Annotated in this window: 45 protein-coding genes and 3 pseudogenes (2 of these 48 only partly in view); 36 read left to right on the top strand and 12 right to left on the bottom strand. The window is 40.7% G+C overall.

The genetic code is table 11. The features are described from left to right. Positions 1-236 carry the start of an alpha/beta fold hydrolase gene (locus ACH784_RS21550; protein ID WP_404395905.1) on the bottom strand. Its footprint begins 661 nt before the window's first position, so only the first 236 of its 897 coding nucleotides appear in the window; the start codon lies at positions 234-236; the stop codon falls past the left edge of the window. Positions 237-495: 259 nt separating this feature from the next. Between ACH784_RS21550 and yjeH the strand changes: the two genes are divergently transcribed. The 6 genes from yjeH to ACH784_RS21580 all read left to right on the top strand — a co-directional run bounded on the left by yjeH (position 496) and on the right by ACH784_RS21580 (position 9,721). Continuing rightward, entirely contained in the window at positions 496-1,749 is a 1,254-nt protein-coding gene (gene yjeH / locus ACH784_RS21555; protein WP_404395906.1) for an L-methionine/branched-chain amino acid transporter, read from the top strand. A 167-nt stretch (positions 1,750-1,916) separates the two neighbouring features. Continuing rightward, complete coding sequence (locus ACH784_RS21560; RefSeq protein ID WP_404395908.1) at positions 1,917-4,286, top strand: P-loop NTPase fold protein; 2,370 nt, start codon at positions 1,917-1,919, stop codon at positions 4,284-4,286. 202 nt (positions 4,287-4,488) lie between these two features. Continuing rightward, entirely contained in the window at positions 4,489-4,803 is a 315-nt protein-coding gene (locus ACH784_RS21565) for a helix-turn-helix domain-containing protein (RefSeq protein ID WP_404395909.1), read from the top strand. Positions 4,804-5,174: 371 nt separating this feature from the next. Continuing rightward, positions 5,175-7,244 (top strand): alkaline phosphatase PhoX, encoded by a 2,070-nt coding sequence (locus tag ACH784_RS21570; protein ID WP_404395911.1) that lies wholly within the window; start codon positions 5,175-5,177, stop codon positions 7,242-7,244. Positions 7,245-7,334: 90 nt separating this feature from the next. Then, on the top strand, positions 7,335-9,020 hold the full coding sequence (locus tag ACH784_RS21575) for a hypothetical protein (RefSeq protein ID WP_404395912.1): 1,686 nt from the start codon (positions 7,335-7,337) through the stop codon (positions 9,018-9,020). A 17-nt stretch (positions 9,021-9,037) separates the two neighbouring features. Beyond that, entirely contained in the window at positions 9,038-9,721 is a 684-nt protein-coding gene (locus ACH784_RS21580) for a manganese efflux pump (protein WP_404395914.1), read from the top strand. 177 nt (positions 9,722-9,898) lie between these two features. Here the strand turns inward: ACH784_RS21580 and ACH784_RS21585 are convergent, their stop codons facing one another. The 4 genes from ACH784_RS21585 to brnQ form a co-directional block, all read right to left on the bottom strand. Next, a complete protein-coding gene (locus tag ACH784_RS21585) occupies positions 9,899-10,606 on the bottom strand; it encodes a substrate-binding periplasmic protein (RefSeq protein WP_404395916.1) in 708 nt (235 codons plus the stop codon). A gap of 287 nt (positions 10,607-10,893) precedes the next feature. Further along, a complete protein-coding gene (locus ACH784_RS21590) occupies positions 10,894-11,298 on the bottom strand; it encodes a hypothetical protein (RefSeq protein ID WP_404395918.1) in 405 nt (134 codons plus the stop codon). Positions 11,299-11,393: 95 nt separating this feature from the next. Next, the gene (locus ACH784_RS21595; protein WP_404395920.1) at positions 11,394-13,634 is read right to left on the bottom strand and encodes a DUF5916 domain-containing protein; all 2,241 of its coding nucleotides are present in this window, start codon (positions 13,632-13,634) and stop codon (positions 11,394-11,396) included. Between the two features lie 374 nt (positions 13,635-14,008). Continuing rightward, complete coding sequence (gene brnQ, locus ACH784_RS21600) at positions 14,009-15,295, bottom strand: branched-chain amino acid transport system II carrier protein (protein WP_404395922.1); 1,287 nt, start codon at positions 15,293-15,295, stop codon at positions 14,009-14,011. Between the two features lie 320 nt (positions 15,296-15,615). On the opposite strand from brnQ, the gene ACH784_RS21605 reads away from it, so the two are divergent. Next, a complete protein-coding gene (locus tag ACH784_RS21605) occupies positions 15,616-16,032 on the top strand; it encodes a hypothetical protein (RefSeq protein WP_404395924.1) in 417 nt (138 codons plus the stop codon). A 26-nt stretch (positions 16,033-16,058) separates the two neighbouring features. On the opposite strand, the gene ACH784_RS21610 is transcribed toward ACH784_RS21605, so the two are convergent. After that, positions 16,059-17,210 carry a hypothetical protein gene (locus tag ACH784_RS21610; RefSeq protein WP_404395926.1) on the bottom strand — a complete coding sequence of 384 codons (1,152 nt, stop codon included), beginning with the start codon at positions 17,208-17,210 and terminating at the stop codon, positions 16,059-16,061. A 238-nt stretch (positions 17,211-17,448) separates the two neighbouring features. Here ACH784_RS21610 and ACH784_RS21615 point away from each other — a divergent pair, with 238 nt between their 5' ends. From ACH784_RS21615 to ACH784_RS21625, 3 genes are all read left to right on the top strand, one after another. Continuing rightward, positions 17,449-18,822: a cytochrome ubiquinol oxidase subunit I gene (locus tag ACH784_RS21615; RefSeq protein ID WP_404395928.1), complete on the top strand. Its 1,374-nt coding sequence runs from the start codon at positions 17,449-17,451 to the stop codon at positions 18,820-18,822. Then, complete coding sequence (cydB, locus tag ACH784_RS21620) at positions 18,815-19,813, top strand: cytochrome d ubiquinol oxidase subunit II (RefSeq protein WP_404395930.1); 999 nt, start codon at positions 18,815-18,817, stop codon at positions 19,811-19,813. Before ACH784_RS21615 ends, cydB begins: the two co-directional genes overlap by 8 nt. A gap of 125 nt (positions 19,814-19,938) precedes the next feature. Beyond that, positions 19,939-21,594, top strand: coding sequence for a winged helix-turn-helix domain-containing protein (locus ACH784_RS21625; protein ID WP_404395932.1), 1,656 nt, complete (start codon positions 19,939-19,941; stop codon positions 21,592-21,594). Between the two features lie 27 nt (positions 21,595-21,621). On the opposite strand, the gene ACH784_RS21630 is transcribed toward ACH784_RS21625, so the two are convergent. Further along, on the bottom strand, positions 21,622-22,926 hold the full coding sequence (locus ACH784_RS21630; protein WP_404395934.1) for a hypothetical protein: 1,305 nt from the start codon (positions 22,924-22,926) through the stop codon (positions 21,622-21,624). A gap of 90 nt (positions 22,927-23,016) precedes the next feature. Further along, positions 23,017-23,289, bottom strand: coding sequence for a Rho-binding antiterminator (locus tag ACH784_RS21635; protein WP_404395936.1), 273 nt, complete (start codon positions 23,287-23,289; stop codon positions 23,017-23,019). Positions 23,290-23,378: 89 nt separating this feature from the next. Between ACH784_RS21635 and ACH784_RS21640 the strand changes: the two genes are divergently transcribed. Genes ACH784_RS21640 through ACH784_RS21655 form a run of 4 tightly spaced genes read left to right on the top strand, consistent with a single transcriptional unit; the run spans position 23,379 to position 27,972 of the window. Then, positions 23,379-24,743, top strand: coding sequence for a DASH family cryptochrome (locus tag ACH784_RS21640; RefSeq protein ID WP_404395938.1), 1,365 nt, complete (start codon positions 23,379-23,381; stop codon positions 24,741-24,743). Positions 24,744-24,746: 3 nt separating this feature from the next. Then, positions 24,747-26,210, top strand: coding sequence for a deoxyribodipyrimidine photo-lyase/cryptochrome family protein (locus ACH784_RS21645; RefSeq protein ID WP_404395940.1), 1,464 nt, complete (start codon positions 24,747-24,749; stop codon positions 26,208-26,210). 17 nt (positions 26,211-26,227) lie between these two features. Next, positions 26,228-26,380 carry a DUF2256 domain-containing protein gene (locus ACH784_RS21650; RefSeq protein ID WP_404395942.1) on the top strand — a complete coding sequence of 51 codons (153 nt, stop codon included), beginning with the start codon at positions 26,228-26,230 and terminating at the stop codon, positions 26,378-26,380. After that, positions 26,377-27,972 carry a cryptochrome/photolyase family protein gene (locus ACH784_RS21655; protein WP_404395944.1) on the top strand — a complete coding sequence of 532 codons (1,596 nt, stop codon included), beginning with the start codon at positions 26,377-26,379 and terminating at the stop codon, positions 27,970-27,972. The genes ACH784_RS21650 and ACH784_RS21655 overlap by 4 nt, the downstream gene beginning before the upstream one ends. 43 nt (positions 27,973-28,015) lie before the next feature. Here ACH784_RS21655 and ACH784_RS21660 read toward each other — a convergent pair whose 3' ends face one another. After that, on the bottom strand, positions 28,016-28,912 hold the full coding sequence (locus ACH784_RS21660; protein WP_404395946.1) for a response regulator: 897 nt from the start codon (positions 28,910-28,912) through the stop codon (positions 28,016-28,018). A 93-nt stretch (positions 28,913-29,005) separates the two neighbouring features. On the opposite strand from ACH784_RS21660, the gene ACH784_RS21665 reads away from it, so the two are divergent. From ACH784_RS21665 to ACH784_RS21680, 4 genes are all read left to right on the top strand, one after another. Further along, positions 29,006-29,797: a chromosome partitioning protein ParA gene (locus ACH784_RS21665; protein WP_404395948.1), complete on the top strand. Its 792-nt coding sequence runs from the start codon at positions 29,006-29,008 to the stop codon at positions 29,795-29,797. Positions 29,798-29,875: 78 nt separating this feature from the next. After that, positions 29,876-31,240: a hypothetical protein gene (locus ACH784_RS21670; protein ID WP_404395950.1), complete on the top strand. Its 1,365-nt coding sequence runs from the start codon at positions 29,876-29,878 to the stop codon at positions 31,238-31,240. An 837-nt stretch (positions 31,241-32,077) separates the two neighbouring features. After that, the gene (locus tag ACH784_RS21675) at positions 32,078-32,584 is read left to right on the top strand and encodes a hypothetical protein (protein WP_404395952.1); all 507 of its coding nucleotides are present in this window, start codon (positions 32,078-32,080) and stop codon (positions 32,582-32,584) included. A 23-nt stretch (positions 32,585-32,607) separates the two neighbouring features. Then, positions 32,608-32,961 carry a hypothetical protein gene (locus ACH784_RS21680; RefSeq protein ID WP_404395953.1) on the top strand — a complete coding sequence of 118 codons (354 nt, stop codon included), beginning with the start codon at positions 32,608-32,610 and terminating at the stop codon, positions 32,959-32,961. A gap of 28 nt (positions 32,962-32,989) precedes the next feature. Here the strand turns inward: ACH784_RS21680 and ACH784_RS21685 are convergent. Then, positions 32,990-33,205, bottom strand: a pseudogene (locus ACH784_RS21685) (IS110 family transposase); the annotation flags it as partial. A 213-nt stretch (positions 33,206-33,418) separates the two neighbouring features. On the opposite strand from ACH784_RS21685, the gene ACH784_RS21690 reads away from it, so the two are divergent. From ACH784_RS21690 to ACH784_RS21715, 6 genes and pseudogenes are all read left to right on the top strand, one after another. Next, positions 33,419-33,682, top strand: a complete 264-nt coding sequence (locus ACH784_RS21690; protein WP_404395955.1) for a hypothetical protein — start codon at positions 33,419-33,421, stop codon at positions 33,680-33,682. Beyond that, positions 33,672-34,256 carry a hypothetical protein gene (locus ACH784_RS21695; RefSeq protein WP_404395957.1) on the top strand — a complete coding sequence of 195 codons (585 nt, stop codon included), beginning with the start codon at positions 33,672-33,674 and terminating at the stop codon, positions 34,254-34,256. Before ACH784_RS21690 ends, ACH784_RS21695 begins: the two co-directional genes overlap by 11 nt. Positions 34,257-34,486: 230 nt before the next feature. Beyond that, entirely contained in the window at positions 34,487-34,663 is a 177-nt protein-coding gene (locus ACH784_RS21700; protein ID WP_404395959.1) for a transposase, read from the top strand. Positions 34,664-34,687: 24 nt separating this feature from the next. Further along, a pseudogene (locus ACH784_RS21705) lies at positions 34,688-35,458 on the top strand (transposase). Positions 35,459-36,078: 620 nt separating this feature from the next. Next, positions 36,079-36,819 carry a YqcI/YcgG family protein gene (locus ACH784_RS21710; RefSeq protein WP_404395960.1) on the top strand — a complete coding sequence of 247 codons (741 nt, stop codon included), beginning with the start codon at positions 36,079-36,081 and terminating at the stop codon, positions 36,817-36,819. Beyond that, positions 36,809-37,441: a LysE family translocator gene (locus ACH784_RS21715; protein WP_404395962.1), complete on the top strand. Its 633-nt coding sequence runs from the start codon at positions 36,809-36,811 to the stop codon at positions 37,439-37,441. The genes ACH784_RS21710 and ACH784_RS21715 overlap by 11 nt, the downstream gene beginning before the upstream one ends. 159 nt (positions 37,442-37,600) lie before the next feature. On the opposite strand, the pseudogene ACH784_RS21720 reads toward ACH784_RS21715, so the two are convergent. Further along, positions 37,601-38,155, bottom strand: a pseudogene (locus tag ACH784_RS21720) (transposase); the annotation flags it as partial. A 354-nt stretch (positions 38,156-38,509) separates the two neighbouring features. Between ACH784_RS21720 and ACH784_RS21725 the strand changes: the two are divergent. Both ACH784_RS21725 and ACH784_RS21730 read left to right on the top strand, forming a co-directional pair. Then, positions 38,510-39,649 carry a hypothetical protein gene (locus tag ACH784_RS21725; protein ID WP_404395964.1) on the top strand — a complete coding sequence of 380 codons (1,140 nt, stop codon included), beginning with the start codon at positions 38,510-38,512 and terminating at the stop codon, positions 39,647-39,649. A 48-nt stretch (positions 39,650-39,697) separates the two neighbouring features. Next, positions 39,698-40,066, top strand: coding sequence for a hypothetical protein (locus ACH784_RS21730; protein WP_404395966.1), 369 nt, complete (start codon positions 39,698-39,700; stop codon positions 40,064-40,066). A 279-nt stretch (positions 40,067-40,345) separates the two neighbouring features. Here ACH784_RS21730 and ACH784_RS21735 read toward each other — a convergent pair whose 3' ends face one another. Then, positions 40,346-41,941 (bottom strand): ATP-binding protein, encoded by a 1,596-nt coding sequence (locus tag ACH784_RS21735; RefSeq protein ID WP_404395968.1) that lies wholly within the window; start codon positions 41,939-41,941, stop codon positions 40,346-40,348. Positions 41,942-42,314: 373 nt separating this feature from the next. On the opposite strand from ACH784_RS21735, the gene ACH784_RS21740 reads away from it, so the two are divergent. The 10 genes from ACH784_RS21740 to ACH784_RS21785 all read left to right on the top strand — a co-directional run. Then, positions 42,315-43,754, top strand: coding sequence for a basic secretory protein-like protein (locus tag ACH784_RS21740; protein WP_404395969.1), 1,440 nt, complete (start codon positions 42,315-42,317; stop codon positions 43,752-43,754). Between the two features lie 297 nt (positions 43,755-44,051). After that, positions 44,052-46,883 carry a TonB-dependent receptor plug domain-containing protein gene (locus ACH784_RS21745; protein ID WP_404395971.1) on the top strand — a complete coding sequence of 944 codons (2,832 nt, stop codon included), beginning with the start codon at positions 44,052-44,054 and terminating at the stop codon, positions 46,881-46,883. A 21-nt stretch (positions 46,884-46,904) separates the two neighbouring features. Beyond that, the gene (locus ACH784_RS21750; protein WP_404395973.1) at positions 46,905-48,992 is read left to right on the top strand and encodes a basic secretory protein-like protein; all 2,088 of its coding nucleotides are present in this window, start codon (positions 46,905-46,907) and stop codon (positions 48,990-48,992) included. Between the two features lie 166 nt (positions 48,993-49,158). Continuing rightward, positions 49,159-50,388 (top strand): amino acid deaminase, encoded by a 1,230-nt coding sequence (locus ACH784_RS21755; protein ID WP_404395974.1) that lies wholly within the window; start codon positions 49,159-49,161, stop codon positions 50,386-50,388. A 14-nt stretch (positions 50,389-50,402) separates the two neighbouring features. Further along, on the top strand, positions 50,403-51,275 hold the full coding sequence (locus ACH784_RS21760; protein WP_404395976.1) for a MurR/RpiR family transcriptional regulator: 873 nt from the start codon (positions 50,403-50,405) through the stop codon (positions 51,273-51,275). Positions 51,276-51,285: 10 nt separating this feature from the next. Continuing rightward, entirely contained in the window at positions 51,286-52,752 is a 1,467-nt protein-coding gene (locus ACH784_RS21765; RefSeq protein WP_404395978.1) for an amidohydrolase family protein, read from the top strand. A gap of 8 nt (positions 52,753-52,760) precedes the next feature. Beyond that, positions 52,761-53,147: a RidA family protein gene (locus ACH784_RS21770; RefSeq protein WP_404395980.1), complete on the top strand. Its 387-nt coding sequence runs from the start codon at positions 52,761-52,763 to the stop codon at positions 53,145-53,147. A gap of 74 nt (positions 53,148-53,221) precedes the next feature. Continuing rightward, a complete protein-coding gene (locus tag ACH784_RS21775) occupies positions 53,222-54,658 on the top strand; it encodes a sodium:solute symporter family protein (RefSeq protein WP_404395982.1) in 1,437 nt (478 codons plus the stop codon). After that, the gene (locus tag ACH784_RS21780) at positions 54,655-55,626 is read left to right on the top strand and encodes a sugar kinase (RefSeq protein ID WP_404395983.1); all 972 of its coding nucleotides are present in this window, start codon (positions 54,655-54,657) and stop codon (positions 55,624-55,626) included. Before ACH784_RS21775 ends, ACH784_RS21780 begins: the two co-directional genes overlap by 4 nt. Beyond that, positions 55,613-57,671: the 5' portion of a beta-N-acetylhexosaminidase gene (locus tag ACH784_RS21785; RefSeq protein ID WP_404395984.1), read on the top strand. It continues 377 nt past the right edge of the window; 2,059 of the gene's 2,436 nt are visible here — the first part of the coding sequence; the start codon lies at positions 55,613-55,615; its stop codon lies beyond the right edge, outside the window. The genes ACH784_RS21780 and ACH784_RS21785 overlap by 14 nt, the downstream gene beginning before the upstream one ends.

The following is a 57,671-nucleotide window of genomic DNA, read 5'->3' on the forward strand; positions in this document are numbered from 1 at the left end:
CTGATAGATTCGATCACACTTTCCCAGCCGCCGTCTGAACCTGCGCCGCCAAATCCTGAATGCACAATAATATTCGGTGCTTTTTTACCAAAACATTCTATATATAGAGACGACCCATCAATATCGACGTGTTGAGCAAGACTGGGAGATACAGCTGTATTTGAATGTTCGTTTGCATGAACTGAAGTAAAACCAATCAACAAGAGAGAGGCAAATAAGTGAGCGCGCTTAAACATCTAATTCCTTGAATTTTAGATCTATTAGCATAAATTCACACAGATTTTAGCAGCTTGCAAGAGTAATTATTCTAGTCGCGCTTTGAATAAGGGGGCTGATGTAAAAATAATCTAAGTTACCTTACTCAATCGAATTGCAGGAATTTTTTGGGTAAGCCGTCATTTTGACGGTTTGAATGGCTTAAAGATGGTGATATTGCGCAGAATGCAATGAACAACATTTATATACTAGCCCCACAATAACAAGGGGTAACGAGAAATGAAAACAGATAAACAAGGCATAGGGCGCTGGCAAGGGGCGGGCATGATGGCCACCACTTTGTTGGGCACTGGGGTATTTATATTGCCACAATTAACCGTGGCACAAGCAGAGTTTAGTGCGCTCTATGCTTGGATATTATTAACTGTGGCAATTGTGCCGGTCACGCTGATTTTTGGAAAATTGGCCGCACGTTTTGCCCATGCGGCAGGGCCAGCTTATTTTGTCGAAAAAGCGTTTGGCAAGGTTGCAGGTCGAGTGATTGGCTTAATGTTTATGTGTGTGGTGCCAATTGGCGCACCAGCTGCCATTGTCATGACCTTTATGTTTGTGCAGCAAATTTTGCCAGTACAAGGGCAAGCTTTACTTGTAGGTCAGCTTTCTACCTTACTGTTTTTATGGCTAATAAATTTACGCGGCATTCAAGTGTCGGCCAAATTACAATTTGCGCTTACGCTGATTATTTTAGCTTTGGTGATCTTACTATTTGGAAAAAGTAATCCAACTGCGGCCAGCTTTAACACCAACTCATTCGATACCTATGCCATGCTTGGCGCTGCGGGTATCGCATTTTGGAGCTTCTTAGGTGTCGAGGCAATGTCGCACCTTTCGGATGATTTTAGGAACCCAGAAAAAGACATGATCCCAGCGATGCTCATCGGCACAGTGTTAGTTGGTGCCGTTTACGTGGCCTGCACTTTATTAGTTATCGCCTATCCGAACAATGAATCACTCAGCATGGTTGGGCTGTTCAATGCGTTCTTTGGTGAATTATTCGGTCACAACGGCCATTATGTTATTGGCGTTTTAGGCGTCGCTGGTGGACTGGCAACCGTTAACGTATATACCGCAAGCCTTGCACGATTGATCTGTAGCTTCGCTGAGCAGGGCGTATTACCAAGCTATTTGGCAAAACGTAATGAATTCAATGTGCCTTTAAGCGCGCTAACCACGCTCATGCTGGTAATTGCACTGGTTTTAATTGTCACATTTTATAGCCAACAAGACCTAGAAGACTTAATTAACTGGGTGAACGGTGTGTTTGTTGTGATTTACGCCGCCGCCATGTTAGCGGCATGGCGATTACTGAGTGTTAAAAACCGCCCGATGATTTTACTTGGTCTAGGGTTTTGTGTCGCACTTGCTATCGGCATAGGTGCACATATGATCTATGCATTTATTTTGATGGCAGTTATCACCCCATTTGTGATGCTGCAAAAACGAAAACAGCTTACCAAAGTGAGTAATGCTTAGCGGTGGGTTCGGTGTTTAGAAATATTTAAATAGATAAAGGCATGAGGTGGAAGCTTCGTGTCTTTCTTGGGGGGATTGAGTAATTAACTAATGCTATCTAAATAATTTAGAGAGTTTTCCTACAGTTGTGAGCGTGTTAGCATACTGAAAAAAATTAGAGTATATGGATGAATACAATAACTTTTTCTCGTTATGCCGCATTATTTACTTATGGTTTAGTCACTTTTTTTATTTATTCAATTTTGTCTTCTACGGCAAGCATACAAACTCTTTGGCTTGGTTGGTCTAACCTTCTTGAAAAAGTATTTAATACCTCGGATTTAACTAGTTCTTATAGTTACGATATTTTTCTGTTTTTAGGTGGTGTAGCAATTCATAAAATTGCGGATAGTTTTTCAATTTACGACTCAAAAAGGTATTGGCAATTTAACTGGCGTTACCCCTCGTTGATGCTCTCTGTAACTTTTACTGTATCTATTTGGGTGTTTACTGAATTAAAAAACAACTCTAGTTATCTTGAGCAAGATTATATTTTAATTTTTTTACCTCTTCTTATAGGGTTAGTATTTTTACCGTTGCTTTCTTGTTTAACTAGACTTACAACAAGAATAACTACCTTTATAACAAAAGATGCAAAACAAACTCCTCAAATCCATAGTTCAGTGGAATTTATCGCAGATAAGGTCTTGTCTGCCCTAGAGCAGGAGCAAAATAAAAGCGTACGAATTTCACTATGTGGTCCCTTTGGCGTGGGTAAAACAACGGCCATAAATTCGGCTGTTGAAAAGCTCAGTAATAAAAATAATCAGCCAAAGCTAGTTCACTGCAATATTGAACTATGGGGCGTAGAATCTGAATCTATTATTCAGTATGTTCTTGATGAAATATTGTTAGCTTTAGGAAAAGAGATCGATATGTGCAGGTTTCGCTCTTTACCTTCTAATTATATTTCTGCCATGAACGCAGGAACTACTTCCTCTAAAATACTTGCAGCATTCATTCATAAACCTACGTCACCAGATTTAGTTTTGAGCAGCTTGAGTGACGTATTAAGTGCTTCAAACTTGAGATTGTTAGTAACACTACAAGACCTTGATCGTAATAAAAATGCTGTTGAGAGTCTTGATGCTCTTGCTGGACTATTGGATAGGCTTGAGGGGGTGAAAGGAATTGACTATATCTTCGCTGGAGAAAACACACCTCAATTTTCTGATACCTTGCTCCGTATCTGCCCCTTAAGATTTGATTTACCTAAACCCAATTTGAAGAGAGACGTTATTGAGTTAATAGAAGCGTTAATTGATGAAGATTTAAAAGGGTATTACGAAGATATTCAAGCCCCACATTTTGATATTAATCAATTTTCTTTGCTCATAGATTTGTTATTGCCATCATTTAGAGACTTTCAATCTTTACAAAACCAGATTGAATCTTCTTGGGGGAGCTTGAAAGGTGAGGTATTACTCTATGATCTTCTACTAATACATGCTTTAAAAAGCAGTAGGCCAAAGCTTTATGATGTTCTGTATCAAATATTTCAGGGCAACATTTCTACTAAAGACCTCAGATTTAATACTTTTATCGATGATTATTTTAGTGGTTGTACTCCATTAATGAAAACGATAGTCGAAAATACATTAATTCATTTTGGTTTGATTACGTATTTTACATTTCCTGATGATAAAAGAGAGTCTTTAGGCAGGCCTTTGTCATTAGATAACATTACAGAACACCATCTTTCTATTAAAAATGAACGGATTAAAAATATTTTATTTTCAGGTTTTCTCGATGAGAATAACCCCAAGCAGTTGAAAATTCATAAAACACTGCAAAAAGTTGTAACAGGGGAGCTAAGCGCATTAAACGATTTATGTAATGCTTTTAAAAGTTCTGATGAGAGAAAACTCTGGAGCAACTCTTTAAATAATTACGGTTGGGCTATGTTACATAATCAGATAGAGGATATAGATATAGCTCAATCTTTAATTAAGACCGCAATTGCACTCAACCCTATTGAGAGTGCTAGCTCTTTACTTGAAGGGATGAAGGTCAGGCAATCCATAAAAATGAACTTTAAAAGTGGCTTAAGAAATTACCTTTTCTCAGAAGCTGCAATAGTAGATATTGTAGAGTTACGCAGTCAGTTTAATGATGTAACCTTTTGCCAAGTTTGTGATATTTACATGAGCTTCAGCTATATACATAGATTTCATAGAGATGAGCCTGCAGAAGTTGATAAATATCTGAGTTTATTAATAACACGTTTTATAAATAGTGACCCATTGGTAAAAGTAACATTGTTAATGTTTTGTCTTAATGTTTCCAAAGATACTTTACGTAGGCTAGATAAGGCTGCATTGGCTAGGTTATTGGAAATGCTAAATACTCTTGAATTAAAAGATTCCTTGGATGAGTATTTAAAAGCAATAAGAATCAGATTTAATTACAACTTAAACAAACAAGAAATAGATGAGGCATTCTATGAGAATAAAAAAGAAGCAATCGCTCTTGTTGAACAAATGCTAGCACTGAAATAATAGATCATAGGGTCAGGTCTTGAATTGTGTAAAACTCATATAAAGCAAGATCTGACCCCGTAATATTTATCTCGCGTTATCTATTACTTCCTCGATGAAAAGCATCGTTTCTACTTGCTGACGATTTACGCTAAGAATGAAATGTCTGACTTAACCGCAGACCAAAAGAAACATCTAAAGGCTTTTATGGAGGCATGGCGTAATGAGCAATCGTGATTTATTTGCAGAGTTAAGTTCAGCACTTGTTGAGGCTAAGGAGCATTCAGAGGGTAAGCTTACCCTTAAAACTCATCAAGTTAACGACATCAGTGAGTTAAATATCTCACCAGATGAAATCGTGAGTATTCGAGAACAGTTTAATATGTCTCGAGGTGTGTTTGCTCGCTTGTTGCATACATCATCTCGTACATTAGAAAACTGGGAGCAAGGGCGCAGCGCACCAAATGGACAAGCAGTAACTCTTTTAAAGTTGGTTCAACGTCATCCAGAAACCTTGGCGCACATCGCTGAGCTATAACAACCAGTTAAACAAAGAAAATAGCTTAAATGATGAGTTAATGGATTTAGAGTTCAATGTCTATCGAGCTAACTAACATAGCCTTAGCCGTCTGAATGTGACTTTTTAAAGACAGCTGTCATTTGGTAAAGGTGTGAAAAAGAGGCTTATTTGCCTCTTTTTTTATTCTGTTAAAGTCAGTAAATATCTCACTTCCCATTCATTTTTTTATTGCATAGCTAATCTTAAAATACCGTTTCTAAAATGACGACTGTCATAGAAATTGCAAATTTAAGTCACTGAACTGTCACTGATATTTAGCCTAACTTTAAAATAGAGCCTCTATTCTAGCCTGCGTTCAAAACCCAAAAACAACGTAGCAAGGTAAAAAAATGAAAACGAATGGATTAAAGCTCAGCGCGCTCGCATTAAGTGTCACAATTGCTCTTACAGGATGTATTGACGGTGATGATGGTGCACAAGGTGCTCAGGGCCCACAAGGTGAAACGGGTCAACAAGGTGTGCAAGGTGAAACTGGTGCAGCGGGTGAAAACGGAAACGTGGCGCTGATCAACTTAGTTGAACTTGGCGAAAGTGCAGATTGTACTGACGGTGCAACACGTATTGATGCTGGTGTTGATGCAAACGGTAACGGCACATTAGAGTCAGGCGAAGTACAAAGCTCTACCACTATGTGTAGCGCAGCAGCACGTACATCAGCAATGCTAGCGGCTGGCGCACAAATTAAGTTTGACCCAGTTGCAGCACCTGAAACGAACTTTGAGAAGCGTCAGATCATGACTGGCCAAGCTAAAGCGGTAAACGGTGACTCTGTTCAGCAAATTAATGCTTCTTATAACATCTTAGCGCGTTCTGGCGACCAATATGGCGATACCGTATTCGGCCAACTAATCGACAAAGACGGTCAGCCTTTCTTCACTGAAGATGGCGAGCGTATTGTTGTTAATTCAAACGAGTTCACGTCTCTTTTACCAATTGGTGACCGTTTATTCTCTGTGTCACAAATGGAATCTCGTCCGGGTGCGATGTTCTTAATGGAACTAAACCAGAACAAACAAAACGGCGAATTAACCGTTAAAGATATGTGGCAGCTAGATATGTCAGATATTGATGGTGGTTGGGTACATTGTGCAGGTTCAGTTACACCATGGAATACTCATTTAGCGTCTGAAGAATATGAGCCGAATGCTCGTAACACGACGCCAAGCTCTAGCATGGTAGCTTATTTAGGTGGCAATGATGCAGATTGGAACCCGTACTTCTACGGTTGGCCAATCGAAATTGCAGTTGATGCATCTAAAACAGTACCTGATTCTGAGCTAACTAAGCACTATTCAATTGGTCGTTTAGCGTATGAGTTAGAATATGTGATGCCTGACCAAAAAACAGTTTACCTAACAGACGATGGTACAAACGTGGGTTTATACATGTTCTTAGCAGATAAAGAAGGTGATTTATCGGCAGGTACTATGTATGCAATGAAGTGGAACCAAACAAGTGCTGAGGGCATGGGGGCTGCAGACCTTACTTGGATCAACCTAGGTCACGCAACGTCTGCTGAAATCGAACCATATGTTCGTGGCAACAAGAAAGTGACTTTCAATGACATCTTCATGACTGAAGAGCCTGTTGATGGCAAGTGCTCTGCTGAATTTACCTCAATCAACGCGGGCGGTAACGGCCAAGAGTGTTTGAAACTGGTTGAAGGCATGGACAAAGTGGCGTCTCGTTTAGAAACACGTCGTTACGCTGCAATGATGGGTGCGACCACTGAACTTCGTAAAGAAGAAGGTATTACGTTCGCTGAAGACAAGGGCAAACTTTACCTAGCAATGTCAGCAATTGAGCGTGGCATGGAAGATGGTAAGAAAAGCGGTGTTAAAAATGATGCATACGATCTTGGTGGCAGCAACGATATTAAACTAGACGGTTACAACTCATGTGGCGGTGTTTATCAGCTTGATGTTGCTGCAAATGCAGAAATTGGCTCTGAGTATGTTGCAACGAATATCTCAGGTCTAATTCAAGGTATTCCTGCTCATAAAGATTACGGCCCAGAAAGCTCAATTCAGAAAAACCCAGAAGCATTCGATAATTCACAAAACAAGTGTCACATCGATGGCCTTGCTAACCCAGATAACGTGACTTACATGTCAGGTCATAACACGCTGATCATCGGTGAAGACACAGGTAGTGGTCACCAGAACGATGTGATTTGGGCGTATGACTTCGACAAAGAAACCCTAACGCGTATTCAAACGACACCATATGGCGCAGAAACAACGTCGCCTTATTGGTATCCAAATATCAATGGTTGGGCTTACTTAATGTCAGTTGTTCAGCACCCTTACGGTGAGTCTGACGAGACAATGAGCACTAACACTGGTGAAAACCGTGCTTACACAGGTTATGTAGGTCCTTTCCCTGCTAAAGCTGAGTAATCACGGCTCACAATAAAATAGCCACTTAAGTCTTTACTTAAGTGGCTTCTTAAATTCATGCGATATAAATGTATTTTTGGAGTTTTCCCAATGCAGAAAACACATCTAGCCTATAGTGTGGTTGGACTGGTCGTTTTAGGGGCGACGTCTTTCTACCTATCTGAAAGTGCACAAGCAAGTGCTGCTGAACAGTTTAAATCTGACACGCTTTCTCAGCTTTCTCCTTATATTCCTGCTCAGTGTTATACCAAACCGGTATCAACAAACGGGGAAGTGAATAACCCGTGTTTTGCGTGTCATACCGACAGCAAACGTCCGAACTTTTTGAATGATTCTGATGTGCAGTTGAGCTATAGCTTTCCGGGCGAAGCGACGAAAAACCCGTGGTTGAACATGTTTAAAGACCGCACGACAGAAGTCGGGCGAATTACAGATGACGAAATTCTTGCTTACGTTCGAGAGAGTAATTACTTCACCCTTGAAGGCAAATTAGCACTGGCAGATCATTTAGAAAAAAACCAAAGCAAATACGACTCGAATAATAATGGTCAATGGGATGGCTACGTACCAGATAGCTATTTTAATTACGACCATCAAGGTTTTGATAAAACCCCTGAAGGTGATTACACGGGCTGGCGCACTTACGCCTATTACCCTATGCCCGGTGGCTTTATGCCAACTAATGGGTCAACCGACGATGTCAGTATTCGTCTGGCGCCAGCATTTCGAAACAACGAACAGGGACAATTTGACCTAACCGTTTATACGGTGAATTTAGCCATTGTTGAGGCGTTGATCAAAGAGCAAGATATTCAAATAGAACCCGTTGATGAAGCGCGCCTTGGTGTTGACCTCGATAAAAATGGTGAATTAACCACTGCTAACCTAGTGCGCTACGAATGGGCACCCCGTGAAGGTAAGTTTATGAGTTATGTCGGCCAAGCAAAGCAGCAATTGGCTGAAAAAAAGGTGCACCTTGCGGCGAAGCTATTTCCTGAAGGTACGGAGTTTTTACACTCTGTTCGTTACCTAGACTTAGATGCGAACGATGACGTTGCCATGTCAGCACGTATGAAAGAATTACGCTACGCGAAAAAACAATTTTGGATGAACTACTACCAACTAGAAGAGCTGGTCGAGAAAGAAATCAAAGAACGTTATGACTTTCCAGATAGAACTAAACTGCTTCGCGGTAGCACAGAAGAAGGCTTAACAGTTGCACAAGGCTGGACTTACCAAGGCTTTATCGAAGATAAACGAGGTGCGCTAAGACCACAGACCTTTGAAGAGCAGGCATCATGTGTGGGGTGTCACAGTGGTATGGGCGTGTTGATGGACTCAAATGTGTCTTTTTATCGAAAGTTACCAACAGAGAGCTTTCAAAAAGGCTGGTATCACTGGCAACAAAAGTCATTTGCAGGTACGCCTGACAGAATTCGAGAAACAGACGGACAACCAGAATATAGCTATTACTTAATGAATAACCCAACAGGGGATGAGTTTAGAGCTAACCATGAAGTCAAAGCCAAGTTTTTTGACCAAGAGGGTAAGCCAAAGCAAGCGGCATTTGCACGTTTGCAGCAAGACATCTCTTATTTGCTTTTGCCTTCTAAGTCTCGCGCACTTGAATTAAACAAAGCGTATAAAGTGATAGTTGATGAGCAAAGTTACATTCATGGTAAAGCGCCGATAGTAAAACCATTAGATGATGTGATGCATAAACAGGTAGAAGTGGACCAAGAAACTGGGATCACTCACACCTTAAACGCATTTTAAGTGGTACTGGGGGCGGTATGACTTTGATCTGGGAATTTGTTTTAGCCTGTACTTTAATGGGCTTAGCAATCGGTTTAGATGTGGCCATTGTTACGGCTATTTATGCTAAACAGCTTAGCGTGAGCTCAGTTAAAAACCGCTGGGTTGTGGGTGTGACAGCAACGCATACTTTGTTTCCGATGTTTGGTTATATGCTGAGCTATTTTGGTTTGAAATGGCTACCGAGCATTAGTCCTATCATTGGCTTAGTTGCATTCGCGTTTATTGCCTATTTTTTGTATCAAGAGTTACAAGATTATCATGAAGGCGAAGAAGCCAGCTTTACCCATAAAGCGATTTCATGGGCGTTGATCATCGCCGTGAGTTGGGATGCGCTTTGGTCTGGGCCCGCGAAATCGGCCCAGATCATTAATTGGCCTGAGTTACTGGTATGGCTATCATTTTTTGTGGTGGGCGGACTTGTGTTGTTGTCATCGCAAATAGGCTTATGGCTTGGCCGCTATTTGCTCGCGTCTCAGAAAGATCCCAAAGTGAATCGAGGTTGGCATTGGCTGCAATATTCGACCATCGCTTACTTTGGTTTATTGGCTTTATTTAGATATACCTTTAATAGCCAAGTTCATGATGGCGCGATATTTATGTTGGCTGCAACACTGGTTGGCAGTTACGTATTTTATCCGGCGAGGCAAAATAGAGAGTAGCAAAGCTGATTGGGATTAAAGGCTGCTGTTACTCAAGCAGCTATTTATTGGAATGAAGTTTTTATTCGCATGAAACAAAGGGGTAAGCGTAATTCTAGCTACCCCTTTTTTCTTGCAAAGGAAATAGGAAAACTCATTTTTTACTTTCAACAACGTCAAATTAGAAACAGAAGAAAGCTAATCTATTTGACTATTAGCAAGTGTAGTCGAAGAAGTGGTATAACGCTTAATTATTACGTTAATATCATCTTTTAATTTCAAAATTGCGTCATTGATATGACTAATCTCTTGTTCTGTAAAGCGTTCTCGGTTGAGCATGAAATGAATGGCATTGTCGTTCACGACATAGGGATGCAACTTAATCTTGCCGCCTTGATAGGTTGAAATGTAGTAAAGCCCCGCCATTTCATCTTCAACTAAAAATTCGACTCGTTCTAAATGCACCATGTGCATGCGCTGCTTGATGCTTTTAACAAAGGCAAATAACCCTTTGTTTTCTGGCTTTTTAAAATGAGCGTCAAACTCATCACCATAAAATGCACCTGGGTTAATCACAAAAGACATGGCTTGCTCAAACAGAGTTTGCAAATGCTCAATTGGTTGAATAGGCAAGTGGGTGAATAATCGCATGCGCTCACGCCGATAAGGAACCGAAAAAGCGGCTATTTTTGCGCGCTCAGTGTTAAAGCTTGATGACGGCAGTATATCGACTAAGCCAATACTAAGCTCTTTGATGGCTCTATCTGTGGTGGGGAGTCGAACAAATTCAACACAGTATCCTGCGGTTCGAAAAACTTTGCGGCTAATGTCTATTTCTAACCCAAATGCCCTATCTTGCTGGTACATGACATAAGGAGGCCAGGTTGCACCTATACCAACATTCACAGTTTTGTCTTTTGTACATTGTGCAAAGAGAGATTGGCAAAAGAGCAAAAGGTAAAGGCTAAAACAAAGGCGCAATATGAAAACTCTTAATTAAGTCAACTTATTGCTTGAGTATAGTCGTTAATTACAAGCCTTAAAGCGAAAGAAGACGAGAAACAAAAAAACCTAGATAAATGAGCATCAAATCACTCTACTTATCTAACCTGAGCTTTGGTTAAGAGATTAATTATCCAGAGTCCAGAGCTCAGGTTATCTAAGCTAATATTGTTGCTTGATCGAAATTGGTGCTACATACAAGTCGACATATCTTTTGATATTTCGCTAATAAAGTTCCCCGATTTATCCATATATCGATAAACCATTACAACGCCAAGATCTTTAAAGGCTTTTAAGTCTTTGTTATCACATAAGGGTTTAAGAACGATATCTTGTAGAATGTTTGTAAATTGGTTTGGATCTATTTGCTCGACACTATAGTTGATCATTGTGTTGTTATAAATGATGTGATTACTAAAGGTAGCGACAGAATCTAAGCGTGTTTCTTCGTCTAACATCACGCCGCTATTCTTATTAATGATGGCAGCGGTTCTTGTTAACTCAATGGATAAGTTTCTTTGTTCAGGTGTTTGTGAGGCGAAGCTATTGAATGAAAATAACAAGCTAGCAGCTAATACAGGTTTGAAAAGGTCCATTTCAGTCTCTTTGGTCAAAAGATTGGACTATAAGCGATAATAGGGACAAAAAGCTATGCCAAAATGGCTTTTGGCATAGCTTGCTTATATAGATGCTAGAAACGATAACGAATTTTCGCGACAAAGTTGTCGCCGGTACGGTTATCCCAGCCTTCTTTAAATAGCGATGTATTGCTCTGATCTAAGTCGTCGATAGATTGCCCACCTCGGCTATAAACAAGATAAATGTTTGATAGAGGTGCAATTTCGTAACGGTAGCGAATTTGTAGTCGCGTCGTTGAGCTAGAAAAATCACTGACTTGGGTATTGGTATCAAATAAGTCACCATTACCGTCAATGGCAAATTGGTTACCATTTTTACCAGTTACACTCACCCATTGAAAACGCACTCGCAATTCTTGTTTGTCATCAATGGTGGCATCAAAGTCTAGGCTGTTTTCAAGCTGTTTAAAGTCATAACGTGCCAGTTGGCCATCAATCCAATATAAACTTTGATTTTCTTGAACGGCCCATAAACTCCAAGATACGCGGTAGTTATCGGTGAAGTAGTAGCTAGGGTGGTAGTGGAAACGGCCACCATTGCCTTCTCGGTCATAACTTTGTAGACCAAAAGCAACATGGTGACGGAACTTGTTTTGACTGCCAAAATTGTACTCAGTGAAAAACTCGCGGCCTGAGCCTAAATTGAAATCGCCATTGCCTCGGGTTGTTCTGTCATCAAGACCTGAAGACGTATAGTCAAAACGCCAGAACCAAAAGGCACTGTCTTTATATTCTTCGGTGCCAGTGATCCCAATTTCAGTTCTTAAATGATCGCCATCACTGTTGTGATCGCGCATAAAGTAACCTTCAACGCGGCGTTGCTTTAAGCTACTGTTTTCATCAAAATCAGTGAAGTAACGCTCATTGTTATACCAAACGCGTTGTAAATCTGAACGTGATAAAAAGCCTAAATCATTGACTTGAAACTTCTCGTCGTAAACCGTGAAGTTCAAGCGCTGTTGCCAGTTGTCACTGAATTTATGTACGAAGTTCAACCAGGCACCGTAACCGTCAACTTGATCTTTGTGTTTGTCAGAATCGACAAAGCTGCCGTTTACTTGCGCGCTAATTTGCAATGTATCAGACACATCAGTACGGTAATCAACACTGTGAACCTGAGACTCACGACCTTGCGTGGCCTTGTCTGCATAAGTCACTAAATAGCCAACCTGAGAGTCGTCAAAACGGTGTTGGGCACGGGCTGAAGCAAATTTGTTTGATTCTTTGTCGTTAAAATGACCGTCATCTTCGAATACAGCCATCACGCCAAAGTCGTTATTTTGGCCATTCGAGGTATATTTAACTGCGGCATCAATATCGCCATACACACCAATTCGGCGGGTGTGCACTAGACGCATTCCCGCATTACCTTGAATATCAAATAAAGCTTGGTTTTCGGTAAAGAAAGGGCGGCGCTCTGCAAAGAAAGTTTCGAATGGTGAAAAGTTAACAACTAAACCATCAGATTCGACCTGACCAAAATCAGGGTTTAATGCCACACTCAACTGTTGACTGGCATCTGGACGCCAGAAGATATCAACACCGAGGTTACTGTCGTCGGTGTCGTTGAGCATATCGTTTTGATATGTCGCCGAGGCAAAAACATCTAAAGATGAACCTGCGTGGTTCGCCACTTTGATTTGACTGAATTCGCGTAAGAAGTCAGGTTGGCTTGATGACGTTGGCGCATGGCTGTAACTTTTATTCGACTTCACATCGTGACGGCGAACGTAAATGCCCATTTGACGGTTTTCACCTTCAATCTTGGCCATTGGCGCAACGTTCCATGGGATCAAATATTCTGCAACCCAACCTGTATCAGTTTGGCTAGTTTTACCAAACCAAGTACCATCCCAATCACTTTTGAAGTTGTTATTGTTTTGCCAAATACCGTCGCGCATTGAGCCACCGTTTCCAAGGGCAAAGCCGTAGGCGGTGTTTTTACCGTTATCAAAGTCGATAATAAGTTCAATGAAGTCACTTTCTAAATCACTGTCTCGGGCGGTACGCATCGAGGTTTGTTCATTTAGAGCTTGTGTAGCGATAACAGCAACATAAATACCTTCTTCGCTAGAAAAATATTTTACCTGAGTTTGCTTATCAGCTTGAGCAAGCGTAAAAGGGCTGGTGGTTTTGTCTAAGTTGATGATTTGAGCATTTTGCCACTGGGTTTCGTCTAATACGCCGTCGACCTGAGCTGCCATTACGTTTGGTACCATAAAGGTGCTTGAAAGAGCGATAGCGATGGGTGAACGCTTTAACCAGTTACTTAATGTTGTTTTAATTCTTTTCATTTCTGATCCCTGTATTTTGCTGGCGCCATTATATAGAGAAAAATAGAATGAAAAACGCAAAGGCTAGCATTTAATTGGTTAATAAGGGGTTAAATTGTAAAAGAATATTACTTAATCAGAAAAATTTATTGGTTTCTAAAATTGAAGGGGGCAAGACCAAGCGATTGAGCAAGTTTTCTGACTAACCGCTTGGCTTAAAAAAGCAGTGCTAGATGTTTGCTTGGCGTAATACCAATCCGCAATAACACTTAATCATTTTGAGGGATTAAACCTGATGATAGCGGCGTTAAAGATTTCTCATTTAGAACAACTAAATAACGAAATATTTGCCTTGCTATCAACGAGGTTTTCTTGCCTCAAAATAGATCACTTACTTAAGCGGATTGGTATAACTTTTTGTTTTGCTGTAATAATAAATGAGATAAAACGAACGTACCTAGGCTTGGTAAAATCCAGCCGGCATTATATTGATAAAGCGGTAAGTAAGTTACGAATAAATCATGCAATTGTGCAGGCATTTTGCCAAGTATTTTAAAGGCATCAACGATCCCACCTGTAATAGCCGCGGCAATGGTTAAACTGTAGACTAAGCCATTAAATGGGCGTTTTAGATAGAAAAGACCTAATAAAATAATACTGATAGCAACAGGGTGTAACACAACCACTAGTGGCAATGTTATCGCAATCAGTAAATCTAAGCCTAAATTAGCCACCAATGTTGTAATGGCGACAATGATAATAGTACTGGCTTTGTAGCTAATGCCTTTGAAGTTTTGACTGGTAAATTCGGCGCAAGCACAGGTTAAACCTATCGCAGTGGTTAAACAGGCTAAAGTGACGATGATCCCCATTAATACCACCCCTGGTGTGCCATAGATCCAATTCATATAATTAGACAACAGCGCGCCGCCATTACTTTCAACAATGCCATAATTCGCGCCTACGAAAGCAATCGCAATATAAACGAAGCACATTGCCAAACTTGAAATAGCGACAATTTTGATAAGGTTTGGCACAACTGGGGCATTCGGCGCTGCATTTTTAAGTGCATTGATCACTAACCAGCCAAAACCAACCGCACCTAGCACATCCATAGTCATATAACCTTCAGACAGCCCTGCTGCAATGGCAAATGATTGATATTGCGCTGCGGTATTTTCGAGTTGTCCGTGAGGGTATAAAAATGCACTAATGGCAATGAATAGTAACATCAGCAATAAAACTGGCGTTAAGATTTTGCCAATTCTGTCCATTAGTTTACCTGGGCTAAGCGCAAAGAATAGTGTGGTTGCAGCCATGACTAGGGTAAAAGGCAACAACGCCCAGTCGGCGAAAAATGGCTTGGCAATAAACTCAAAAGACACACTGAATGTTCTAGGTAATGAAAACAGTGGGCCAATTGAAGAGAACAACACGCCCCAGAATAGTAAATGCCCTGCGCGAGGCAATTTATTGGTGAGTGCTTCACTACCGCCCATGTAGCCGATGGCAATAAGCGTAAGAGCAGGTAATCCCACTGCGGTGATCAAAAATCCGATAGTAGCTGGCCAGAAAAACTCACCTGAGCCTTGGCCTAATTGAGGCGGAAAAATAACGTTTCCCGCACCTAAAAATAACGCGAAGGTCATGAACCCAAGCGTCAACAGAGAAGACTTTGACATGAAAACCTCGTAATAACCTGTCAGTCAATTGAGCGGCGCATTCTAGGGATTATTAGGGACAATGCAAATTTAAGTGGAGTAATTAAACATGACAGTTGAGCAGCAAATCTAAACAAAGAAATAAATAAAAAGTGACAAGAATAAGATGCCTGATTTATTGCATAAAATAGTTATATAAATAATTAAATGGAAAATTTTATTTTTATTTCATAGGTTAGAGTTTTTACACTTTTCTACAACTTCTCACGAGATTTGACGGACACTCACACGTTTACGCGTTAATTTTAGTGCTATCAAAACGAATACCTTAGGCACTAATTATGAATGCAGCAAAAACACTAATCTCAATTTCTTTAGCGACTTTATTAACCGCGTGTGCGCATCACAACAATGTGCGTCCTTCAGACAGCGGCGAGCATTATGTGAAGCTCACGGCACAAACTAAATCTGAGGCAGGCAATGAAGCATTAAAACAGTCTAAGCACTTTTGCGATGAGCAAGATAAAAAAGCCTACGTATTGAATGAAAACATCACTTACGTTGGTAGCATGCCAGAAGAAGAATATTTACAGAATTTGAATATCGCCGGTGCAGTAGAAACTGCGGGTACAGTGCTTTGGATATTGGGTGAGAATGCCGTTGATGATGTAGGCGCAGCAATGTCGATAGGGGGTGGCATCGCAGAAGATTCTATGGGTCAGCCATACGAGTTGGTGATGAGTTTTACCTGTCGTTAAATATGCTATTAAATTAATTGCAGTATTTAAAATTTAAATACTGCAATTGAATCAGACTTCGCCCAAGTTGAGACTGCATGTGTTGAGTCTAGAAATTCAAGGGCTGTAGCTGAATTTAACTCGCTTGGTCTCAGGCTTCTTAAATGCTTAAGCGCTGCTTCGTTTATCAGAAATTCATCTATGCGATGGCTTTGCTCTGAGAAAGTTAAGATAGCGTGCTCGCTCTTTGATAACGTCACTTTGTTCAAGCCTTCAATACCATGTTCTGTTTTGCTTAACACTTTTACAACTTCAAATGCTTGTTCTTGGTTTTTGCGAGCTAAAACAATATCGCTGTTTATGGCATCGACCGCAATGAGATAGTGCCCGTTGCCAGCAAAGCTTACAGAAATCGGCATATTAAATAGGTGCTCTAGCGTTTGACTGAAGTGAAATTTTCCTGCTTTATTGCGTCTGTAAATAGATACGGCTTTACCATTCATACCTACGACAGCCAACAATTGGCCAGTCTTATCGGTTGTTACAGAAACCGCACCTGAAAGGGCTGCATCTTTGTTTGCATGAATTCTCTGCGACAGCATCGGTTTACCATCTTGATTCAAGTTAAATACACTAACACCATGGCTGACGGTTGCTGCGATAAACAACTGATTGGTATTGTGGTTAATTGCAAGCTCATAACCGCCTAAGATACCAAGGGCATCTTGCTCTGGTTTGATGGTGTCAGGTTGTTTAAATACTTGCGCAAAAGGCAGATTGTCTGACAAGGTGTGCTGTAACGTGAGTCCCGCATCTTCAGAAAAATTAAAGTGTAACAGTGCGCTGTGATAGTAACTTAACACGTAAATGTTTTGGCCGCTGTCGTCGCTCACCACAGAAAGTGCGCCCTCGAGTTTTACTTTGTCATTGCTTTTAATCGTTTGCCGATGTGAAAGCGAAAAGTCAGGGTTTACTTTAAATACCGAAAGCGAGTTATCATCTGCACTGGCAACAAATGCCCATTTCTTATCTTTGCTTAATGTAATGTCTCTCGGATTATCTAACCCATCTACACCTTGAAGATTGTCTTTTAAAACGAAGCTTGGCGTTTGAGTCGTAATAAGATCATTAGCACTGGCACCAATTGAAATGAATGATATTGCTAAGAAGAGATAGAGATAACAGCGGGTTGTTTGCAAAATTGATGACCAAAGCGTTTAAATAATTTGCAGTTATCATGTCATTTTTACTTCTTACTTAAAACAAGCATTTTCTGAGCTATCTCAATTAGCACAATATTAATACCGAATATTAATTGATCTGTGTCAATTTAGTGTTTAGTATATTCTAAAGTTTCAGTAATTATTGAAACTTTAGAATATTAGCTGAGGAAGGATTTCAGTTAATGCGTGCTTTGGGTCGTGTTCGGAGGGGAACATGTTAGATACATTAATGCTGTCGCGCATGCAGTTTGCGGCAAATATCAGTTTTCATATTTTATTTCCTACCATAACCATCGCGTTAGGATGGTTTCTTGTTTTCTTTAAAGTCAGATTTGAACAAACTGGCGATGCAGTTTGGATGCGAGCTTATCGTTTTTGGGTAAAAATCTTTGCGCTGACTTTTGCACTAGGCGTGGTGAGTGGCATTACCATGTCGTTTCAATTCGGCACGAACTGGCCGGGTTTTATGGAGAAAGTGGGCAATATTGCAGGGCCATTACTGGGCTACGAAGTGCTAACCGCGTTCTTTTTAGAAGCAACCTTTTTAGGGATCATGTTGTTTGGCATAAATAAAGTGCCAGTGCGCGTGCACACAATTGCCTGTTTTGTGGTGGCGATTGGTACAACCTTATCGGCATTTTGGATCTTAAGCCTTAATTCGTGGATGCAAACCCCCGTTGGCTTTGAAATGCGAGACGGCATAGCTTATCCGACCGATTGGTTGGCGATCATTTTTAATCCTTCTTTTCCTTACCGTTTTACTCACAAGCTGATTGCATCTGGCCTTACTGCAAGCTTTTTAATAGCAGGGATTAGTAGCTATCGATTGCTGCGCGGTGATGATAAAAAAGCGCCAAGGCTCACGCTTAAAGTTGCGCTGGTTGTGGCAGCAGTGCTGGCACCATTACAAGCTTATGTGGGTGATTTGCACGGCCTGAATACGTTTGAGCATCAACCTCAAAAAGTCGCTGCGATGGAAGGTGTATGGGAAACCACACAAGGCGCTCCTTTATTGTTATTTGCCATTCCAGACGAAGAGCAGCGTACAAATCATTTTGAACTGGCAGTGCCTAATTTGGCGAGTTTAATCTTAACCCATCAATTAGAAGGCGAGATTAAAGGCTTAAATGAATTTAAAGGTGAGCACCCACCTGTAAAACCTGTGTTCTTTAGCTTTAGAGTCATGGTGGGGCTTGGTTTACTCATGATTGCAGTTGCTTGGTTTGCTGCGTTCAAGCTCTATAAAAACAATGCTTTACCAAATTGGTTACTGCGAACTTTAGTGGCAATGAGCTTCTCTGGCTGGGTGGCAACGTTAGCTGGCTGGTATGTCACTGAAATTGGCCGTCAGCCGTTTATTGTTAGCGGTGTTTTAACCGTCGATCAAGCAGCCACCACTATTGCGCCAGCTAATGTCGGGTTTAGCTTAGTCATGTATTTAACCGTGTATGCATTTTTATTGGTTGCTTATTTACACACGGTATTTTTGATGGCGAGAAAAGCGGTGCTCATTGAAGAAATATCGCTACAAGAGCACGTCGGCAAAAAGCGTTCAAGTATTGAAATCAAGGAGTCTGCGCATGTTTGAACAAGATACTTTAGCAATTATTTACGCAGCGTTAATGGCGTTAGCTGTGCTTTTATATGCCATTTTGGACGGCTATGACTTGGGGGTGGGGATTTTGTTACCCACCAACAACGACCATGATGCCGATAAGATGATCGCTTCAATTGGTCCGTTTTGGGATGCAAACGAAACTTGGTTAGTTTTGGCAATAGGGTTACTACTAATCGCATTTCCAACCGCCCACAGCTTGGTGCTCAAAGCGCTGTATATACCATGTACTTTTATGCTAATTGGCTTGATTTTGCGTGGTGTTGCGTTTGATTTCAGAGCCAAAGCCATTGTCGACCATAAAAACGCATGGGACTTGGCTTTTAAATTAGGATCACTGTTGGCAGCGACATCGCAGGGCTATATGTTAGGTCGCTATGTGATGGGTTTTGATGAATCTGCTTGGTCTTATGGTTTTGCACTTTTGAGTGCAGTCGGTGTTGCTGCTGCGTATACCTTAATTGGTGCGGCTTGGTTGGTGATGAAAACCGAAGGTGAGTTGCAGCAATATGCTATTAAAGTCTGCAAGCGCTGTGTGTATGTTGCATTAGTGGGTATTGCCCTCGTGTCAGGCGCAAACTTATGGCTCTCACCTGAGATTTTCTTAAAGTGGTTTAGCTGGCCAAGCATGCTGCTGTTATTACCTCTGCCGATTATTTGTTTTAGTTGCTTTGTATTAATCGCTCGGAAACTATCGCAGCTAACAGCGCAACCAGATCATAAAGCGCATCATCCGTTTATTCTAAGTGTGGTCATTTTTACCTTGTCATTCTTAGGGTTGGCGATCAGCTTCTTCCCAGACATAGTGCCAAATCACCTAACTATCTGGCAGGCAGTTGCTGCGGCCGAATCATTGACCTTTTTGCTTTGGGGCGCATTACTCGTTGTGCCGACCATCTTGGGTTACACAGCTTATTCTTACCGTGTGTTTTGGGGCAAAGTCGATGACCTAAGATATTACTGATATCAGTTTTAACTTTACTAGCAAGTTTATGAAATAAGTTCCCAGCCTCATAAACTTGCTACTTTTGAGCTGATATAGCAGACTAATGAAAGGGATAATTTAAAGCCAAACAAGCCGTAAAAATCATGCGATTTCAAATAGAAGACAAAGTCTTAGACACAGTAACAGGGATAGTAACCAGCGCTGATTCTGAGCATTCTATTCGCGCAAAAACCCTACAAGTTCTTAATTACCTCATTGAGCATAAAACTGATATTGTCAGCAAACAGGCAGTCATAGATGCCGTTTGGGACGATGTTGTGGTGCAAGATCAAGTACTAACACAGTCTATTAAAGAGATCCGAGACTTACTCGGTGCCAAGGTAATAAAAACCTATTCTCGTAAAGGCTACCAGTGGGTAGCGCCTTTATTACCCGAAACAATTCAAACTGTAGCAGCCCAAGTAACAGAGCCGCAAAGTACCATTCAAGCTAGGCCCGTTATAGATAAAAGTAAGGTCTGGATTGGGGCGTCGCTTGTAGTATTTCTGCTGCTGATAATGGTTTTCGTATTTTTATTTAGCCGTTCTGAGCCGCCCTTAAAAGTGGCATTTTTACCCGTGCAAAATGATGTACAAGACAGTGTTCATACTTGGGTGCCATTACGTGGTCAGGAGCAATTATCAATTGGCTTAAGTCAATCTAGCCAGCTAGATATCATAGACACAGATCATGTGCTGTACGCGATTGAGCGATTGACGACAGAGCAGCGACAAGCTTATCAAGCTGGCGCCTTGTATCCTTTACAAGAAAAACTCGACGCCGACTTGATAGTTGCAACGCGTTTAACTGGGTTCCCTGAAGACTTCCAATTACATTATCAACTACAAACACCATTTGGAGTTGAGCAGGGGATTGAGTTTGCTTCTTCAGTTGATGAGGTGCTCGAGCAATTAGTCAGCAAGATAGCGACTCGTTTCGATGAATATCAACCATCTAGAAGTAACAAAAACATTAGCCAATTTAGTAATGAAGCATTTGCTCGAGGCGTTGCTAAGTATTTAGAGCAAGACTTTGATGCGGCCAAGCCTTTGTTACAAACGGCCTTAAGTACAGAGCCGAACCTGTTAGCAGCCAAACGCTATTTGGCCGCAAGCTTTGCAAATACTGGGCAAGTGACAGAAGCCATCGCTTTACTAAAAGAAAATATTTCTCGCGCCAGTACTCAGCCTGAACAGGGGCGAGAGTTATTACGGGCTTATTTAATGATAGGGTATTTGCAGATTAATTGGCCGCAGTTGATGAACCGAGAAAGTGAATTACTCAGCGCAGAGCAATATATAGAAAAAGCGAAACAGTTAGCTGAGCAACAACAAGATCAGTTATTTATTGCTTACGCCCATGAAGAATTAGGTAAAATTAAGCGCCTACAAGGGGAGTTTGCAGAATCTGCTAATTACTTAAAAGCAGCGTTGAAATATCACCAGCAATTTCAAGGCGATTATGGTCAAACTGCCGCATTAATAGAGTTGGCAAAAGTGTCAAATGCGCAGCAAAACCAAGTACTCGCAGAGCAATACTTACAACAAGCATTTGATATCGCTACCCAGTCAGATGCACCTGCAAATCAGGTCTGGGTGCTCTTAGCAAAAGCCGATATTGCCAGAAGCAGACTGCTGAATAGTCGGGCTGAGCAATTTGCGAAAGAGGCTAAACACATTGCTACGCAAAGCGATAACCCAATGCTGGTAGCGCGCGTAGAAGCTTGGTTTAATGATGCGCCTGTTTATACGGTTAATTAATCGATTCAACCATCAGCTTCTTAATTCTTAATAATCATTTATTCTCTTGATGTATTCTTCAAGTTCACTTTTATAAGGTGATGACTCAATAATGTTTTGCGCCCTTTGCGGATCGTGACGTTTTATTGAATAAATCGCTGACTGTAGTATCGAGACCTTACGCTTCTCTTCGGTGACTCTATCAAGGTGAGCAAGTGCAAAGTCAGGGTCATCATAACTGGCGCTTTGCAGTAAATCTTCAATGGCATTTTGCGTGTCGCTTCGACCTAAACTATCAACCCAATCAAGCGCGGCTTTTGGGTCTTTATTGGCAAAGCGAGATGCCGCTTCTGAAATCGCCATCATTTTTTCAGGCTCGTTAAATTGTTTTATATACCAGTCAGACGCTTGAGAGGGGTCAGACTCAACCCAGCGGTTTAATGCGTGCCTAAATAAGCGAGGTGACTTTTGCTCTTCGTTCAACATATTTACCCAAGCAGCAGCATCTTGGGGCTGTTTACTAAACCACTCTCCAACCACCTCTATTGCGCCATTGTCTGGGTTTTGTGCGCTTCCTAAGGCATTAAGAAGCGATCTAAACTCGTCTGAATGATTAATATTTTGCGATATTAATGACATGGTTGAAGGGTTTATTTTGTTTTGCTGTGACAGCTCGGCGATTTTTGAAACGGCCAGTGATTTATCGTAACTGTAAAGCCCACTGAGCACCGCAGTTGAAACCATATTTTGAGTACCAAAACCTTTCAAGTGAGGCTGCTTGAAGTCTTGAACAACATACCATTCGAATGCTTCTACTGGAGCGTTTGCACTCCAGGTTGAGAGTACAGACCAAGCATAAGCCCATTTATATTGCTCGGTGTCGTTAATATTGAGAGCCATATTAAGTGCTTGTAGAGGTCGCGATTCTGCGAGCACTTCAAGCGTAATACCTAACAGTCTAGAAGCTGCGGGGTTAGGTAACTGGCTAATTAGTTCTTCTGCTTTTTGCTGTAACTGATACTCGTCAAGCTGTGATAGTTGCAAATACAAAGGCGCCAAGGCTTTGTTTGGAATGGTTAAATAATTGGTGTCTTTGTAGCGATTTAAAAAGTCATCAATGGCATCAAATGGATCTTGCTCCGCGATAAAGGCAGCTTGTGAAGGCGTGCTAGGCTTTCTCGATGAGGGCAGTTTGATATTGCGAACAGGATCAGGCTGGCTTGCAGCATTGCTTTGTGAGTCATGGCTCTCGCTCAAGTTAATGACTTTGGTTTGCGAATCTTTTAATAAATACCCAGCGCTAAATGATACTGCGCAAGCGACTAAACAAATTAGCCCTGTTTTTGATGACATAATTTTCCTTAATTTGAAAACTCACTACCTAACTTCAATGAATAATATTAACGCCCTTAAACTTTACTTAAGCTGACTCAGGCTAGCTAATTAACCAGAGCTCAGGTTAATCATTACTACAAAGTTATGTTGAGGTACTAGATTACCATGCGCTTCTAACTTGGCAATATCTGTTAAATCTACCGTCGTAACATTATCATTTTGTGTAACCAGTAATTGCTCTTTTTTATCAGCATTTATGCAGATATTACTGGCTTGTCCTGAAATCGTTTCTCCATTTTTTGTAGTCACAGTGACTTGGCTTTTTCTCATGCAGACAATTTCAAAGTGGTCATGCATATCACAGCTAATAAGTTTGCTCATAACGCCCCCTCTGTTGAAGTAATTAAAGTGAACTAATTAAGTAGAACAAGCGTAAATCAATTAGATACCTATATTAACGGACACTTGCTTTGCTAAAGACAAATACCTTGTACTGGTTCACTCACGATCTAAGGTTACAAGATAATCTATTACTCAATAATGTGTGTGACTTTTCAGATGAAATGTCGTTTGTATATGTTTTGAATGAGTCAGACTTCAAAGCGAACAACTTTCAGCAACGTGCAATGGGCAAGCAACGTCTTGTTTTTACCTTACAAGCAATTTCAAATTTGGCACTTCAACTTGCCGCCAGAGGGCATAACTTAATACTTCTTAAAGGCAACCCTGTTTCTGCTATTAGTAATTTATGTGAGAAGCTACAAGTCAATACTTTAGCCGTGGCACATCAGGTTGGTGTGTATGAAAGGCAATGGCTCAAAGAGATTGAGCAGAACACCTCCATTAGGCTGCACAGTGCTTGGCAACACACCCTTTGGCATGACACGGAAGTTTTAAGCCATCCGGCCTACCTTGATAGCTTTTCAAAATATCGCCGTTTTGTCGAAAAACAAAAAACTTCTGAGATTGCCGAGCCCTTAACACTGAATGAGCTGTTTCCGCCAGCGACTAAAACGGCATTAGATTTTATGAGTACAGAGCAGGTGATTGGCGACATTTTGCAAAGTGAAGGGCTAAATGATGAAGATTTTTCCGAGTCATTATTTCAAGGTGGTGAGTATGCAGCTTCAGCACACTTAAAAAGTTACTTCGATTCAACTGCACCAAGTACTTATAAAGAAACTCGCAACGAACTCGATGGCTGGCAGCTGTCTACTAAATTTAGCCCTTATCTTGCGCAAGGTAGCTTATCACCTCGGCAAGTGTGGCATGCGGTTGAGCAATATGAATCTAATGTCATAGAAAATGAATCAACCTATTGGATTAAATTTGAGTTGTTATGGCGCGAGTACTTTCAGTGGTTGGCGCTTTATCAAGGTGAAAGCCTGTTTTCATTTAAAGGGCAAGCGAGTATTAAGCCGTTAACAAGCTTTTTCCCTGAACGTTTTAAAAAATGGTGTGAAGGTGAAACTCCTTACCCACTAGTTAATGCTTGCATGAAGCAACTCAATCAAACAGGGTTTATGTCTAACCGAGGTAGACAGATTGTGGCCAGTTGTTTAGTAAACGAACTTTGTCTTGATTGGCGCTACGGTGCGGCTTATTTTCAGCAACAATTACTCGATTATGATGTGGCATCTAACTGGGGCAACTGGCAGTACATTGCTGGTGTAGGTGCCGATCCCCGAGGTGGTCGTCATTTCAATATCGAAAAACAGCATGCGCAATACGACCCCCATGACGTCTTTATTAATCATTGGCTTGGTAAGCAAGAATTTCAACCGCTCGACTCGGTTGATGCTGCTGATTGGCCTGTTGATACGCGTGCACTATAGTTTATGGCGATTTCAGTCGTTTGGTTAAAACGAGATTTACGGCTCACTGATCACGAACCTTTACTTAAAGCCGCCCAGTCAGGTCATGCTGTTTTGTTGGTGTATTGCTTTGAGCCCATGTTGCTTAATGATCCGCATTACAAACCAAGGCACTGGCAGTTTGTCTTGTCATCTCTAAAAGACATAGCTGCGCGCGTACCCGAAGGGGCGCTCTATATCAGTTTTAAAGACGTTCAGCACACTTTTGCAGAACTTCACGATAAATACACCATTGCCGGACTCTATTCTTATCAAGAAATTGGCTTAAACAACACTTTTGAGCGAGATAAACTGATTGCATCTTGCTGTGAAAATGCTGGCATTACTTGGCATGAAACCCCATACGGCGCAGTAATTAGAGGGCTAACGCATCGCAAAACCTGGGACGAATATTGGCAAAAAGTCATGCGTGCCCCAACTGCTAATGTAGACCTCAATGCAGTTAATTGGTGTGTTGAAAATGAATTTTCAGACAGCGTAAAAAAGTCTTCAATTGATGAATACCCCGAATGGTTTTTAGATGCAGGGGAGTATCAACAAGGTGGTGAAAAAGCTGCCAAAGAGGTTTTAGACTCCTTTTTTGATACACGTGGCCAAGCATATGCTTACAGTGTTTCGAGCCCGATATTGAGCCAAACTCATTGCTCTAGGCTTTCTCCCTATTTAGCGTGGGGAAATATCAGTTTAAGGCAAGCGTATCAGGCGGTATTACAAAACTGGCAAAAAAAAGGTTGGCGCAGAAGCCTAGTTGCTTTTACTTCTAGATTGCATTGGCACTGTCATTTTATCCAAAAATTCGAAAGTCAAAGCTCGATGGAGTTTGAGCCTGTTAATTTAGGCTACACACATTTACCTCGCGCAGATAAAGCACTCGCAGCTGAGCGACTTATTGCATGGCAGCAAGGTAAAACGGGTGTGCCCATGGTTGATGCGTGTATGCGTTGTTTAATTGCAACCGGGTATATCAACTTTCGAATGCGGGCGATGCTAGTGAGTTTCTTATGTCATCATCTCGAAGTGGATTGGCGCGAAGGCGCCCCTTATTTGGCCAGTCTTTTCTTAGATTTTGAACCGGGTATTCACTACAGCCAAATGCAGATGCAGGCTGGGGTAACAGGTTTTAATACCATACGCATTTATAGCCCTGTGAAACAAGGCCTTGAAAAAGACCCAGACGGTGAGTTCGTAAAACGTTGGTTGCCTGAGCTTGCTAATATTCCAGCGCCTTTAGTGCACGAACCGTGGCAGCTTTCGCCAATGGAGCAGCTTATGTATGGCGTTGAGCTTGGCAAAGATTACCCAGAACCCATTGTTGATGTAGCAAAAAGCTACAAAGCAGCTCAAGACTTATTGTGGAAATGGCGAAAGCGCCCCGAAGTTCGTGCTCAAGTCGGTCATCTATTAGCCCGCCATGTCAGACCCGATTAAAAGATATGAAAAGTAACATGAAGAAAAGCCAATTACCGACCAAACTATGCCCAGTGTGTGAGCGACCTTTTACATGGCGTAAAAAGTGGCAGCGTGATTGGGAAAATGTGAAGTATTGCTCTAAACGATGTGCCGGCAATAAAAGAAAGCAAGATAAGGAGTTGGTGTGAATAATCAGTATCAAACACTCAGATTAGTTTTAGGTGATCAACTCAATGCGAGTCACAGTTGGTATCAAGATAAAAATGAGTCTGTGTTGTATGTCATCGCCGAGTTACATCAAGAAGCTACTTACACGGTGCATCACATCCAAAAAGTACAGGCTTTTTTTGCTGCTATGCAAGGGTTTGCAGCAGGCTTAAAGCAAGCAGGATTTCATGTTTTGCACCTCACTTTGGACGATACTGCAGAGTATAAAAGCTTGCCTGAGCTGTTATCGCACTTAATTCAAAAGTTCGGTATTCAGCAATTTGAATATCAACTTGCTGATGAAGCTAGACTTCGTACTCAAATCAGCGAGTTTTGCCAAAGCCTAGAAATTAAAACCATGGGCTATGAAGCCGAGCATTTTTACGTGAGTGATCAAGAGTTAGGACAATACTTTAAAGCCAACAAAAAGCACCGGTTAGAGCACTTTTACCGCGCGATGCGTGCACGTTTCGATATTTTAATGCGAAATGGTGAGCCTGAAGGCGGGCAATGGAATTACGACAAAGACAATCGTGAAAAGCTTAAAAAGCAAGATTTAAGCATTGTGCCTCAACCTCTGTTATTTGCAAATGATGTCAGTGAAATCAACGAGCGGATCGCACGGCACAACATAAAAACCATGGGCAAAGGTGATAACACTTTACTCTGGCCCATAAACCGCAAGCAGTCTGTTGATCTTCTGAACTTTTTTTGTGAAGTTTGTTTGCCTAATTTTGGTCGTTTTCAAGATGCCATGACGGGGCAGCTTAAAGGCTTGGGTGAAGGCTTATGTGAAGGCTTATGTGAAGACATAGGCTGGAGCTTGTACCACAGCCGTATTTCATTCGCTCTAAACAGTAAAATTTTGTCGCCCAAGCAGGTAGTTGATACCGCAATTTATTACTATCGACAATCAAATGGCAAAATTAACTTGGCGCAAATAGAAGGCTTTGTCAGGCAAATACTCGGTTGGCGAGAGTTCGTCAGAGGCGTTTACTGGGCGAATATGCCGAACTACGCCACACTGAATCACTTAGAAACATCGCGTGCGCTGCCTAGTTGGTTTTGGGATGCGAATACCAAAATGAATTGTCAACATCATGCAATTAGCCAATCACTTGATTACGCCTATGCGCATCATATTCAGCGATTAATGATCACAGGTAATTTCTGTTTGATTGCAGGTATTCACCCCGATGAAGTTGATGCCTGGTATTTGGGCGTGTATATCGATGCCATCGAATGGGTAGAAATGCCAAACACTCGTGGTATGAGCCAGTTTGCTGATGGGGGTATTGTCGGCTCCAAGGCGTATGCGGCAAGCGGAAACTATGTGAAAAAGATGAGCGACTACTGCTCTAATTGTGCATACAAAGTCACTGAAACAGTGGGGAGTAATGCCTGCCCATTAAATTCACTGTATTGGCACTTTATGCATCGAAACCAAGAAAAATTAGGCAACAACCCTCGTACAGCCATGGTATTTAAAAACTGGCTTAAGAAAACTGATGAGCAAAGAGAAGCGGTACTTAATCAAGCAGAAACTTACTTAGAAAATATTAATAATATCTAACTTAATCTAGCCTAAATAATGTCTGATTGTGGGAGCAATGATATCAAACGCCCACAATCAGCATTTTACCTTGCGCCATGCCTTCACGCTCACAACTCAAATCAATGCGGCTATCGAGTGGGTAGTTATAAATTTGTTCAATTTTTGGGTGGGCTTTAGAAACAAATTTACAGCTTCGAACAAACAAACTCATTCTGCTATGGTTATCTAAAAATGCGTAAGCGGTTTTGTCTAATGCTTCTTTGCAGGCCGTCATAATATCAGGATGAACTTCGTTATCGTGTATTGCTTTAAGTGCTTCTTCTCTATCAATAATTTGACAGCTACTGGCAAGCACACAGACCGCATAGATATCTAACACCATAATTACACGGATCTTTTGATTGCCACGCTCAGCATATACGGCCATCACACTGGGGAGTTTTGATTCATCAAAACGCTGCGAACGAATTGCCCTTAGGGTTAAATCTTCGCTGATATTTTTTTTCATCAGCCTTTCAAGTTGCTCAGTTTTAGGCAATGGCAAACCTTCTCTTAAAGGTGTGGCTTGCTCGGTTAAAAACTCTTTCTCTTCAAGCGCCTCAACGATAGGCTGTAATTGATTATGCAGCTGTTGATCGGTAAATGGTTTTGACAAGAAGAAAGTACAGCCAGCACTTTGCGCTTCGATAATTTTGTCTCTTTCGTCAATAGTCGAAATTACGCCGACAGGAAACCTACTGTCAATTTTGCGAATAGCAGTTAATAAATCTAAGCCAGTTTGGTCAGGCATATACCAGTCAGTGAGGACAATATCTGGATGCCAACTCGCTAAAAGCTGTTGCGCTTCTGAGACACTTTCAGCACAACGAACAAAAAGCTTACGATATTGAAAATATTTTAGTGCCCGCTTGATGATCTCTCGCGTAGCTAAACTGTCATCGACTACCAGTACTTTCACATAGAAACCTTGATTGAATTAACTTTAATCAGTATAGGCAGAATTTTTGATTAAAACTAAACTTATCATATTGATACTTTAGAGGTTGGTAATGTGACGTTTAATTTTCCTCTTGAAGCATACCAATACATTGCGTTGAATTTTGGCTTGCTGATACTGGCAGCTTGGTTTTATATCTTGCTGTTAATACTAAGAGAGTTTCGCAAGTTTGCTGTTGCCATGACTGGTCGAGGTCAGCATACAGCTGATAATGATGCCTTGATCGCGCTATGTAGAGATTCAGTGCAGCGCGCCAGCCAATTCTCTGAGCAACACAGTAAAACCCTCTCTGAACTGGTTCAAGTTCAATTCGCACTAGAGCAACAGCTCGCACAGATTCGAGCTTCGACAGCCGATCACATCACCAAAGAAGAGCAAGCCTCAATTAATGACCTAAATAAAAAGCTCAGCCGCTCTCATAAATTAATTCGAAAGCTAAAGGGTGATTTAGACGTGACTGCAAAGAAACTTAACGTGGCTAAAAATGAATTAGATATTCAAACCACTTCTTTCGAAGACTTACAAAAGAATAATCAAAAATTACAAGATGAAGTGACCTCACTAAAAGCGCAAAGAGAAGAATGGATAAATGAGCCCATAGCACCAGCCAGCAAAAGTGAATCTGAAATGGCAACTATGTTAAATAACTACAAACGCCAAATTGAAGAGCAAAATCAACTGATTGAGCAGCTTTCTTTGCAAAGTGATGGCGATGTTTCTCCTGCTGAAGTGGCCGCTTTACAAAAAGAGCTCGAACAGGCGAAGTATAAAATTAAGCATCTTAATAAAGAGAAAAAATTCATTGAAAGCCGTTATTTAGAAGCCATCAATACGCAAAAACAATAAATAACAACAAGATAAATCAGTAATTTATGATACATTAGCTGATGTATTGTGTGAGGTAACAAGAGGGCCCGTTTTTATATGAATAAGACCAAATTAAGCCCAGACGAAAGTTTGTCTTTTAAGCTAGTTACCCAGTTATTACCCAAAGAAGTCAGTCAACTCGACCTTTATTTTTCAATTCCTACAGATATGGGCATTAATAAAGATACTTTTAATGAATTGGATTTCTTTAATGCACATATAAAAAACCACTGCGCCTATTACTCTGAACAATTACATTTACCTTTAGTTCGCAGCCGTTATATCAGTCAGAAAAAAGGTGAAAAGAGTGATTATCGCGTTAATCTAAACTTATATTCTTACCAAATTCGTATCGCGTTAGATGCCGATATAAAAGCCACTTTAAAGTTAAAGCAAGCTGATGAATTTTATCCAGTTGCTTGCGAATTAGTGTTACAAGCCCAGAAATTATTAAAAAAACTGCGAAGATATAAGCCCCCAGAATCGACTTTAAAGCCATATTTTCAAAATGCTGACAATTATCTTAGTTGGCACAGTGAACAGGCATTTTTGAAGTTACTAGCTCGAGGGCCTAAATCAAGTGAGTTTAGTAGTGAGCGCAACCAAATTCTGGCATTTTGTAAAGAAGAAACCGAATATCGCGAGAAGCATAATTACAATTCACAAGTGACATTGGACGATCCAAATAGGATCACCAATAAGATGCGACTATTACAGCGATTAATTGAGCATGGCGTTGTATTTAACAAAAAGACTCAGGACTTAAACTTAAATCTTAAACGCTTGGTGAGAGGTTTAGTTACCGGTGTGATCATGGCATTTGTGATGTATTTGGTTTTAAATGCCCGCTCAAACTTTCAAGAAATCACCATCGCACTTATTGCTTTATTAGGCGTAATTTACGGCTTGCGAGAAACGTTTAAAGATGAAATAACGCAATGGGCTTGGCGGAAAATTCAACATGGCAGACCCAAATGGCGAAACATCTTTAAAAACTCTGTAGATGACAAAGTCGTCGCAAAACAAACCATTTGGTTTGAGCTAATTCGCAGCAAAGAACTCCCTGAAGACGTAGATGCATTGTTGCAAAAACGCCGTCAACAAAATAAGCAGGCTGCAACCTTGCTCCATTTTAGTAGTAAAAATGAGGTTAAGTTACAGGAGTTTATTCCGGGCTATGAAGAGATACAGCAGCGCATAACATTTAACTTAAGCTCATTTGCACGTTATTTGAAAAAAGGGGCTGGCAAACTTTATAGCCACGACGGCACAAAAGTCTCAGGACAAGGCGTAGAGCGACGCTACCAAATCAATTTAGTACTGAAATATACATCAGAAAATAGTAAAGACGATAAGCAATTAGAGCGCTATAAAATCACCATGAATCGCTCAGAAATCATTGCAATAGAAAGAATTGAATAACCGCACTTACCTTAACAACTTTTATTAATACACCTTTTAAATCTAAGCTTTAGTCGTTCATACCCAATAGCTGGTATGAACGAACAACGTACGTTGCTGCAACTCATGCGCGTATTCAATTGTACATCCCGCCCGACTCTAAAAAGTATAAATTTGTAATCCAATACTTCTTATTAAGGGTTAAGCCTGAGTAAACCTAAGAATGAGTGTTTGTTGTTTGAACGGGTTTTGCAATTAAGAGCTTAAATTACATGGGGCATGACTCGGGAAAAAAGCAATGGTTTTGCTTGGATGAAATTCGAGCACTATCTCAAGGCTTAGTTAGAAAAAATTGTACATTAATTGAACTAAAAAGTTGATCGTTACAATCTATTAATATATTTTTAACTTTATTGGTGGAGTTGATATCTGATTTTATGTTGTAAGAATTAAAGGTATCTCCTCGTTAGAGCTGTTATGTGCAAACGTAAGTTTCAGTTTTTAAACTCTTAACTTTAAGGCTTTTTTAAATCGCTTTTCGGCACATTAATAGAATTAAGTTTTAAATTGGTCTTGGTTTTCTGCTTTCTATTTAAGCTGTGACCAGAATTAACAGTCACCAGTCGAACGTTTCTTTGCAATTTTGAGATTGGTGAATGTTTTTTATTTAAAATTTGACTTATCAGTGTAGGTGTAGCGTTTGAAGTTTGTGTGTCAACGCATAACAAGTTCGTCAACGCGGACAAAAAACTGTTGGCTGTTACGCTTCGCTTCACATTTTAGTCAACTATTTTTTGCCGGTTACAACGGCGTTAGCTGGGAAGCAATTTTCCAACCACAACCTAAGGAGAAAATGAGATGAACTATCTCTCCGTTCGAAACACAAGATTAGCCTTTGTGGCTATTATTACTGTTTTTCTTTCCGCGTGTGCAACAACGCTAGCACCAAATTATGACAAAGCAATTGTCGATGGTTTGGTTTCAGTAAACCAAAAAATGATGGAGCATTTTGCCTCTACATCTTCAGGAACAAGCAATAGCGATTACGATAAAAGAGAAAAAACATATAACTCCATCATAGGAAGTATTGATGCTTTAGCAATTCAAGCGAAAGCTCGACCTATTCCAAAGAGTAAGATCACTGAAAAAGTAAATGAATATCTGCGTTCAAGGGACGTAGAAGTTCTTGAAGGCGAAGATGCACCGAGCGCGAAAGCACTAGAAAAGATATCAGAAACCATAACCAAAATGCGAGACACAGATAAAAAACAGGGCGTAACTGCGTTTGAAGTAAACACGTTTAAAGGTCAGGCAGTAATCTACTTAGATCAAGCCATAACATACGAAAGCTTTTTAGAGCGTTAATATAGATTTGGAGGAATATATAGATGACTACCCTAATTGATACCGCGCAATTGATCAAAGACATGAAAGATGCTGCAACCGGAATATTGAATAAGGATGTAACAACCCTTAGAGGCTTTACCGAACGGCAAATAACTGCTATTGCACAACAGTCAGAGTTAGTGGCTCTAGGTATAGCAAGTGATCAAATCACTGACGAAACTAGAGAGTTCTTTTTAGACAGCATCGAAGATATGGCTCTCAATTTCGCAAAAACCCTTCGTGGTTTGCTGATGGTAACGATCGAAAAGGTATGGAATGCCTTAGTGGGCGTAATTTGGAAAGCTATCGAAGCTGCTACAGGGTTAAACCTTACAGGTTCAGAAAGCAGCAGCTAACAAGAGACTATGGCGTCAATAACTAATTTTAAACTTTTGGCGCTTCCCACATTACACCATCTCTAAGCATCGAATTTAACATCACAATCGTCTTCCTAACACAGGCAATGAGTACTAGTTTTTTGGGTTTTCCGGCAGAAGCTCGCTTTTCATATTGAGATTTGAATACGAGGTTTGATTGAATCTCAGACATTATAGCAATGTATAAAACGGTCCTAACTTGATGACGACTGCATTGAATTCTTTATGTGTATCAAGAGCGATAAAAAGTATGCTATGTTTATTCATATTAGCCTTTGCTGTTTAGTTATTTGACAAACTAATTATGGCTCTGGCTTTCAATTAAGCTAACCCACGAAAAGCGTAGGCTAACACCGTGTGGGAGTCATTGTGTCTATGTATTAAATCTAATCCAGTTTTGTTGTATGGAGCAACTCAATTAACAAAGGAGAATATCATGAGTTTAACAGAGACAATACCTAGTGGTTTGAATAGAGCCACACCACAGAATTTAACACAAGACGAGACAATAAATGCATTAAATCTAGTCCCAGTAAAGTTGAAGCTTAAGCTGCAAGCTGAACGTGTAAATTTGTCTATGTCATATGAGCAAATAGACCATGCGGAAGATCAATACAAAGCTTTTTTATCTCTAATAAAAAATATCCGTATAAAACAATTATTCCAGCTAAATCTAGTTAGGAGGTCATATGTCAATTAGCGATATACTTAAATCGAGTGAAACGCTCTCGAACTCAATAGTTAAGTTGTATAGGATTGGTGGTTTTGCTCTTACTTTTGGTTTTACTGGTATCTGCCTTATTGTTTTTAGCAGTTTCACTAAAACGTTACCTGAGCTTACGTTTGGTCTTGGGACTATACTGACACTTGTTTGCTTATTCTTCTTTTTATACGTAAATGTTACGAAGACTCGGAATGCGGCTCAGACCTTAGCTGACAATAAAGAAGCAATCGAGGCTGTACAGAATATGTCCATGCAACTGAGTGAGATTACAGCAGACGCTCAGGCATTGAGTTTTAAGTATCTCGATAAAATAGATATAGCCTTGGATAAGGTAAGGCAGATTCCATTTGTCGGCGAAAAGCTAAATATGCTAGGTATTAACCAAGAAGAATCAGCTTCAAAAGTTCTGGTGGAATACAAGATAGAGCTTGAAAACTTAATCAATGAAACAAAAACTGCTCTTATTTCTGGTGATGCACAAACCCTAAACAGATACTCAGAGCAGTTGCACCTTGTTTCTAACAAATTAAAAAATGAGCTCAAACGATAAGTACCTAACAAAACAATTAGAATGGACTAAAAACGCTTGCTTGACTCGCTTTTAGGCACTTATTGCGGTGTTAAAAGGCTTGAGTATGTTTCAAAAAGGACTTTAAGATGAGATTACATGAACTAAATATAAACAACTTTAGAGATAATAGTAGGAGACCCATTTTAAAATTGGCCAAGATTTATTCATAGACTACTTTTAAATTAAGTTTAAACAGTAGGCTTACGATAATGACCAAAGCACGTAAAAGACAGGTGAGTTTACAAGATACCAAGTACTATCATTGTATTTCACGCTGTGTTCGACGTGCTTATTTGTGTGGTAAAGACGCTCATACAGGTAAATCATATGAACATCGCAGACAGTGGATTGAAGACAAACTTCAACAAATAGCTAAGGTGTTTTGAATTGATGTATGTGCCTATGCGGTTATGAGTAACCATACGCATTTTGTACTTTATGTAGATGACAAAAAAGCAACCAGACTCAGCGATAAAGCGGTGGCAATTCGCTGGCATAAGCTATTTAAGGGCACACTCCTTAATCAAAAACTTTTAGCTGGTGAAAAGTTAGATAGGGGCCAACATTTCTTTTTAGCAACAGAAATTAAAGAATTTAGACAGCGACTATCGGATATTAGTTGGTTTATGCGTGTACTTAATGAACACATAGCTCGCAAAGCCAATAAAGAAGATAGTTGTAAAGTCAGGTTCTGGGAAGGCCGCTTTAAATCACAAGCTCTCTTGGATGAAGCAGCACTTGCTGCTTGTATGGTCTATGTAGATTTAAACCCCATTCGCGCCAAAATGGCAAAAACACCTGAAACATCAAACCACACAAGCATTAAAAAACGCATCGAATCAGCAAAAGAGGGTAAGCAACCCAAATCATTATTGCGATTTTCAGGGAACCCCAGAAAGTATATGCAAAAAGGTCTGCCGTTTGAATTTAAATATTATTTACAACTAGTTGAACTTACAGGGAAGTGTATTCGGGCAGACAAACGTGGCTCAATCGATTCTTCTCATCCTATTTTAACTAGGCTCAATATTTGTCCTGAGAATTGGTTAAAACTCACAACACAATTTACCCGAGTCTTTAAAGGGGCTGTAGGTCGGTAAAGGTCTTTGCAGAGTTATTGTGACCATGTGCAATTAAAACGGCGGAGTAGTTTATCCCAATGCCAAAGGCTGTTGGCTTAGGGGGTTCTATTTTATAAGGTTAACTTAACACTTCGAGCTGGTATTCTAGCCGTCAGCCTCCATGTTAATATCTGATTATGTTTGTCATAGTGGTTTTTCTACCCTTGACTCTTTTATGTAAAAGAATTCACTTTATCAATTTCAGAAAAACTTGGTAATTATATAGTAAGCTTTACTTAATTAGAGTGAGTGTCTTTTTTCTCTATATGTTAATCGGTTGAGGCTAAAAGCAGCCCTGTTTGTGTTAATTGTGTAAAAAGTCAACTCTGGTATGAATGTTTTTCATACAGATGATTGTAAGAAAAAATCTAAGTTAGAGGGTGACCAAACCCTTTAAAGTATGTGCTCTATATACAGCTCTGTATCGCATAATTACTAGCGTCTTAATGCGACTTCAATCATGGCCTCTATTTTACAAGTGGCTCACTTAAATCTTATACCATACCTGAAAGTCAGAGTATCTATAATTGAACTATAGTCTAACGTGTTGTTGGCAATATATTAAATCAAATTAACTCTCTTAAAATTCACTTGAACCACTGATTTTTATTAACTTACCATTAATATTCTTACACATAAAACATACACAAAGGGGTTGTGTATTCACAAAAGGAAATGAAATGAGTGGAAGAATTTTACTCACTGAGGACGTGAGTTCAAATCAACATTTTAGTGAGACTAGAGATAAGATCTTAAGAAAGATATCGAACCCACGGTTTCCCTGCACCTTTAGCAGGAAGGCTGCCAAAGATAAAACTATCTTATGGGGATATCACGATAGGAGAAACAGTAACGAAGAGCTAATAGATATTTTAATTTCGTACACTAATTTTATTAGGCAAACGGCACCTAAAACTAGGTTACTTTCACCTTTAATTGTTATTTTTGATGGTATCGACGCTAAAAAATTAGAGGACCAACAAAAGCAAGCTTGGGAAATCATACAAAGTATTCATTATTCAGATCCTATGCCATGGCCAACAGATATTCCACTTGACCCTAATGATTCAAATTGGTGCTTCTGTTTTAACGGTGTACAGCTGTTTATAAATGCGAGCTTACCTGGTTATACTGAGCTAAAAACTAGAAATCTAGGTAATAGCATTTGCTTTGTCATAAATCCCAGAGAAGTTTTTGATCTTGTTGCACCTTCTAACTCTGCACAAGGCAAAAAAGTGCGTCAGGCAATTAGAGCCAAAATTCCTGTTTATAACAATACAGAGACTTACCCCAAAGAGCTTGGTTTTTTCTCTGAAAAAAATAATAAAGAATGGAAGCAATACATACTTCCACAAAGCAACCAAAGGGTTACAAACTGCCCACTAAAAATCTCAAGAAAGGACACACAATATGTTGATTGATTATACTTTAATTTTATTATACATAAGCTCAATCGTGGTTTTCTTAGGCACTCCAGGACCAGTTGCGGTACTGGTCGCCAATAGTAGCGTCAACGGTGGAATATCAGCGGGGGTCAAAACAATCATAGGCACTAATTTAGCGTCTATTATATTAATTTCTGTCTCATTCTTAATGATCAATGGGATATTCTCAGCAAACGACCAAGCGCTCAGTTTTTTAACATTTTTTGGTGCGTTGTACCTTATCTATTTCTCTATAGACATACTCAAATCAAAGGTTAGCTTATCTCAAAATGATTTAGCTCAGGCTAAAACTAAATCTTGGTTGAAAAGTGGTTTTTTAATTGGTATCTCTAACCCAAAAGATATCTTATTTTTTATCGCTTTCTTTCCTGCGTTTTTTAATGTCACAGACAATAAAACGGCCTCAATGCTTGTGTTGCTAACAATTTGGATAGTTTTAGATTATGCACTGTTATTTTTACTATCTTTTTTCTTCACAAAAGTATCTAAAGAAAGTACGGCAAATAAAATTAATAAATGCTCGGGGTCAATCTTATTGTTGATTGCCTGTTACGCTTTAGATACTTCAGCACCAGAAGTGTTTAGCGCACTTGCTTAGCATAAAAACCGTTTACTTGAACTTAGGCAAGCTTAATTTTTGATTTATTGAGCTTGCTTAAAACCTGTTGATAGTATGGCAGAGTTAGAGACGAATTGTTTTCTTTGTGAAAACGCAGCAAACTTATTATTAAAGTTGAGTGTCTTTTTTTTTTCGCCGTGACTCGATTAATTTGACGATTTTATTTTCTATTTTATTTATCTGATTTTTAAATGTAGTGAGGATAGGCTTTATTGTCATAGCGAGTTCTTTAGGCAATATTTGAAGACGGTTTTTCTCCATTGTTTGCATGACGAATAACTGGTTTCTGCGAGCTACTAAATCGCTCATAAGCTGCATAGTTTCTGGCTTTAACTGAGATAACGATGGTTTAATAGCTTCACCATAATGAGCAATAAGTTTAGCGTCGAGCTTGTCCGTTTTAGCGCGTTGGCCAATTGCACCAGCAAAGCGTTTTACATGAACTGGGTTAGCAATTACAAAAGGCAAACCTGCTTTAGCACATGCCATAATGAATGGCATTTCTAATCTACCTGTGGCTTCGATAATAACACGTTCAGGTTTGTGTTTTTTAATCTTAATCACGGCTTCTTTAATGCCTTTTTCATCGTTAGAAACAGTGAAGTAAATATCTAAAGGTCGGATATAAATATCGAGTTGAAATTTACCGGTATCGACACCGATGTTAATGCTTTGATTTGTTTTAGTATTCATATAAGCTAACTCTTGCTTGCGTAATGCGGGCTCGGCCGCGCTTGCTACGAAGCAGTAGACTATTCGAGTGTGGTGCTTGGAGTCTTTTACAGCGTTCTTTCTTGTTATCGGTCTCTCAATTGAGGAGCCATCGCTCAATCGAACTACTGTAAAAGAAGGCTTTAGTTGCAGCTAAAGCCTGGGTCTCACCTTAAATCGGTATAAAAAGAATAATTAAGATGGGTGTATTATCCATACAAGTTACTCAAATGGACGCAAAACGCTTGGCTTGCGCTCCTTCGTCTCTGATTTTAGCTAAGCATTTATGCGCCCATTAGTAAGGCGTTAGGGCTCCATACATTACCTTAGGTATCTATGAAATTCTTATTTTCTCAAATTTTGGAATTACCATTCATGCTAAATATCTCAAATGGAAGGTATTTAGTGCGATTTGAAGGTGATGACTATCATCTTGATCTAAACAATGATTTGTACGCAGTTGTAACTGAGGGAGCAACGATACCTTCTGTAGTGCTTTTAGCCTCACGTGAAGAAGCATTTAAGTTTTCAAAGAGCCAAGCTGATACATCTGTTATTAAATTGCGTTCAGTTTTAACACTAAATCTTGTTGATTTCCCAAAAGATAGAGATGACCTAAGTAGCACAGAATTTTGTGGCAAAGTACAAACAGAGCTTTCAAGGCAAGGTGATACCGAGAAAGAGGATATTGAACAAGCAGCTAACGACCTTGTAAGGTTAATTTCCTCAAATGACAAAAATCAACTGGATGCTGAAATCCTGAAAATTTACGCAAGAGCCAGATTCAATAAAGAGTTTGGGTATGACTTCATTAAATTATGTAATCACTTTATCAAACATTATTGTGTAGTCTTTGAAGACAGGTTTGCACAGGAAATATCGTTACATGATGTATGTGAAACAACATGTGGTGGGGTTCTACAAATCACATATGTTGATGGCAATCTTTTAGAAAACTCAACATTAGTTGGTAAAATGCCACCTATCTTCAAAAGAAGTTGGTTTACCCAAGAAAGTGAAAAAACTGAAGAGTTCAAAAGTAAGCTGTCTTCTTCAGCAGGAGCTGATGAGATAAAAATGCTCACTGTAAGAGCATGGAATATGTTTGAGAGAGGCGCATACAGGTCTGCTATCATCGAGTCATCTTCTGCTCTAGAAGCAGAAATATCGATCCAAATAAAAAATGGTGGTGTTGAATCTGGCAAAACCTCAGAGGAAATGCAGCAGTTATTGTTCGACAATCAGCGTTTTGAGCAAAGATGCAAAAAGTTAATGAAAGATTATTGTGGCTTCACGATACCAGAGTTAGATAATGCTCTGTGGTCTTCAGTAAAAGAACATAGGGATAACCTACGGCACAAAATAGCTCATTCTGCTGCTGAGCCATCAGCAGCAATGGCTGAAGCCGCAATTGAAGATTTTTCTGGATTAATAGAGAAAATCCGTAACAAAGCCCTAACAAGTAAATCCAGGTGACGCCTACGGCGCACCTGATTTAAGCGTTATCCTTCGAAGGAAGTTAAGATGCAAATAACAAAATGGAAATCACTGAGGTTGCTCTGGGCCCCTTGGTTTTTAATTCATTCATATATCTATATTGAAATTTCGTTTTTTATAAACTCACCTGATGCTATTGGAGTAGTTCGAAGTTTGATTACATCTTTAGTTCTATGTGGGTGTATATTTTATTCTTTAGGTGTCAGATTCCTTAACAGAACATTCTGGCAATATTTATTGGCGATAGGGATAATTGATGAGCTTATTGGTTGGTTCGAAAAAGACGGCTTTGACATAGTTACAACAGTAGTGATTTTTACATTTTATTTTGTTTTAGCTTTATACGCTTTCCAAAACAAAACGATTTGGCGGTTAAATCAAGTACCTAAAACTTAACAACAGACCATCGCGTCAATAGCTAATAAATTAAGCTTTTGGCGCTTCCCAAACTTCCACAACTCTAAGTATAGAATTCAACATATCAATCACTTCCAAGCCCATGAAATGATTACTACTATTTTGGTTTTCTTGCAGACCCCAATTTTGGATCATCAAAATCATTAAACAGCTTTATGTAAATCAAGAAAATGTTGTTTGCACTTATTCAAATTATTTAACTGTCACGTACCTAAAATACACCTAAAATAAGATACGTGTTTATAACTAAATGCCTGTTTAACCTGAAAAAATACGATTAAGCATTTCAACAATGTCTGACTTTTTGTAGGGCTTGATGATTACGTCATCAAACTTGGCATAAAGCTCTTTTTCTTGAAATACATCTGCAGTGACAGCAACGATTGGTTGGGTGAGTTGTTGCTCTTTTAATTCTTTCAATGCTTCTAACCCTGACATGCCTGGTAGATTTATGTCGAGTAAAAACAGGTCAAAGTTTTCAAGGCTCGATCTTTCAAATAGGGTTTCAGCGCTCTCAAAAATGGTAAATTGACAACTTAATTGAGACATAACCGCTTTTATCAGCATTTGATTTAAGGGGTTGTCTTCTACGATGCAAACATGACGTTTTTCAAGGTTTGTAGGCTGTTCTTGAGTCAACTCTAAACTGGCCTGACATTCATCAATCGGCAAAGAAACCGATACTAAAGTGCCTTTACCTAGCGTGCTTGAAAGCTGGATCTTACCTCGCATTAATTCAACTAGGCCTTTAGTAATGCATAAGCCTAAACCGGTGCCTTCTTTTCTTTGCATACCGACTTGTTTATATTTATCAAACAACAAAGCTTGATCGGTTTTACTTATACCTATGCCTTGGTCGGCAACTTCGATATGTAGCTTGTTTTTGTTGAGATAAAAGCGAATGTTGATTTGTTTGTGTGATGGAGTGAACTTAACGGCATTACCGACAATATTAACGATGATCTGTGTTAACTTGGTTTTGTCTAAGTCGAAAAAGCGGCTGTTAAAGTGCGGATCAATGTCGTAGTTGAGCTCGATATTTCCTTGCTTCGCTTTTATATTCATCATGCTCATGATGTTTTGAAATAGCTTGTCGAGTACCACAGGTTGCGGTTTTAGCTCCATTTTACCGGCATTTATTTTTTCTAAGTCGAGTACTGAATTGACTATCTCAAGTAGCTGTTGACTGCTGAAATCGATATTGTCGATATATGACACTTGTTCAGAGGGGAGCGCTTTGACTTCTGGTGCGTGTTTTAAAATCTCACTGAATCCGGTGATCGCATTTAATGGGGTGCGTAGCTCATGACTAATCGTCGACAAAAACTCATCTTTTGCTTTATTCGACTCTTTAAGTTGTCGTATTTTTAATCTTAGTTCTAATTGTGCGATAACTTGCTTAGCAAGGGTTTGCAAGGCGAGGCGCTGCTTGTCATTGAGCGTTTGTGGTTTGTTACTTATGGCACAAAGGGTACCAATTGCTTGTCCGTTTGGAGCGCAAAGAGGGGCACCTGCATAAAAACGAATTTTTGGGCCGTCTGTGACTAAGGGGTTATCGAAGAAGCGTTCATCTTTTTGGGCATCTTCGATTTCAAACACTTGCTCTTGCAAAATAGCGTGTGAACAAAAAGCAATTTCACGACTGGTTTCATCTGCATCAAGTCCGACTTTTGATTTAAACCACTGTCGATTGCTATCGACTAAACTCACTAGTGATATCGGCGTGTTACAAATCACAGAAGCAAGTTTTGTGATGTCGTCAAAACATTGCTCTGCTTCTGTATCAAGCACCTGATATCTATCAAGCGTCATTAGACGAAGTTTTTCGTTCTCTGGAATAGGTGCGCTTTTCATAATGAGTTTCCGTGCGATAAGAGCTCTGCATTTACATTAGCATTTAGATAAAGCACTTCAAAGGTATTTGTAACAATGCTTTTTGGTTGCTTTTTTAAATCAGACTAATGATAAGTGGTGTGTTTTCTCTTTTAAATTAATACAGAGCAGTTTTTGATAAAGCTTTCACACTACATTCTGCAAATTAATCTAGTAAAAAAGAATAGCTCAGAATTTCTTAATAAAAACTTAACTTTCAATTATTTGATTAAATTATTCCTTAAAGATTCGTAAAACGGTTACGAGATAAAAGCCTATTTATAACGCAAAACACTTGCATTTATGGAACGTTCCAATATTGTGTGTCTTATTTAGAAACTTGAAGATCATAGTTATGTTTAAAATGAAAAGTTTGGCCTTTTTATGTACCGCGATGATGTCTCAGACATCTTTTGCAAAAGATATCGTGCTGTATGACATCACTAACAAAGAGTCATTTACAGTTCAAGCTGAGCATCCTGCGTTTGTTGAAACTGAGTCAGTCAAACAGCTATTTGATAGCTCTATCCACAGTAAATTTTTATCTGATAAATCTGAGGCTTGGGTACAAGTTGATTTTGATCAAGCATTTAAAATCCATCAGTATTCACTGACCTCTGCGGGAGATGCGCCGGCGCGAGATCCAAAACATTGGCAGGTAAAAGGCTCACTAGATGGCAAAAGCTGGACCTTGTTAGATAGTCAAACAGAGCAAGGCTTTGACACAAGAGCACAGACGAAGACCTATACGCTGACTAAAAGCAAAGAGGTAAAACATGTACGTTTTGAGTTAAAGCAACAAGGTACTACGCAATGGGGCGATCGTTATTTACAAGTGGCAGACATAGGCTTGTTTGCAGCAACCGATTTACCGCTAGCGTCGTTCGATCTCGATAAACGTATCATTCGATTGAATGAAGTGATCACTTTAACCAATACCAGTGAAAATGAACCTGATCACGTAGAGTGGATCATTCCTGGTGCAAAAATAAAGCGTGATGGGCAAAATGCTCATGTTAGTTTTGATAAACCAGGAAGTTACTCTGTTACCTTGAAAACCAATAATAGCGTGGGAAGCGACGTTGTAACTCAAAAAAATATCATTAAGGTGATGGATGTTAATCGTCCTTGGGCGGGCCTACAATTACCAAAAGTGGTGGTTAAGCTTGAAGACACTGAGTCTGCGGGTGCGAAAAGACTGATTAAATTGCTGCCAAATATCGAACAAGCGATTAATGAAGTAACCCGTGATTTAGTACCTATGCTGTATAACAATTTCACCGAAGTACCTGAGTTTGAGCAGGTTACATTCAGACTAAAATGGATGGATACGCTAGCTTACCGAGCGGGTGATTATTCAAATATGGAAATTGCGTTTAGCAGTAAATACATCACTGAAAGACTAGCCGATAAACCAGATGAACAAGTCACTTACGAGTTGCTTGGTGTACTTTGGCATGAGCTGACCCATGGCTATCAGTTATTCCCACAATCAGCGACGGGCACTCCAGAAGAGACCCATGCGTTTATTGAAGGGGTTGCCGATTTAATTCGCATTAATGCGGGCTACCATAAAACGCGTGAACCTCAACCATCAGATACTTGGCTAGCTGGCTATACAAATACTGGCTTTTTCTTATCTTGGTTGAGTAAACGCTATGAAGCGTTTGAGCATCAATTTAATGCTACGGCAACTGAGTTGCCTGACTGGACATTTGCTGCTGCCATTGAATATGTGACAGGCGAAAAGCTCGAAAAGCTTTGGCAAGAGTATCAGGCTGAACTTAGCAAATAATACACTCCGTCTTTCAAATGGTCATTTTTGCTTTCCCCTTGGCAGAAATGACCATGCTTTAAATTTGAATATATATTCAAATTTAAAGCATCAAATTAACACCTCATTTTCTGTTAAGTAAATTGCAACACGCGGTTACAATTAGATGAACTTTTATTACCTAAATTGTTGACAATGATTAAATGATGCGCAATTATTGGAACGTTCCATGCTGTTGTGAGTTTCATTCTATTCGCTTCAGTATTTTTTTATTTAAAAAGTGGAACGTTCCATAATAAATAAATCTTAGAGGCTAAGATGAATAACAACAAAATTTTAATGCTATCGCCGTTGGCACTGGCCGTGTCTTTGTCGATATCTGCTTCTGCAACTGCTGCAGAGCAAAATCAGGTCGAAGAAAAAGTTGAGCGTATTGAAGTTACGTCTTCACGTATTAAGCGTACTGAACTTGAGGGTGTTACAAATATTCAAACGATTTCATCTGCAGATATGGTGAGAAGTGGTTTCACTAATGTTTATGAAGCGTTAAGTAGTGTGACTGCGGCCAATGGTCAGATCTTAGGTGAAGTTGAAACGGGCTCTTACACGCCAGGTGCCAAAGAGCTAAAGTTGCGAGGCTTAGGCCCAGAGTACACTCTGATCCTAGTAAACGGAAAGCGTTTAGCCTACTACCCAATGCCTTACGGCGGTCAAACCAACTTTGTTAACCTTGATATGATCCCAACAGCCATGGTTGAACGCATTGATATTCAAACGGGTGGTGCATCGGCGATTTATGGCTCAGATGCGATGGCGGGTGTTGTTAATATCATCACGAAAAAAGGCATAGATTCGCATTATGTTGATGCTTTTTATGGCCAAGATACTTATGGAACGGGCGCGAAAAAAGGCTTAACTTTTGTAGGCGGCTTCCAAAAAGACGAGTTCACATTTGATTATGCACTAGAGTATAAACATACTGATCCTTTGCTATCGGGTGACAGACCTTATCATGACAGTGTGTGGGACAATCCAGATCCAAAAGCACACCACGAAACAAACCGTTCAATCACAGTTTGGGCTGACAATACCGAGTACAAAAACCAGTATTCGGCGCAGTATTGTAACTCTGAGCAAAACCCGCATCCACGCGCTGTACAGCACTTTATTGAGCGCAATAGTTATGGCGCAAGTTGTGGTTGGGATGAAACCAGCGATAAATTACTTCGAAATCAATCAGAAGCGTTTAGTGTTTACATCAACTCAGAATATCACTTAAACGATCAGCACAGCTTATTTGCGAATGGCTTCTATATCGACCAAGAGAAAAAAGGCCGTCGTAATACCTTTTTCTGGGGTCATCATGAGTCAATTCACGGCGGTACATTCTGGGATCCAGATATCGAAAACCAAGAAGGTACGCTGGGTGCACCGGTTAAGTATATGTGGCGAGTGGTTGCTGATGAAGAATACACCGAAGATGGTTTAGGTCGTACGTATAACGACACATCACTGTCTTTCAACGTGGGTATTAAAGGTGAGATTGGCGATTATTACTATTCAGTAGGTTATAGCCGTGCAAACTATGACTTCAACGACCGTTATTTACATCACACCAATGAAGGCAACCGCTTGGTTAAAGGCCAGCAATACGGTGAAGTAAATGGCATGCCTGTTTATCGTCCTAACTACGAAATGTGGTTTGCGCCGTTAACACCAGACTCGGCAATGCAAATTGCTGATTGGGCAACGTACGACGGTAACTCGTTCAATAACACTTTTACAGCAGATATCACAGGCGACTTATTTGAATTACCAGCAGGGCCTGTGTCATTTGCCGCTTATGTTGAAGCGATGAATGAAGGCACGCGTGCAACGCCAGACGCGCGTATTCTAAATAAAGAATTTGTGGGTTTGACCGGTGTTATTACTGAAGGTGAACGTGACCGTTATGCTGCTGCAATGGAGTTTTTAATTCCTGTTACTGAGCAGTTTGATGTAGAAGCCGCTGTTCGTTACGACCATTATGACGACATTACCGATGTAGGCGGTGCGCCAACTTATCAGCTTGGTTTTACATACACGCCAGTTGAATCTTTAGTACTTCGCTCTGCTTATAGTACGACGTTCCGCGGTCCGAGTATGTCTTCGGTTTATCAGGGTTTCTCTGGAAACTTTGGCTCTGGCAACGACCGTATCACCGCCGATGCGTGTGCTGTACTAGCTGCTCAAGGTGAAGTATCAGGTTATGCAACCGACGCGCTAACAGCGACCTGTGAAAACGTCGATTTATCGAACCCACAATTGGCTTCATTGCAAGCGAGCTTCGAGACGGTATCTGCGGGCGATCCAACTTTGAAAGAAGAAACAGGCCACTCGTTTACCGCAGGCTTTGTGTATGAATATTCTGAGAATCTTTCGTTCAATGTTGATTTTTATGACATCACGATTAAAGACAAAATCAAAGTTCTTAGTGCAGGTAGTATTCTTGGAACAATGTGGGAATGTAACGAAGGCATTCAAGATCCAAACTCACAACTGTGTAAAAACACCGAAGCGCGTATTCAACGTTATGATGAAAATGGTAAAGGTACAGATCGCCTAGGCAACCCGATTGCTGGTGATGCCTATACGCCGCACTCAGTGCGTCAAGGTTATATCAATGCCTCAGAAACTCAAGACGGCGGTATTGATCTAGGCGTGCAAGGATTATTTGATACTGAATTTGGAACGTTCCGTTATAAGTTCGAGTACAACAAAGTATTGAAGAAAAAAGAACGTATTGAAGCGGCTGATCCACTTAAAGATATCTTAGACGATCAGAACAATTACGACTTCAACGATACCGCGAACTTTAGTTTAACTTGGCAAAAAGAAGATACCTCGATTTCATTGCTGAGCATGTACAGAGGTGAAATGTGGAACCTTGGCGTGTATGGCGAGCGTCAAAAGCTACCAGCTTGGTACCGTCATAACCTAACTTTCGGTCAATTCATTGGTGACAACACCCGTGTGATTTTCTCTGTGAAGAATCTGCTTAATGCGATGCCGCCGCAAGACGAAACCATGGGTAACTATCCGTTCTACCTAGGTGGTAACTACGACAGCATTGGCCGCGAGTTTGTATTGCGTATGACTTACGAGTTCTAACAAGAATAATAAGGAACGAACATGAATAAATTTACTTTATCAGCGCTGGCGTTGTCGGTATCGGCGATTCTGGTTGGCTGTAATGATGGCTCAGGCTTTACCTCGACACAAAACGAAGCAGAGCAAAGCACGCAAGTGACGGAAGCTGCGGGGTCAAGTGCACTTCGCAATATGTCACAAGACAAAGGTGCAGAAATCGAAGCTGTATTGGCCGAAGGGGTAACGTCTCCTGATGGTGAGCAGGTCGGCAATTTAATTGACGGTAATCACAGCAGCAAATTCTTGGCCTTTGATAAAAAAGCCACTGTGATCTTCAAAGCGGCGAAAGCGGCTGCTTTGCAAAAATACCATTTTGTTTCTGCAAACGATGAGCCTAAGCGTGACCCTAAAAACTGGGTGGTATATGGCTCAAACGACAAGCAAGAATGGGTTGAAATCGATTCTCGTGCCAATGAAGCCTTTACTGGTCGAGCAGAGTTAAAAGCGTACGAGCTTGAAGGTGAACAAGAAGTTTATCAGTACTTTAAATTCGATTTAGAGCACGGCGGTACCGACAGCTATGGCGCTGACATCACTCAGCTTGCAGAAATTGAGTTATTCGTGATTGCAGAAGCGCCTATCGTATCGTTTGGTGCTTCTAATTTAACGCCTGAAGTGGATGAACTTGTGGTATTTGAAGATACTTCATTAGTTAATCCAACCAGTTGGCAATGGACATTTGAAGGCGGCACGCCTGCAACTAGCACTGAGCGTAAACCGCTTGTTCGTTTTAACGAATTAGGCGCGAAAACAGTGACTTTAGTTGCTAAAAATGACAAGGGTGAATCTGAGCTAGTTAAAACTGATTACATTCGCGTTTGGGACCCAGCGAGTCCTTGGGCAGGTTTCCCGCAGCCAACAGTGACATTCACCAAAAATAAACCAGAGCATCCTGGTCAAGCGGTACTTGAGCGAGTTATGCCTGACTTAGAAGCAGAAATTCACCGAATTTCTGAGTTGATCGCTAAGCGTTTATTCAACAATGTCACCGAAATTAACGTATTTGAATCGGTTGAATTTATCACCGATGAATATGATTTCCCGGCGGCAAAAGGTGGCACAGACAAACAAATGCAATTGATGTTTGATCTTAACCATATTGCTAATTTAGAAGGCAAAGGCGATCAAGCTATTCGTGACGAGATAATCGGTGTGCTTTGGCATGAGCTGACCCATGGTTACAACAATGTACCAAACACTGGCGATTACATTGAAGGCACCGACTACCATACTTATCTAGAAGCACTTGCTAACTTTATCCGCATTGAAGCGGGTTTCTATGAGCATGGTCGAGCAAACATTGATTGGTTAGATGATATCAATAAAGATGCCTATAACCAGACTTCATTCTTCTTAGAGTGGGTGGTGAACACGAACCGTAATATCGACTTTATTAAAGCGTTGAATGCGGCGGCGAAAGCGCTTCCTAAGTGGTCGTTTGATGCTGCGTTTAAGCATATCTTTGGTGAACATCGTGGTCTTACAGAGGTTGTTGGTGAATACCAAACTTACCTTAAATCACTTGGCAAAGTCCCTCCTTACCCGACACCGGTTGTGGGCTTTAATAATGCCGTGCAGTTTGACGGTGTAACCGTGACGACCAATGCAAGTCATATCGGTATTTGGGGAGAAGGTCCAGAAGCCCTAGCTGATAACGATATTCGCAAGAAGTTTAATGCGGTTGTCGAAGCGCCTTGGTGGGTACCAGAATATCTTCCAGATATTTTACCGATTAATGAAGTTGAAACAGTGAATGCTGATTTTGTGTTACCACAAGCGGTGAATGTAGCGAAATACTCGATTGCCACAGCTAGTGACAACGAAATTCGCTTCCCAACGAGCTGGCAAGTCTTTGCTTCAAACGATGGTGAAACATGGACACTCATCGATGAGCAAACATTTGCGGCCTTACCAGAGTTGGTGACGACTTACACCTACGAACTTGAAAAGCCAGTTGATGTGCAACACGTTCGTTTCTCATTCAAAAATGAGCGACAAGGTGAGGGGATTGGCGGTGACAATGGTAGATTAGTGCAAATCGGTGAAATCGCGGTTTGGACACAAGATTAATATTTTCTCTATTGTTTCCCTAGATTATTAATGTGAGAGTCAAAGCAGGCCGAAAGGCCTGCTTTTTTTTGTCTAAAATTATTGCAATTTTATTTTCAATGTTAGAAAGTAACTTTTAATGTTTTTGTTTTTGTTAAAAAGTAACGGTTGATTGTGAGTTTGCAAAATGATGTCTGAGTTTTTAAAGGGGTCGGGTGATCCTGAACAACTTAAATCGCAAGGTTGGAATATACTTGCAGAAGAAGTGAGTTTACCCGTTGCGGTTATCAGACAAGATGCGATTGCGCAAAACGCACGGTGGATGTCTGAGTTTGCACGTAAAAATAACGTGTTGCTTGCTCCACATGGTAAAACCACCATGGCACCAGAGCTGTTTAATTTACAGTTAGAGCATGGGGCGTGGGCCATCACAGTGGCAACTGTCCCGCAATTACTCTGTGCTCATGAAGCTGGCGTAAAACGCATTATTTTAGCGAACCAGCTGATAGGTACATTTCATTTTAAACAAGTCGCCCACCTTCTGAAATCAACAGACATTGAGTTTTATTGCTTTGTAGATTCAATCGCAAACGCGCAGGCTTTGGGCAAGTTTTTTGATGAAGCTGAGGTAAAGCTAAATATCTTATTAGAAATCGGTGTTGAAGCGGGCCGATGTGGTTGGCGAGATGTAACTCGAATTAATGAATTTGTCGGCGAGTGCCAGCGTTTTTCTAGTTTGCAGATCTGTGGTCTTGCTTTTTATGAAGGTGTCATTGGCGGTGCGCAAGCAGAACAAAAAGTAACTCAATTTGTTGAGACAATTCTTAACACTACGTTGCAATTAAAGCAGCAAGGTGCGTTTGCATGTGAGCAGCCAATTATTAGTGGCGCGGGTTCAGCATGGTACGACATAGTGGCAAAAACACTCGCCTCTCACAATGAATCAGGGTCATTACGTTTGGTGATCCGCCCAGGCTGTTACTTAATTCACGACACGGGCATTTATCAAGATGCACAACAAACCGTGATGGCACGTAGTCAGATTGCCTGCGATATTGGAGGCGATCTCATTTCTAGTTTATATCTTTGGGCATATGTGGTGTCTATGCCTGAAGAGGGCCTTGCTATTGTCGGGCTTGGTAAACGGGATGCCGCATTTGATGCGGGTTTACCTCAGCCTGAATGGATTTTTAATAAAGCGACACAAACGCTCAGAGTGGCTGAAGCGAGCTTAAAATTAGAGAAGATTATGGATCAGCATGCCATGTTGCGAGTGCCACAAGGTGTGAGCTTATCGGTGGGCGATATGATCTGTTTTTCAACTTCTCATCCATGTTTAACCTTTGATAAGTGGCGTCAAATAGGGGTGGTTGAGCAAGATTGGACCATTTCGAAAACCTTTACTACCCATTTTTAAATAGAGCGTGACGTGTGGATATTCTAAACAAAATTGAAGATGTGCTCGGCCATTTAAGTCCTTCTGAGCAAACAGTGGCAAGCTTCATTTTGAGCAACTTAAACTTTTCTGCTACGGCGCCTATCAATCTATTGGCAGAAAAAGCGGGAGTGAGTCATGCGAGTATTACCCGCTTGGCGAAAAGTTTAGGCTGCAAAAACGTCCGAGATCTAAAGTTTAGACTAAGCCAATCTGCGGCAGTCGGTGAGCGTTTCACGTCTCAACAGGTTATTGAGAAAAAGAAAATCTCACACGTGTATACCTCAATTCATGAAATTTTAGCCCTCAATGCGGGTTTAATTGATGAACAAGTTGTAGAAGCTGCTAGCAAAGTGGTTTGTGCTGCAAGACAGTGCCTAATTTTTGGTGTGGGTGGTGGTAGCAGTGTGATGGCGCAAGAAGCGCATAATCGGTTATTCAGACTGGACGTACTCAGCAATGCGTATTCAGATCCAATGATGATGCGCATGGTTGCTTCAACCATAAATAAAGACGATGTGGTGTTATGTTTATCACTGAGTGGTGTGACACCCGATGTATATGATGCGGCGATGATTGCCAAAGAGTATGGCGCGAAGATCATCACGATTTGCCCTGATAGCGAGCTTGCCCAAATTGCGCATTTTCATTTACCGATAAAGACACAAGAAAGCGATTATATATTTAAACCAAGCGCAGCCCGTTATGTGATGTTAGCGGCCATAGATATGTTATCGAGCGAAGTGGCGGTATTAAATCAAAAGCGCTCAAAAGAAAAGTTACGCCGATTAAAAACTCAATTAGATAAACACCGAGACAACAATAGCGATGCTATGCCTGTTGATAAACGTTTTCCGCTCGGAGATTAGGGCTTAGCTTATGAGTGCTCAGTTAGTTGATTTAATTATTGAAAACGCAGCGGTATACGATGGCGAGCAGATGACTGCACAGCGTGTATCAGTCGCAATTAAAGGCGATACAATCTTACATGTGGGTGAATGTCATAAGTACCAAGCAAAAGATTACATTGATGCTCAAGGGTTGGTGTTAGCCCCCGGCTTTATCGACGTACATACTCATGATGATCTTGAAGTGTTAAGAAATCCGCATATGCGCTGCAAGGTCAGTCAAGGCGTAACCACTGTGATCACAGGTAATTGTGGAATAAGCATGGTGCCCACGCCGATTAATGCCCAGCCTGTCGATCCTATCAATTTGTTAGGAAGTAAAACGGATTTTATTTACCCTGAACTGAATGATTATATTGCCGCGTTTCAAGCTGCTTCACCGAGCGTCAATTTAGCCACACTAATTGGCCATACTAGTTTGCGCTCGGCGGTGATGCGCGACTTATCTAAAGCTGCTACAACAGATGAAATAGTCGTTATGCAAGGCTTGCTAAATAAAGCGATGCAACAAGGTGCACTTGGGTTAAGTAGCGGGTTAGCCTATTTTAATGCTAAAGCGGCGAGTCGTGATGAAGTCACTGCGCTTGCTAAAGCCGTTACACCTTATGAGGGGGTTTACACCACTCATTTGCGCACTGAGTTTGATGAGATTTTAGCGGCAATCGACGAAGCTTTTGATACAGCCAAAAGTGCTCAAGTTCCTTTGATCATTTCACATTTAAAGTGTGCGGGTAAAGCAAATTGGGGCCGCGCAGGGGAAGTGATCAAACACATTGAAAAGCAAAGAGCAGCACAAGATATCGGCTGTGATTGCTATCCATATGCGGCCAGTTCCAGTACGCTAGATTTAAATCAAGTAACAGCTGATACAGACATTTTTATTACTTGGTCAAAATCACATCCTGAAATGGCTGCTAGAAACTTAGCTGAGATTGCGCATATATGGCAATTATCTCTACTGGACGCAGCGAAAAAGCTACAGCCAGCTGGGGCTGTTTATCACTGTATGTCTGAGCAAGATGTCAGTGCATTTTTAAGTTATGAGCAGTCTATGGTTGGCTCTGACGGCCTACCATGCGATCCACATCCGCACCCCAGACTTTGGGGGGCCTTTCCAAGGGTGTTGGGACATTATAGTCGCGATGAAAATGTGCTCTCTTTGGGTTTAGCGATCCATAAAATGACAGCGCTGCCATCGAGGCGTTTTAATTTATTAAAACGAGGCAAGATTGCAAAAGGATATTTTGCCGATCTGGTGCTTTTTGACCCGCAAAAAATCATAGATACCGCCAGCTTTAATAACCCAAAATCACAGGCCCTTGGTATTGAAAAAGTATGGGTGAATGGGGTGCTGAGTTTTGTCGCACAAGCTAATGAAGAAACAATTATTAAATATGGTCGAGCAGGGCGCTTCCTTGCTCGAGAAGCAAAACAATAGGAGTAGTTATGACGATTAAAAGAATTGGCGCCGAGGGCGGAAAAGGCACAGGCGGGCAGCATTTACCTTTCTCTCGTGCAGTAGAAGCGGGTGGTTGGTTGAAAGTATCTGGGCAAACTCCCATGCGCGATGGTGAAGTTGTAGAAGGTGGGATTGTTGAGCAATCAAAGCTGGCAATCGACAACTGCATTGCGATTATGGAAGAAGCAGGATATGGCCTAGAGCATGTCACGCATGTGTCAGTGGTATTAACCGATGCGCGTTATTTTCAGTCGTTCAATAAGGTATTCGCTGAGTATTTTGGTGAGCACCCGCCAGCACGTATATGTATGGTTGCTGACTTGGTTGTTGACTGTAAGGTTGAAGTGGATGTGACCTGCTACAAGGGTAACTAATACCAATCTTTAGCATAGAGCACAGAGTTAAAAAGATTGGAATAAAGCAATTTTGCTAAGAAAAGGAGAAACAAATGGCCGTCAATCAGATGTATTTTCTACTCGCATTTCTTGGTTATTTAAGTGTCATGATCATTATCAGTTGGTGTGTATCACGTTGGCAAAAATCGGGTAATGATTATTTATTGGCTGGGCGAAAAGTTCCTCTTTTTCTTACTTTAGGTACCACGGTTGCGACCATGGTTGGCACGGGCAGCTCGATGGGAGCAGTAGGGTTTGCCTATGAAAATGCATGGGCAGGCGCTTTATATGGGTTAGGTGGTGCGTTAGGTATTTTATTACTTGCTTGGCTATTTGCCCCCGCCAGAGAGCAAGCCTTTTCAACCATGAGCGAAGAATTAGCCAGTTACATTGGTCATCACCAAGGAGTTAAGAAGTTACTGGCGTTTTTAATTTATGCTGCGAGTATCGGTTGGCTCGGTGCTCACCTTATTGGTGGCGGCATGTATTTAGCGTGGTTGACAGGCATTGATGAGGTTACGGCGAAATTGTTGATTGGTTTTGGGTTGGCATTTTATGTGACTTTGGGCGGTTATTCAGCCGTGATATGGACCGACTCTATTCAGGCTGTGATCTTGTTCGTCGGTTTTTTATTAATGGCATACTTCTCGATAGATTTAATTGGTGGCTGGGAGAACCTCAGTAATAATCATACGGCCAACGATAACGGGCTTTTCTCATATCAAAAAATAGGTTTATTACCCGCCATTTCAATGTCGCTGGTGGTATTAGTTGGGGTGTTGGCCACACCGTCATTTCGACAACGCATCTATGCTGCTGAAGATGTAACCAGTATTCGTCGCTCATTTACGCTCTCGGGACTATTGTATTTGGGGTTTTCAATGGTGCCTGCCATTGTTGGGATCTGTGCTTATATTATCAACGACAGCCTAGATAACCCCGCTTTTGCTTTTCCGTATGTCGCTATGAATGCGTTACCCGCTTTACTGGGTGGAGTGATTTTGCTGGCCGGTATTTCTGCGACCTTATCTAGTGCCAGCTCAGATGCCATTGCAGGTGTGAGCGTATTAGTAAGTGATATTTATCAATGGATTTTTAAGCACCCAATTGCCCCAGAGCAACAATTAAAAGTGTCGCGTCTTGGGATGTTGTTGACAGTGTTTATTGCACTGATGATGGCGCTGTTGTCGAACGATATTATTTCTTACATAACGAAAATGATCTCATTGGTGCTAGCGGGTTTATGCGTGATGGGTTTACTCGGGCGTTTTTGGCAATCATATACTTGGCAAGGCGCTATCGCTACTTTACTAGGGGCTATTTGCGCCACACTGCTTATGACTCTAAATGCCCAATGGTTGGCCTATTTTGGCAATGCCATTATTCCTGCTTTATGCACGGCATTTGTGTTTGGCGTGGTTGTGAGTTTATTAACACAAAGCGCCAACTTATCTGAAGCTTCTGCAGTTGAGCGAAAGGTAACGTCATGAATCAAAATATAAAATCTATCGTATTCTTTGGCGAATGCATGGTTGAACACCGTCAGCAAAGCAGTCATTTTGGTGGTGATACTTTCAATACTGCCTGGTATTTACAGCATCTACTGCAACAAAATGCCGACAATCCTTATGCTATTTATTATGCCACCGCAATTGGAGGCAGCGAGGCGTGTCTTGGTTTTACTGAGTTGATGCAGCACGCTGATATAAAGCAAACTTTTGTCGTTAAACATCCTAACAAAGTGTTAGGACAATATTGGGTCGAAAACAATGAAAGTGGTGAACGTACTTTCAGATTTGATAGAAACCACAGTGCAGCGCGAGATTACTTCGCATTAACCGATACCTTAATTTCAGCACTTTTGAGTAAAACCATTGATGCTATTTATTTATCGGGAATAAGCCTCGCTATTCTTTCAACAGAGCATCGCACGTTATTAATTAATGCTTTGCATCGTTTTAAATCCTTGGGCGGCACAATTTGGTTTGATAATAATTATCGGCCAGTGTTATGGCAGCAAACATGCCCACAGTCATGGTATTTAGCCATGATGTCTTTATGCGATATCGCATTTTTAACTGATGAAGATGAATACGCCATATTTGGCACACAACAAGCGACAGATATTTTGACATTTCATCGTCAAAAGCAGTCTCATCCACAAATTTTGGTCATCCGCCAAGGTGCTAGCCCGTGTGTTATTTCTGAATCTCAACAGCAGATTGAATATGTTGCTGCAGCCAATGTAGCAACTAACAAAATTGTGGATACATGCGCTGCGGGCGATGCATTTTCAGCGGGTTTTTTAGCGCAATATCTTCATGGGGCTAGTGTTAAACAAGCTGCTAACTTTGCGCATACACTCGCGTCTGTGGTTATTTGCCATCATGGTGCTTTAATCGCACCCGATTTATTACCGTCACTTCACACTCCGGAGGTTACTAGTGTGTTTAATTAAACTCTTTAGAGTTGCTGCTTTAATCAGCTTAATGGCATTTAATTTTGGCTGTTCACAGCCGGTCTTTGCTGCAAAAAATAGTGAGGCTGTGGCACTTATGCCAATGCCACAGCAAGTGAAAATGGCACAGGGGAGTTATCAATTAAATGAGCAAATTAATATTGAGCTAAAAGGGTTTAGTGAAGCTCGAGCGAATTTTCATCGCAACAGATTACAAACGCACTTCAGCCGAATTTCACAAAAGCGCATAGCCTTACAGGATGTTTCTGACATAGCAGTTAATAAAAATGTCTCAGCAAATATTCGGGTGATTGTTGCGCAAGCTGAAACATCGCCTACTCACGTGCAATTCGCAGTGGATGAAAGTTACCAGTTAACGGTTAACGATGAGGGGATCACAGTAACAGCAAATACGGTGTTTGGTGCTCAACATGGTCTGACTACATTAACGCAATTGGCCTATGCCAATTCGCAACAGCCATTGTCGGTGCCTTATACTGAGATTCAAGATTCGCCGCGTTTTAAATGGCGTGGTTTACTTATCGACAGTGTGCGTCATTTTATTTCTCTTGAAACCATTAAGCGCCAACTTGATGGGATGGCAGCTGCAAAACTCAATGTTTTTCACTGGCATTTAACCGATGATCAAGGTTGGAGAATTGAGAGCAAGCTCTATCCCAAGTTAACTGAAAAAGCCTCTGATGGATTGTTTTACACTCAAGCAGAGGTTAAAGACGTCATTGCTTATGCCAATTTACTGGGGATCCGTGTGGTACCAGAGTTTGGTATGCCGGGTCATGCAAGCGCCATTTCGGTTGCTTATCCTGAGTTTATGGCGCAGCAAAAGCAATATGAAATGGAGCGTCATTGGGGAGTATTTAAGCCTCTGCTTGATATCAGCTCTCCCAAAGCATATGAATTTGCTGAAAACTTGATATCAGAGATGACCGCGATTTTCCCTGACAAATATTTTCACATTGGCGGTGATGAAGTAGAGCCAGAACATTGGCTAGAAAATGAAAACATTCAAAATTTAATGGTACAGCAGGGGCTAAAAGACGGCCACGATTTACAAAACTACTTCAACCAAAAAATTCAGCCTATCATTGCAAAACATGACCGTATTATGGTCGGTTGGGATGAGATTTTTCATCCGCAATTACCTGATAACATTTTAGTGCAGTCTTGGCGTGGGCATGACTCTTTAAACCAAGTCGCCAATGCAGGATACAAAGGCGTGCTATCGACGGGGTTTTATATCGATCAGCCGCAATACTCAGACTACCATTATCGAAACGACCCATTAAGCGCTTTACCTGAGGTTGATTTATCTCAGCAAATTAAAGTGAGTCGCGCATTCACAATCGACCGGTTAAAGGGCAGTGATATTAAGGGCGAACTAATTGTTCTTGATGAGCAAGTACTTATTAAATTGAACAACAACCATCATCAATTGGCCAAAGTGCAATTAGCCACAAGCTCGAGGTTAGTTGCGTCTATGGACTCTTGGATGGGGCCACTCACTTTTGAATTTAACTTAATCTCAAAAACGGACGATGATCACAGTGCGGTCATGATAGGTAATAGTCGTTATCCTGTCGTGCTTTCTTCGCTTTATGAGCCAAGCAAGATTACTTTGTCTGAGCCGCTATCTGCTGCGAGTGAGAAGAATATACTGGGTGCAGAAGCAACAATTTGGAGTGAAATGGTAACGGGTGACAATTTGGATTTGCGGATCTGGCCGCGTCTTTTTGTCATCAGTGAGCGTTTATGGTCTGCTAAAACACTGAATGACAGTGACTTTATGTATCAAAGATTAAGCACGGTTGACCGCTATGCAAGGCAAGTTATAGGCCTAAAACATAAGCAGCAAAAGCTTAAGGGCTTTCACTCTATGTTAAAGCAAGACGTCAGTGATGAACTGAAAAAGCAAAGCTTTTCATATTTACTGACCTTAAGTGAAATGCTTGAACCTAGCCATTATTACACGCGTCATCATATTAAATTTTTAAAAGATGAGTATCACCAGCTCGCAGCGCTAGATA

The sequence above is a fragment of the Pseudoalteromonas phenolica genome (genome assembly GCF_044788725.1).
GTDB lineage: Bacteria > Pseudomonadota > Gammaproteobacteria > Enterobacterales > Alteromonadaceae > Pseudoalteromonas > Pseudoalteromonas phenolica_C.

What these genes read in the sequence shown, in the direction of transcription:
- ACH784_RS21650 (WP_404395942.1), top strand. Translation starts at nt 26,228, where the DNA reads ATGAAGAAAAGCCAATTACCGACCAAACTATGCCCAGTGTGTGAGCGA.
- ACH784_RS21675 (WP_404395952.1), top strand. Translation starts at nt 32,078, where the DNA reads ATGAACTATCTCTCCGTTCGAAACACAAGATTAGCCTTTGTGGCTATT.
- cydB (WP_404395930.1), top strand. Translation starts at nt 18,815, where the DNA reads ATGTTTGAACAAGATACTTTAGCAATTATTTACGCAGCGTTAATGGCG.
- ACH784_RS21615 (WP_404395928.1), top strand. Translation starts at nt 17,449, where the DNA reads ATGTTAGATACATTAATGCTGTCGCGCATGCAGTTTGCGGCAAATATC.
- ACH784_RS21590 (WP_404395918.1), bottom strand. Translation starts at nt 11,298, where the DNA reads ATGGACCTTTTCAAACCTGTATTAGCTGCTAGCTTGTTATTTTCATTC.
- ACH784_RS21725 (WP_404395964.1), top strand. Translation starts at nt 38,510, where the DNA reads ATGAAATTCTTATTTTCTCAAATTTTGGAATTACCATTCATGCTAAAT.
- ACH784_RS21745 (WP_404395971.1), top strand. Translation starts at nt 44,052, where the DNA reads ATGAATAACAACAAAATTTTAATGCTATCGCCGTTGGCACTGGCCGTG.
- ACH784_RS21635 (WP_404395936.1), bottom strand. Translation starts at nt 23,289, where the DNA reads ATGAGCAAACTTATTAGCTGTGATATGCATGACCACTTTGAAATTGTC.
- ACH784_RS21565 (WP_404395909.1), top strand. Translation starts at nt 4,489, where the DNA reads ATGAGCAATCGTGATTTATTTGCAGAGTTAAGTTCAGCACTTGTTGAG.
- ACH784_RS21695 (WP_404395957.1), top strand. Translation starts at nt 33,672, where the DNA reads ATGTCAATTAGCGATATACTTAAATCGAGTGAAACGCTCTCGAACTCA.
- ACH784_RS21755 (WP_404395974.1), top strand. Translation starts at nt 49,159, where the DNA reads ATGATGTCTGAGTTTTTAAAGGGGTCGGGTGATCCTGAACAACTTAAA.
- ACH784_RS21780 (WP_404395983.1), top strand. Translation starts at nt 54,655, where the DNA reads ATGAATCAAAATATAAAATCTATCGTATTCTTTGGCGAATGCATGGTT.
- yjeH (WP_404395906.1), top strand. Translation starts at nt 496, where the DNA reads ATGAAAACAGATAAACAAGGCATAGGGCGCTGGCAAGGGGCGGGCATG.
- ACH784_RS21735 (WP_404395968.1), bottom strand. Translation starts at nt 41,941, where the DNA reads ATGAAAAGCGCACCTATTCCAGAGAACGAAAAACTTCGTCTAATGACG.
- ACH784_RS21740 (WP_404395969.1), top strand. Translation starts at nt 42,315, where the DNA reads ATGTTTAAAATGAAAAGTTTGGCCTTTTTATGTACCGCGATGATGTCT.
- ACH784_RS21575 (WP_404395912.1), top strand. Translation starts at nt 7,335, where the DNA reads ATGCAGAAAACACATCTAGCCTATAGTGTGGTTGGACTGGTCGTTTTA.
- brnQ (WP_404395922.1), bottom strand. Translation starts at nt 15,295, where the DNA reads ATGTCAAAGTCTTCTCTGTTGACGCTTGGGTTCATGACCTTCGCGTTA.
- ACH784_RS21730 (WP_404395966.1), top strand. Translation starts at nt 39,698, where the DNA reads ATGCAAATAACAAAATGGAAATCACTGAGGTTGCTCTGGGCCCCTTGG.
- ACH784_RS21570 (WP_404395911.1), top strand. Translation starts at nt 5,175, where the DNA reads ATGAAAACGAATGGATTAAAGCTCAGCGCGCTCGCATTAAGTGTCACA.
- ACH784_RS21625 (WP_404395932.1), top strand. Translation starts at nt 19,939, where the DNA reads ATGCGATTTCAAATAGAAGACAAAGTCTTAGACACAGTAACAGGGATA.
- ACH784_RS21690 (WP_404395955.1), top strand. Translation starts at nt 33,419, where the DNA reads ATGAGTTTAACAGAGACAATACCTAGTGGTTTGAATAGAGCCACACCA.
- ACH784_RS21765 (WP_404395978.1), top strand. Translation starts at nt 51,286, where the DNA reads ATGAGTGCTCAGTTAGTTGATTTAATTATTGAAAACGCAGCGGTATAC.
- ACH784_RS21715 (WP_404395962.1), top strand. Translation starts at nt 36,809, where the DNA reads ATGTTGATTGATTATACTTTAATTTTATTATACATAAGCTCAATCGTG.
- ACH784_RS21645 (WP_404395940.1), top strand. Translation starts at nt 24,747, where the DNA reads ATGGCGATTTCAGTCGTTTGGTTAAAACGAGATTTACGGCTCACTGAT.
- ACH784_RS21770 (WP_404395980.1), top strand. Translation starts at nt 52,761, where the DNA reads ATGACGATTAAAAGAATTGGCGCCGAGGGCGGAAAAGGCACAGGCGGG.
- ACH784_RS21670 (WP_404395950.1), top strand. Translation starts at nt 29,876, where the DNA reads ATGAATAAGACCAAATTAAGCCCAGACGAAAGTTTGTCTTTTAAGCTA.
- ACH784_RS21595 (WP_404395920.1), bottom strand. Translation starts at nt 13,634, where the DNA reads ATGAAAAGAATTAAAACAACATTAAGTAACTGGTTAAAGCGTTCACCC.
- ACH784_RS21630 (WP_404395934.1), bottom strand. Translation starts at nt 22,926, where the DNA reads ATGTCATCAAAAACAGGGCTAATTTGTTTAGTCGCTTGCGCAGTATCA.
- ACH784_RS21750 (WP_404395973.1), top strand. Translation starts at nt 46,905, where the DNA reads ATGAATAAATTTACTTTATCAGCGCTGGCGTTGTCGGTATCGGCGATT.
- ACH784_RS21605 (WP_404395924.1), top strand. Translation starts at nt 15,616, where the DNA reads ATGAATGCAGCAAAAACACTAATCTCAATTTCTTTAGCGACTTTATTA.
- ACH784_RS21710 (WP_404395960.1), top strand. Translation starts at nt 36,079, where the DNA reads ATGAGTGGAAGAATTTTACTCACTGAGGACGTGAGTTCAAATCAACAT.
- ACH784_RS21560 (WP_404395908.1), top strand. Translation starts at nt 1,917, where the DNA reads ATGAATACAATAACTTTTTCTCGTTATGCCGCATTATTTACTTATGGT.
- ACH784_RS21580 (WP_404395914.1), top strand. Translation starts at nt 9,038, where the DNA reads ATGACTTTGATCTGGGAATTTGTTTTAGCCTGTACTTTAATGGGCTTA.
- ACH784_RS21680 (WP_404395953.1), top strand. Translation starts at nt 32,608, where the DNA reads ATGACTACCCTAATTGATACCGCGCAATTGATCAAAGACATGAAAGAT.
- ACH784_RS21700 (WP_404395959.1), top strand. Translation starts at nt 34,487, where the DNA reads ATGACCAAAGCACGTAAAAGACAGGTGAGTTTACAAGATACCAAGTAC.
- ACH784_RS21775 (WP_404395982.1), top strand. Translation starts at nt 53,222, where the DNA reads ATGGCCGTCAATCAGATGTATTTTCTACTCGCATTTCTTGGTTATTTA.